This window comes from Acidaminococcus sp., from assembly GCF_050873445.1.
Taxonomy (GTDB): domain Bacteria; phylum Bacillota; class Negativicutes; order Acidaminococcales; family Acidaminococcaceae; genus Acidaminococcus.
Window position 1 is genome coordinate 1 of record NZ_JBNMIU010000006.1, and the last position, 57,671, is coordinate 57,671.

The window sequence follows — 57,671 nt, forward strand, 5'->3', positions numbered from 1 at the left end:
AATAAGCCCCTCGAGTGAGGGGCTGCCAGGAAATGTAGTGCGGTTGGTAGCCTTTAAATCTAGGGCCTTAAGGCCGAGGCAGGTAACGCGGCTTATAGCCGCAGAGCAAACTACCCGTTATACGGGTAGTTTTGATTTGTACGTTTTTTGTATGGTGGGGATTTTTATCCAAATTTCTTATTGGTGATTTCTTTCATATATTTCAGCAGTCCTTCTGTGAAATCTTCCAAATATCGGGGCCGTACCTGGGCTTTCAGCCGCAATATGCTGGAACGCATGGTATGGGTCTCACCTGCCACATAAAAGGCCAGCAGAGGGTCTTTGGAGCTTTTCCCTACTTCCCGGATCAGGGGATAGGCCAGCATATCATTGCAGAAGGTGGCCGTATGGCCCAGCTGACACAGTTGGATCTGGGTACCGATATCACTGATGGAAATGGGCTGGGGACAATCCAGATGATTTTCCCTCAGACAGCTGTGGACCAGTTCCAGCAGGGTACTATGCTCCCGGTTGCCAATCAGGGGAAAAGAACGGAATTCTTTCAGGGACAGGGTATCGCCTGTTTTCCAATGCGCAGGGTCAGTTGTTCCCTGATGATATTGGCTGAAAAAGGAACGGGTGCCTACCACCATGAGCTGTTCCCGGCCAATCAGCAATTCTTCCAGGAAGGGATCCGGGGGCGCATCCAAACCCAGGATCAGGTCCAGTTTCTGGGCCTTTATCAACTGGATATGCTGGACCGTATCCCCCAGGGTAATGGAAATATGGACCTGGGGATATGTTTTATGATAGTGTTCCAGAAAACGGGGAAGCAGGAGCCGGGCACGGGTGGTGCTGATGCCCAGACGGACTTCACCGATTTCACCGGCTTCGATTTCCGATATCCGATGCTGCAGGCTCTCTTCCAGATGCTGGATCTGCTGCAGGGTGCTGACCAGAGCTTTGCCGGAATCGGTAAGCTGCAGATGGGAACCCCGGAGAAACAGCTTCGTTCCCAGCCGCTTTTCCAGTTTCTGGATGTGTTCGCTGAGACACTGCTGGGTTACAAAGGCCCGCCTTGCCGCTTTGGTGAAATTCATTTCTTCTGCTGCCAGCAGGAACATTTTCTGTGCCAGTTCCATACCATCGCCTCCCTGTGTCTGTATTATATCACAAGAAAATCCCTGTGGCTTTACTGAAAACTATTTGTTTCCATTTGTGGTGCTTCTATCGTATACTAAAAGCACAAAGAGGAAAACAAACCTCCGGTGTAAAGTTACAAAAACATAAGGATATAATGGGAAGGGGAGATCAGTATGAAAATGCAGGGCTTGACGATGTGGGAAATGAATCTGGGCTTCCGTCCCAAAGATTTCCGGAGCGTATGGGATGCCATCATCCAAAAGAACAGTCCCGAAAAATCGAAAACGGCTGTAAAGGATAACAGACAGGGATCGAGAGTCATGGATCTCAGATCGAGGGCTTTGTCGGTATAAGGTCATACAACTTCAATGAGCTGGCGCATTGGGCGTCAGCTCATTTAGGTTTATGCGGACATAGGGCCGGATTTCTGTAAAATTTTCGTATAGCCATGCATACGGAGAAAATATTGGTGCTTTGGGCTGTTCCATTTTATAATAATCGTAATCAATAAAATGACGATTGTAGCAGGATTAGAAAGGAAACAGCCATGAAAATGAACAAAAAAAAGGGAGGGCTCCTGGCTCTGCTGTTTGTAGCAGCTGCAGCGGCTATTGCCTGGCGCTTTCTTCCGGGGTATGTAACTCGTCCAGTGGCAGATATATTTGCCTGGGGGAAAAAGCAGGCCATCCATTATGAATTGATCTCCGGAACGGAAATCCGGAACATCCGGCAGGTGATGACGAAGGATCCGTCCACCAGCCGGACCATCATGTGGCAGTCGGACTTTGCGGAAGACAAGCCACGGGTGGAATACCGGGTAAAAGGGAAGGATGACGTCCAGACTGTCCAGGCCAAAGAGGAAGCCTTCCAGGATGGAAAGGCAAAGACCTTTATCCATACAGCGCTGCTGGAAGGTCTGGAACCGGGCACCCAGTATGAATATCGTCTGTGCTACAGCCGGAAGAGTACGGAGTGGATGCCGTTTTCTACGTTTCAGGGCAATGCCTTCAAGGCATTGGTATTCCCCGACTCCCAGAGTGCGGACTACGGGGTGTGGAAAGCCACGGCTATGCCGGCCTGGCAGCGGAATCCGGACGCTCAGTTCTTTGTGAATATGGGAGATCTTGTGGACAACGGCCAGGATGCCAGCCAGTGGAACGCCTGGTTCGATGTGGTGGAACCCATGGCGGAAAAAATCCCTGTAGTTCCGGTCATGGGCAATCATGAGACCTATGACCTGAACTGGAAGGTCCGTCGTCCGGAAGCCTATATGAAACTTTTCAGCCTGCCTGCCAACGGCTATGATCCGTATCCCAACCGGTTCTATTCCTTTACGGTGGGAGACGTGCATTTTGTGGTACTGGATACCATGTTTTCGGAAATGAAGGACTTCGAACCCAGTCTGCAGGAGGACGAAATCCAATGGTTCCGGAAGGATATGGAGCAAAACCGGCAGAAATGGAATGTGGTGCTGATGCACAAGGATCCGCTCCGGTATGCTTTTAACCCGGCTACGGGCCGGTCTGGCCGTGAGGAAGGCATTGAGGCGGAAGGAAAAGTCTGGATGCCGCTCTTCGATGAATACGGCATCGATCTGGTCCTGAGTGCCCATCTCCACACCTATCGGAACCGGGGCCATATTCGGGACTTCCAGCATGATCCGAAGGGTGCCCTGTACATCCTCACCGGGGTGGCCGGCGATGTGCGCTATCCCAGCCTGTGGAAACAGCATCCTCTGGATGAAACCGTGGCCCCCCAGCCGGAAACGGATAATTATCTCGTCATGACCAAGACAGATACGGAGCTGCAGCTGCAGGCCTTCCTGCCTGACGGCACTCTGCTGGATACGGCGGAGGTCCGGAAGGACGCACAGCAGTAAAAACGATGCCGTGCAGCGGGCAAATTTTCATGATATAATAGTATTCCCAATGAGAATAAGGAGGGAAATGCTCCATGAAGATGAAATTTACCAAAATGCACGGTTGCGGCAATGACTATGTATATGTGGACTGCATGGACAAGATGCTGCCCAATCCTGAAAAAATAGCAGAGTTTATCAGCCGCCGTCGGTTCAGTATCGGAGCCGACGGCCTGATTTGCATCTGTCCTTCGGATAAAGCCGATTTCCGGATGCGCATGTTCAATAACGATGGTTCGGAAGGCAAAATGTGCGGGAACGGCTCCCGGTGCATTGCAAAATTTGTGTACGATAAGGGTCTGACCCAGAAGGATACCATCACCCTGGAAACCCTGGGAGGCATCAAGACCATCCATATGACTGTGGAAGGCGGCAAGGTGTCTCTGGCCGAGGTGGATATGGAAAAAGCCATTACGGATACCAACGCCATCCCTATGGCATGGCCAGAAGAGACCTGTATCAACAGAGACGTGACTTTTACCCGTCCGGACGGCAGCACGTTTACGGTTCGGGGGACGGCGGTCTCCATGGGCAATCCCCATTTTGTACTCTTCGTGGACGATGTGGCTGCTGCACCGGTGGAAGAAATGGGGAAGGTCATCGAACATTCCTCCTTGTTCCCGGAACGGGTCAATGTGGAATTCGTCCAGGTAATCGGCCCGGACTATGTGAAATTCCGTGTCTGGGAAAGAGGCAGCGGGGAAACCTGGGCCTGCGGCACCGGAGCCTGTGCTGTGGGCTATACCTGCGTACGGCTGGGCAAGGCAGGCAAACACAATGCATTCCTGAACGTAGAAGCCAAGGGCGGTCTGCTGCAGGTCAAGGCAGAGCCGGACGATACCATCATCCTGAAAGGGCCGGCTGCTACTGCCTACGAAGGGATCATCGATCTGCCGGAAGATTTATTGAAATAAAGCGCGAAGGAATTGACATTCCCATTCCGCTACTTTACAATAAATAAAGGTTTGTATTGGAAAAAGAACGTTTTCGCATTAAAGGAGAAAAAATATGGCACTGGTGAATGGTAATTTTGCAAAGTTGAAGGAAAGCTATCTGTTTTCGGATATTGCTGCCCGGGTGAAGGCTTTCAGTGAGGCTCATCCGGAGAAAAAAATCATCAAGATGGGTATCGGGGATGTGACTCTGCCTCTGGCTCCTACGGTCATTGAAGCCATGACCAAGGCTGTGCAGGAACTGGGCCATAAGGAAACCTTCCGGGGCTATGGACCGGAACAGGGGTATGAATTCATCCACGAAGCCATTGTGAAATACTATGCCCGTCATGGGGTACAGCTGGAAACCAAGGATATCTTCGTCAGCGACGGCGCCAAAAGCGACTGCGGCAACGTAACCGATCTGTTTGATGACAGCAACGTAATCCTGGTTCCGGATCCGGTATACCCTGTGTATGTGGACACCAACGTGATGAGGGACCGGAAGATCCTGTACATGAACGGGACTCCGGAAAACGATTTCCTGCCCATGCCGGATCCGGCTGTGAAGGCAGATATCATCTATCTGTGTTCCCCCAACAACCCCACCGGCGCTGCCTATAATAAGGAACAGCTGAAGGAGTGGGTGGATTACGCTCTGAAGAACGATGCCATCATTCTGTATGATGCTGCTTACGAAGCCTTCATCACCAATCCGGATATGCCCCGGAGCATCTATACCATCCCCGGCGCCAAGGACTGCGCCATCGAATTCTGCTCTTTCTCCAAGACGGCAGGGTTCACCGGTACCCGGTGCGGCTATACGGTTGTGCCTCAGCAGCTGACCCGGAAATCTCCGGAAGGCAAGGAAATGAGCCTGAACAAGATGTGGCTGCGCCGTCAGACCACCAAGTTCAACGGGGTGAACTACTTCGTACAGCGCGGTGCGGAAGCGGCCCTGTCTCCCCTGGGTGAAAAACAATGCGGCGACATGCTGGCATACTACCGGGAAAATGCCCGCATGATCATGGAAACCTTCGACAAGAAGGGCTACAAATACTATGGCGGGGTGTACTCTCCCTATGTTTGGATGAAGTGCCCCAACGGCATGGGCAGCTGGGAATATTTCGACCATCTGCTGAATGACCTGGCCATTGTGGGGACTCCTGGCGCCGGCTTCGGCAAGATGGGCGAAGGGTATCTGCGCCTGAGCGCTTTCGGGACCCACGAAGGCACAAAGGAAGCCATGGAACGGATTGAGAAAGACAGCTTGTAATCTGGTTTTGTTCGAATAACCATCATAGAAAAGAAGGGGCGTTTGTAATATGAAGAAATTGATCCTGATGCTGACGGCTGTGATGTCTCTGGGAATGGCAAGCCTGGGTTTTGCCAGCCCGGCCAGTGATTTGCTGGCTCAGGAAGAAGCAACGACCACGAAAGTGATCAACCTGATCCAGGGCAAAGGCCAGCTGGCCGATGCTGCTGCCGGCTTTTCCCCGGAACTGCAGAAGAATTTCAATGCCGCTGCTCTGGATAATATGAAAAACGGTGTAACCAGCCAACTGGGTGGTATCAGCAACCTGAAACTGGTGCGTTTGGACAAATTCCAGGATGCGGACCGTTTGATCTATATCGGCGAAGCCAAAAAGGCTCCCAATGTGCAGCTGACCTTCGTGTTCAGCACCAAAGGCAAGAAAGCCCAGCTGCAGGGCCTGAATCTGGTACCGGTGGAAGTGAAACAAGTACCGGCTCAGCAGGCTTCTAAATAAGCAAGACAAGCGAACAAAAAAGAGACTGTCGCCAAATGACGGCAGTCTCTTTTTTATGCGATGGAGGAAAATTTGATTTTTAAGTCCATAAAAATCAGTGAATCAATGATTTTTCTTGACTTAAAAATCAAAAACTGATAGTCTTCTGTACAGAAGGGAGGAAAAAGGCATGAAACGGAAAATCGAGGAGGCACTGCTGGCCTGGAAAAAGAAGGAAAATCGGCTGCCCCTCCTGGTGAATGGGGCACGGCAGGTGGGAAAGACGTACAGCCTGCGAGAATTCGGCCGAAAGGCTTATGAATCGGTGGTCTATATCAATCTGGAAACCAATCGCCGGGCAGCTGCCTGCTTCGATGAAGACCTTTCTCCCCGCAAACTCCTGCCTTATCTGGAAGCCGTCATGGGGCAGCGGATCCTGCCCGGAAAGACGCTTCTGCTGCTGGACGAAATCCAATCGGCGGAACGGGCGCTGACTTCTCTGAAATATTTTGCAGAAGAAGCACCGGAGTATCACATTGCTGCGGCGGGCAGCCTGCTGGGAGTGGCGCTGAACCGGAAGAAATATTCTTTCCCTGTGGGAAAGGTGGAGACATTGCCGCTTTTTCCCCTGGACTTCGAGGAATTTCTATGGGCAAGGGGGAAAGAAAGCCTGGCAGAACTGATCCGGCAGGCCTATGGACGTATGGAACCTCTTCCAGCAGGGCTTCATCAGGAAGCCGTCAAGCTGTATCGGGAGTACCTGGTCATCGGCGGGATGCCGGCGGCCATCAATACGTTTCTGGCATCTGGTTCCTTCCTCGAGGTGCCTCAGGTACAGCAGGAAATCCTGGAAAACTACACAGCTGATATGGCCAAATATGCAACGCCCTCTGAAACGGTGAAAATCCGTGCCTGCTACCAGTCCCTGCCGGTGCAGCTGGCCAAGGACAACAAGAAGTTCCAGTACAAAGTGGTCCAGCGCGGGGGCACGGCGGCCCTTTTCGGGGTACCCATCGACTGGCTGTGCCAGGCCGGCATCGTCCTGCGCTGCCAGAGGCTGCAGCATGCAGCAGAACCCCTGGCGGCCTATGTGGATCTGCCTGCATTCAAGCTGTACAGCAGTGACGTGGGGCTTCTGGCCACCCAGGCCGGGCTGTCTCCGGAAACGATCTTGACCGGAGTGGGCAACCTGTTCATGGGTGCCATGACGGAAAATTATGTGGCCCAGCAGCTGACTTCTGCCGGATTTCCGCTGTATTACTGGGAGAGCAAAAGTACGGCAGAACTGGATTTTGTGCTGCCGGTGGATTCCCGGATCTATGGGGTGGAAGTGAAGAAGGGGGAGCATACCCGTTCCCGGAGCCTGGGGGTCTTCCTGGATCAGGAAAAACCAACGGGAGGCATCCGGCTTTCGCTGAAGAACTTCGGCTTTGAAAACAGCATCCGCTCCATACCGCTGTATGCCCTGTTCTGCCTGCCCCAGGGATTGTGAATCAGAGGCCAGGGACGGGCGCACCGGGCGACACGGCTGACACCGGTCCGCCCCTGCGGTTCCTGACAATTTGCCGGGGCAAATTGTATCCTTCGGCAGCTGACTACTGACAAAAAACGAGACTGTCGCCCAATGGCGGCAGCCTCGTTTTTTTATCGGATCGTCTTCAATTCTGTCCAGTATCGGTCGTACATGGTAATGGCGTCCCCGATGTCGTGGAGCCATTCACCCTCTTTCAAATGGGTGACGGCGGCGTTCAGCATGGGGTCTTCCAGGTATTCTTCAGAGTGATAGGGTTTTGCGGAGTCATTGGGATCGTTGTACCCGATGGCTTCGTAGTTCTTGGCGCTGACCTGGGGATCCAACAGGAAGTTGATGAATGCTTCCGCCAGCTTCTTGTGCTTGGCTCCCTTGGGAATGGCCAGGGTATCAGCCCACACCAGGGTCCCTTCTTTGGGGATTACGAACCCCAGGTTCGGATTCTCGTGGTAGCTGTAGGAAGCGTCTCCGGACCACATGGTCCCGATCCAGGCTTCCTCGGCAATGAATTTCTGTTTGATGCCGTTCGTATCGTAGGCCAGGATGCTGGGTACCAGCAGGGTCAGGTCTTCATAGGCCTTCTTCAGCTGGGCCGGATCCGTGGAATTGTTGGACCAGCCGTTCTTTTTCAGGGCCATGCCGAACACTTCACGGCTGTCGTTCAGGAGGATGACCCGGCCCTTGTATTCAGGCTTCCACAGGTCATTCCAGGAAGCAGGCGGCTCTTTGATGTATTTCTTGTTGTAGACGATCCCGGTCATACCCCAGGTGTAGACCACGGAATACTCTCCCTTGGGGTCGAAATCGGGATGCTGGAGGGTGCTCATCACATTTCGGGTATTGGGGATGGCATCCTTGTCCAGCTTCTCCAGCAGGTCCAGCTTGACCATGGTGGATACCATGTAATCGGAGGGCTGGATCAGGTCGTACTGGGCCCCGCCGGCCTGGAGCTTGGCCAGCAGTTCTTCGTTGTTGGCGAACACATCGTAGTTCACCTTGCAGTTGTATTTCTTTTCAAAAGCCTTGATCATTTCCGGGTCGAAGTTATCGGCCCAGCTGAACAGGTTCAGCACCTGTTTGCCTTCGGCTTCTTCCTGTTTCTCTTTGCCGCAGCCGGTGAAGGCCAGCAGCATCAGAACCAGGAGACCGCACAGCAGCCATTGGATTTTCTTCATGCAGCATCAGTCCTTTTGGGAAGAATGGAAATCTTTTTTCTGCAGCAGCTGGGAAATGACCACCAGGGAGACGGTCACCAGCATCATGCAGGTGGAAAGTGCGTTGATCTGGGGCGAGATTCCCCGCTTCACCATGGCGTAGATGTATAGCGGCAGGGTGGTGGAGTTGGGACCGGCCACGAAGAAACTGATCACGAAGTCATCGATGGACAGGGTGAAGGCCATAAGGGCGCCGGCGATGATCCCCGGGGCGATCATGGGCAGGGTCACATATCGGAAGGTGTTCCAGGGTGTGGCATACAGGTCGCTGGCGGCTTCTTCCAGATCCTGACGGCAGCCTTCCAGCCGGGCACCTACAGTGATGATTACAAAGGAGATGCAGAAGGTGATGTGGGCGATGATCAGGGTAGGTCGTCCCAGGTTGATGCCCAGCTGGGAGAACAGTACCAGGAGCGACAGGCCCATGACAATCTCCGGAATCAGGATGGGCAGGTACAGCAGGCTGTTGATCAGCAGCCTGCATTTGTACTGGTAGCGATGGAGGGCCAGGGCGGCCAGAGTGCCCATGACGGTGGTGACCACTGTAGTGATGGAGGCAATCAGCAGGCTGTTGCCCAAGGCTTCCAGCACCCGGTCATTTTCCAGCAGGGCAGCATACCATTTCAGAGTGAAACCGGCCCACACCGCATTGATCCGGGAATCGTTGAAGGAGTACAGGGACAAAATCAGGAGCGGCAGATACAGAAAGGCCAGGATGGCCAGGGAATAAGCTACCAATGTGGCGCTACGCCAGCTTTTCTTCATGGTGATGGCCTCCTTTCTGGGCTTGCAGGGCCTTATAATACAGCACGATCATGATGAGGCTCAGCAGCGCCAGGATGATGGAAAGCGCTGAACCGAAGGGCCAGTCACGGGCTGACAGGAACTGGTTCTGGATCACGTTCCCCATGAGGGAGCTTTTGGCACCCCCCATGATGTCCGGTACTACGAACATCCCCAGAGAAGAGATGAACACCAAGATGGATCCGGCGGCTACTCCGGGCATGGTGAGCGGAAGAGTGATCTTCCGGAATGCCGTCAAAGGGCCTGCTCCCAGGTCACTGGCGGCTTCCAGCAGCCTTTTGTCCATCTGTTCCAGAGAAACGTAAATGGGCAGTACCATGAAAGGCAGCAGCCCGTAGACCATGCCGATGAGCACAGCGGTGTTGTTGTACAGAAGGCTCAGGGGTACCTTGATGGCGCCGATGGACATCAGGATGCTGTTGATCAGGCCATGGGCCCGGAGGATGATTACCCAGGAGTAGGAGCGGATCAGGAAGTTGATCCAGAAGGGGATCATGACCAGGATGATTCCGGCCTGCTGCCATTTTTTGGGCAGGATCATGGCGATGGTATAGGCCACCGGGTAGCCCATGGCAAAGGTTAGCAGGGTAGTCAGGAAGGCGGTGCCCAGGGTGAAGATGAAAATCTTCAGATACAGGGGTTCCAGGAACTGGATGTAGTTTTCCAGGGTCCAGTGGAATACTACCTGGCCGTAGGCCGTACGAGAGGCAAAGGACACCACCACAACGATCAGGAGGGGAAGGGCAAAGAAAAGGCCCAGCCATCCCATGGCTGGCAGCACCAGCAGCTTGCCCCGCTTCATTTCGTCACCTGGACGCTGTCCTGGGGATTCCACCAGATGCCGACCCGGTCGCCCAGATCCCAATCCCGGTGCTCATCATAATATTGGTAGGCAGTAATCAGCTGCCGAGTGTCATCCAGCCGGATGAACAGCTTGTCGAAGGTGCCGCAGAACAGGATCTGCTCGATGGCTCCTGTCAGCCGGGGCTCTTTTTCCGGCGCCGTTTTCTCGCCTTCAGCAGTCACCACCAGGAACTGGGGCCGGATGGACAGCAGGCAGCTGTCGTCTCCGGGTACCGGGAAGAAGTTGTTCTCGCCGATGAAACTGGCGGCAAATTTGCTCCGGGGATACTGGTAGATCTTGTCCGGAGGATCATCCTGCTCGATGCGGCCGCTGTTCACGATGATGACCCGGTCGCTCATGGTGAGAGCCTCTTCCTGGTCGTGGGTAACGTAGATGAAAGTGATGCCCAGCCGCTGCTGCAGGCTCCGCAGTTCCACCTGCATGGTCTTGCGCAGTTTGTAATCCAGGGCACCCAATGGTTCGTCCAGCAGCAATACTTTCGGATTGTTCACCAGAGCCCGGGCGATGGCTACCCGTTGCTGCTGGCCGCCGCTCATCTGCTGGGGCTTCCGGTAGCGCAGGTCTTCCAGCTGGGTCATCTGCAGCACTTCTGCAATCCGTCTCTGCTGCTCCTTGCGGGGAACTTTTTTCATCTGGAGCCCGAAGCGGATGTTTTCTTCCACCGTCATATGGGGGAACAGGGCGTAATGCTGGAACACCATGTTCACATTGCGCTTGTAAGGGGCCAGCTGGGTGACATCCTCGTCATCCAGAAAAATATGACCCGAAGTGGGCGTTTCCAGACCGGCGATCATGCGCAGCATGGTGGTTTTGCCACAGCCGGAGGGGCCCAGCAGGGTCACGAATTCTCCGTCATAAATAGTCAGGTTAAGGGGAGGGATGATCAGGTTGTCTTCGAACTCCTTGGTGATCCCCACCAGACGAATCATTTCTTTCATCTTTGATTCTCACGACCTTTCATTGCTTACAATTTAATAATTATAGCATGTTTAGCCCCTCAGTTACAGGATAAGAATCCGTTTTTTACCCAGGAAAAACTTGCTTTTTTTCCGTCGTCGTAGTATACTTTGAAGGCTGAATGTGAATTTAGCACTACCGCACGGAGAGGTTCCGTAAAACTCCGTAGGGAGTTACCGCATCCGGCGAGTCTTGAATGAGGGAGGTGCAGATATGTACGCTATTATCCGTACAGGTGGCAAACAGTACCGCGTCAGCGAAGGCGATGTACTGAACGTTGAAAAACTGAACGTTGAAGAAGGCCAGGAAATCGTTTTCGATGATGTCCTGACTGTAGTCAACGATGGCGATGTGAAAGTAGGGACTCCTACTGTTGCAGGCGCTAAAGTAACCGCCAAGGTTGCTAAACAGGGCAAAGCCGATAAGATCTTTGTTTTCAAATACAGAGCAAAATCCAACTATCGGAAACGCCAGGGTCATCGTCAACCCTTCACCCAGGTTGAAATCACTTCTATCGAAGCCTAAGTCATGATTCAGGTAGATATCTACTACAACAGTCATGGCAGAATCAGACGATACACCGTGGCAGGTCATGCAGAGTTCAATCCGGAAGGGTTCGACGAAGTATGCTATGCCGTATCGCTGGATACCCAGGTTGCCGCCAATGGCCTGAACGAAGTACTCCACCGCAGGGTGGATTATTCCATCGACCAGGAAGCCGGTACTTTGGGAGTCTGTCTGGTGGATGAGCCTGATGCCAGGACGGAAGCAATCCTGCAGACCATGGTCTGCGGTCTCCGCCATTTGCAGAAGACCTATTCACCTGACTATCTCGTTATCAAAGAGCACAGGAGGTGAACATCGTGTTCGAATTAATCCTTCAATTACACGCCCATCATAAAGGGGGCGGCTCCACTTCCAACGGCCGTGACTCCAATGCACAACGCATGGGCACGAAAGCACACAATGGTCAGCTGGTAACGGCTGGTTCCATCATTGTCCGTCAACGTGGCACCCGGTTCCACATGGGCCAGAACGTTGGCATGGGTAAAGACTACACCATCTATGCAAAGGTAGCCGGCAAGGTTGCTTTTGAAAGATGGGGCAAAGATCGTCGTAAGATCAGCGTTTACCCGGTTGAAGCTGAAGCATAATCACCAAAGAGTGTCGCAGCCGCGGCACTCTTTTTCTATAGGATGAGCAAGGAGAACCATCATGGAAGAAACCCTGCGGGAAATGGTACGCCGGTATCTGGGCGAAGGGCTACGGAGCCTGGAGCAGGAAGATATGGCCGATATGGAGGGCAATCTGCTGCGTACCCGGCAGGCAGAACGGGATGAAGAAACTGCGAAAGGGCACTGCACTCCGGAAGAACTGCAGCAGCTGGAAGATACACTGAAAGCGCTGGAGGAGACTCCCAAACTGGCAGCCAATGCCCGGGATTCCCTGCTGGATCTGGAAGGGGTCCGCTGCTATCCCTGCGGCCGGTTCCTGATTTTCTACCGGTACAATGCCAATTTCAATGTCATCACCCTGATCCGGCTGGCGCTGGATCACCCGGAATGGGACCCGCTGATCCGGGATGGAAAACCTTTCCATGAAAATAGCAAGGATTTTGGCTATAATTCATAAAAAATTCACAAGTTCAATTGTACAATTCTATTGTAATATGGTATAATTATCGTCCATGAAGTTTGTTAAAAGCAGGATATATAGGTTTCGCGAGTGCTCAGTGGTTGGACATCGCGTTCCCGCTCAAGTGAGGAGAGGAGCACGAAATGCTGACTGAGAGACATTGCAAGATACAAGGCTGATCAATCCTAGTTGTGTTGACTGCCTTGTTTTTTTTGTGTGATAGATTCTTAGTACTTTCTTCGAACACCCTGCCTAGAGAAAAGGAGTGAGAGACCACATGTTTAAGCCGGTTCATAATGGCGACCGCATCCGGTACAGTTATGCACGGATCAAAGAAGTCCTGAAAATGCCTCATTTGATCGACCTGCAGAGAAAATCTTATGAGTGGTTCATAAGAGAGGGCCTGCACGATGTATTCAAGGACGTTTCCCCGATCAGGGATTTCACTGATAATCTGGAACTGAGTTTTGAAAACTTCACCATTGGGGATCCCAAATATGATATCGAGACCTGCAAGGAAAAGGACGCTACCTATGCAGCTCCTTTGAATGTGGACGTGCGCCTGCTGTATAAGGATACGGGCGAAATCAAGGAATCCACCGTTTTCATGGGTGACTTCCCTCTGATGACCGATACCGGTACCTTCGTGATCAACGGGGCTGAACGTGTCATCGTCAGCCAGCTGGTCCGTTCTCCTGGCGTGTACTATTCCAAAGACATGGATCCCATGGGCAAGTTCCTGTACGGGACCACGGTCATCCCCAACCGGGGCGCCTGGATCGAATACGAAACTGACCTGAACGACATCATCTACGCCCGTGTGGACCGGACCCGGAAACTGCCGGCTACGGCACTGCTGCGTGTGATGGGCCTGCCCACCAATGATGATATCATCAAGACCTTCGGTGAACATCCTTTCCTGACTGCTACCCTGGCCAAGGATACCACCAAGAACGAAGATGACGCCCTGCTGGAAATCTACCGGAAACTGCGTCCGGGTGAACCGGCCAACCTGGAAAACGCCGCACAGCTGATCAAGAACATCTTCTCCGACAATCGCCGGTATGACCTGGCCAATGTAGGCCGTTACAAGGTCAACAAGAAACTGGGCTGGCGCCATCGTCTGCTGGGCAAGAAGCTGACTTCCCCCATTGCCTTCGAAAATCCCGACGGCAGCCAGGGCGAAGTGGTCCTGCCGGCCGGCACCATCATCGGCGATGAAGAAATCGACAAGCTGGAACAAAGCGGTATCTACAGCGAACCCGGCTATGCCGATGTGTGGGTGGAATACCAGGAACATCCGGAACACATCATCGTCACCAAAGACATCGATGCTTCCGTCCGGGTCATCACTCCTGCTGATGTGATTGCTTCCTTCGCTTACCTGCTGAATGTGATCGACGGCATGGAAGGCAAGGACGATATCGACCATCTGGGCAACCGTCGTGTACGCTGCGTGGGCGAACTGCTGCAGAACCAGTTCCGGATCGGGCTGTCCCGTATGGAACGGGTGATTCGGGAACGGATGACCCTGCAGGATGCCGATGTGATCACCCCGCAGGCACTGATCAACATCCGTCCGGTGGTCGCTGCTGTGAAAGAATTCTTCGGCAGCAGCCAGCTGTCCCAGTTCATGGACCAGAACAACCCGCTGGCTGAACTGACCCATAAGCGGCGTCTGTCCGCCCTGGGGCCCGGCGGTCTGTCCCGTGAACGTGCCGGTTACGAAGTCCGTGACGTGCACGTATCCCACTACGGCCGTATGTGTCCTATTGAAACCCCTGAAGGCCCGAACATCGGTCTGATCGGGTCCCTGGCCGCCTACGGTGTGGTGAACCGCTACGGCTTCATCGAAACCCCGTACCGCCGGGTGGACAAGAAGACCGGCAAGGTCACCAACGATATCGTCTACATGACTGCAGACGAAGAAGATAACTACATCGTGGCACAGGCCAACGAACCGCTGAATGATGATGGTTCGTTCGTGAACAGCCACGTTACCTGCCGGGAACGGAACGACGTACTGTCCATTCCTCCTTCCCGTGTAGATTTCATGGACGTTTCCCCGAAACAGGTTATGTCCATTGCAGCAGCTCTGATTCCTTTCCTGGAAAACGATGACGCCAACCGTGCTCTGATGGGTGCCAACATGCAGCGGCAGGCTGTGCCTCTGCTGAACCCGAAAGCTCCTGTGGTCGGTACCGGCATGGAATACAAAGTGGCTGTGGACTCCGGTGTATGCATCCTGGCCAAGCATGCCGGCACGGTGAAATACGTCAGTGGCGACAAGATCATCATCACCCGGGCCGATGGTGCCGGTGTGGATGAATACAACGTCCTGAAGTTCAAACGTTCCAACCAGAGCACCTGTGTGAACCAGCGCCCCATCGTCTACAAGGGCGACAAAGTGGAAGAAGGTCAGGTCCTGGCTGATGGTCCTGCTACGGATCACGGCGAACTGGCTCTGGGCCGCAACGCCATTGCCGCGTACATGCCCTGGGAAGGCTACAACTACGAAGATGCTGTACTGCTGTCCGAAGATCTGGTGAAGGAAGACGTATTCACCTCCATCCATATCGAAGAATACAACTGCGATGCCCGGGATACCAAACTGGGACCTGAAGAGATCACCCGGGATATCCCCAACGTTTCTGAAGAAGCCCTGAAAGACCTGGACGAAGACGGGATCATCCGCATCGGTGCCGAAGTACGGCCTGGCGATATCCTGGTCGGCAAGGTCACCCCGAAAGGCGAAACGGAACTGAGCGCTGAAGAACGGCTGATTCGTGCCATCTTTGCCGAAAAGGCACGGGAAGTCCGGGATAGCTCCCTGCGGGTGCCCCACGGCGAATCCGGTATCATTGTCAGCGTACAGATCTTCACCCGGGAAAACGGTGACGAACTGCCGCCCGGTGTCTCCAAACAGGTGCGTGTGCATATCGTACAAAAACGGAAGATCAGCGAAGGCGATAAGATGGCAGGCCGTCACGGGAACAAGGGTGTCGTTTCCCGGATCATGCCTCGTGAAGATATGCCTTTCCTGCCCAACGGCGAACCGGTACAGATCGTACTGAACCCCCTGGGCGTGCCTTCCCGTATGAACATCGGGCAGATCCTGGAAGCCCATCTGGGCTGGGCTGCCTGCGGCCTGGGCATGCGGATCGAATCCGGTGATCCCAACCTGGCCGGTGAACTGAAAGAAGCCGGGTATGATGTGGACAAATACGGCATGCCCCAGACGGTGGACCATGCAGTACCTGTTGCTGTTCCCGTATTCGATTCCGCCCGGGAAGACGATATGGAAAAGACCCTGAAACTGGGCGGTGTGGATCCCAGCGGCAAGACCATCCTGTACGATGGCCGTACCGGCGAACCCTTCGACAACCCTGTCACTGTGGGCTGCATCTACTATCTGAAATTGCACCATCTGGTTGCTGATAAGATCCATGCCCGTTCCACCGGTCCGTACTCCCTGGTAACCCAGCAGCCTCTGGGTGGTAAAGCCCAGTTCGGCGGCCAGAGATTCGGGGAAATGGAAGTGTGGGCACTGGAAGCTTACGGTGCCGCTTACACCCTGCAGGAAATCCTGACCGTGAAGTCCGATGACGTGGTGGGCCGTGTGAAGGCTTACGAAGCCATCGTGAAGGGCGAAAACATCCCTGAACCGGGTGTGCCTGAATCCTTCAAGGTACTGGTGAAAGAAATGCAGGCCATCGGCCTGGATATCCAGGTGCTGGATGAAGATGATGAAGAAATCGACCTGGACGATGAAGATGAAGATATCGGAATGGGTGATATCGCCAGAGAGCTGGATATGGATATGGCCAACAAGGCCAACCATGCCGCAGCCAATGTGGGCGATAACGGCGGCGCGAACCAGAACAGCGACGAAGAACTGAGCCCGGATGAAGATCAGCCGGAAGGCAGCGACTTCGATGTGATTGCAGATATCGGGAACATGAATCTGGATGATTCCCATAACGATAACGGCGACGACAACGGGTCTGATGCAGAGTAGGAAGGAGTGAGCGCTCTTGTTGGACGTAAATAAATTTCATTCTATGAGAATCGGTCTGGCGTCCCCCGAGAAGATCAGAGCCTGGTCTCACGGGGAAGTCACCAAACCGGAAACCATCAACTATAGAACCCTGAAACCGGAACGGGATGGTCTGTTCTGCGAACGGATCTTTGGACCGACCAAAGACTGGGAATGCCATTGCGGCAAGTACAAACGCATCCGTTATAAAGGTGTGGTCTGCGACAAATGCGGTGTGGAAGTCACCCGTTCCAAAGTCCGTCGTGACCGGATGGGCTCCATCGAACTGGCCGCTCCTGTTTCCCACATCTGGTATTTCAAAGGGATCCCCTGCCGGATGGGCGCCATCCTGGACATCGGGCAAAGAGCCCTGGAAAAGGTCCTGTACTTTGCCAGCTACATCGTGCTGGATCCGGGCGATACCAACCTGACCAAGAAACAGCTGCTGACCGAAGCCGAATACCAGGAAAAACTGGATGAATACGGGCCCACCTTCCGGGTGGGCATGGGTGCAGAAGCCATCAAGGAACTGCTCCATGAAATCAACGTACCGGAACTGACCAAGGAACTGCGGGCTGCTCTGAAGACTGAAACCAGCCTCCAGAAGAGACGGAACATTGTCCGCCGCCTGGATGTATGCGAAGCCTTCCTGAAGAGCGGCAACAAGCCGGAATGGATGATCATGGATGTCATCCCCGTCATCCCTCCTGACCTGCGCCCCATGGTCCAGCTGGACGGCGGCCGGTTCGCTACTTCCGACCTGAACGATCTGTACCGCCGGGTCATCAACCGGAACAACCGTCTGAAACGGCTGCAGGAACTGCAGGCTCCGGACATTATCGTCCGGAACGAAAAGCGGATGCTGCAGGAAGCCGTCGATGCTCTGATCGATAACGGCCGCCGCGGCCGTGCCGTAACGGGCCCCGGCACCCGTCCCCTGAAGTCCCTGTCCGATATGCTGAAGGGCAAACAGGGCCGTTTCCGTCAGAACCTGCTGGGGAAACGTGTGGACTACTCCGGCCGTAGCGTAATCGTGGTCGGTCCTGAAATGAAGATGCACCAGTGCGGTCTTCCGAAAGAAATGGCACTGGAACTGTTCAAGCCTTTCGTCATGAAGCGGTTGGTGGAAACCGGCGCTGCCACCAACATCAAGAGCGCAAAACGGATGGTGGAACGGGCCACCGACGCTGTGTGGGATGTACTGGAAGACGTCATCAAAGAACATCCTGTCCTGCTGAACCGTGCTCCGACCCTGCACCGTCTGGGTATCCAGGCTTTTGAACCGATCCTGTCCGAAGGCCGTGCCATCAAACTGCATCCTCTGGTCTGCACTCCTTTCAACGCCGACTTCGATGGTGACCAGATGGCTGTCCATCTGCCGCTGTCTGCCGAAGCCCAGGCGGAAGCCCGTGTGCTGATCATGAGTGTCAACAACATCCTGGCACCCAAAGACGGCAAACCCATCACCGTTCCTACCCAGGATATGGTTCTGGGGGCTTACTACCTGACCATCTTCAAGGATGGGGCCAAGGGCGAAGGCCGCCGTTTCATCAGCTTCGATGAAGCCCGTCTGGCTTACTTCAACCATGTCATCGATCTGCAGGCCCGGATCAAAGTCAAGGTTCCCAATGCGGAAATTTTCCCGGAAACCTCCGACAAGGGCGAAAGTCTGGTCACCACGTCCATGGGCAACATCATCTACAACAGCGAACTGCCTGTGGAAATGCGGTACTACTCCAAACAGGAAGACGGTACCTGGCTGCTGGGTAAACTGATCGACAAGAAGGAACTGGGCCGTCTGGTTGCCAAGGCTCACAAGCTGTACGGCAACTTCGGTACCGCCCGTGTCCTGGATATCGTCAAGAAACTGGGTTACGACAACGCCTGCAAATCCGGTCTGTCCATTGCCGCTTCCGATATCAAGATCCCGAAGGAAAAGGCTTCCATCCTGGCCGCTGCTGAAAAGCAGGTCGACAAAGTGGAATCCATCTTCAACCGAGGCCTCATGAGCGATGACGAACGGTACCGCAAGGTCATCGCCATCTGGGATAAAGCAACGGAAGACGTAGCCAACGCCCTGATGAAGAACACCATGGATCCGTTCAACCCGGTATACATGATGGCCAACTCCGGTGCCCGTGGTAACATCCAGCAGATCCGTCAGCTGGCTGGTATGCGTGGTCTGATGGCTGACCCTTCCGGCCGGATCATCGACCGCCCGATCAAATCCAACTTCCGTGAAGGGCTGACCATTTTGGAATACTTCATTTCTTCCCACGGCGCCCGGAAAGGTCTGACCGATACCGCACTGCGGACCGCCGACTCTGGTTACCTGACCCGTCGTCTGGTAGACGTGGCCCAGGACGTTATCGTCCGGGAAGAAGACTGCGATGTGACCGGCATGAACCTGGTACGGGAACGGGCGCGCTTCTGCAAGTCCGTCCTGGGGTCCAGCCAGCATAAGCTGAAGGATTACGCCGTAGGCCGTACCCTGGCCGCCAGCGTGCTGAATCCGGAAGATGGTTCCATCCTGGCCGAAGCAGACACCCTGGTGAGCGAAGAAGTCTTCGACCGCCTGATTGCTGCCAAGATCCTGGAAATCAGCCTGTATCCGGCTGATGAAGAAAGCAACGAAGAACCGGAAGTGCTGAAGATCAACGTCCCTGAAGACAAGGTCAAGGCTGCTTTCCGTGAACATATGACTCACCATTTCCTGAACAAACAGGTGGAAGAAGATATCGTCAACAGTGAAGATAAAGTCCTGGCCAAGGCCGGTGACAAATTCACCGCTGATGTGATCGAAGCCATCCTGGCCGATGGAACGGTGAAGGAACTGAAGATCCGCAACAACGAAGTGGACGGCGTGTATGTAGAAGCCATCACCGCCGGCAAGAACAAGAGCACCGTGCTGGAAACCCTGCGTGACCGTCTGGTTGGCCGTACCCTGGCCGAAGACATCGCTGACAAGGACGGCAAGGTCATCTACCACATCAATGACTACATCACCGAAGATATGGCTGATGTGATCGCTGACCTGCGGGAGAAAGTCAAGATCCGTTCCGTACTGACCTGCAAATCCCACTTCGGCGTATGCCGGGCCTGCTACGGCCGGAACCTGGCCACTGCCAAGAAGGTGGAAGTGGGCGAAGCCGTCGGCACCATCGCTGCTCAGGCTATCGGTGAACCTGGTACCCAGCTGACCATGAGAACGTTCCACACCGGCGGTGTTGCTGGTGCTGACGATATCACCCAGGGTCTTCCCCGTGTCGAGGAACTGTTCGAAGCACGGAAACCGAAACATCCCGGTATCCTGTCCGAAGTGGCCGGTACTGTGGAAATCCAGGAAAAAGAAGAAGGCCGTTTCATCATCATCCACAAGGAAGATGGTACGGACGAAACCTATCACATCCCCTATGGCGCCAAGATCCATGTGGCTGACGGCGACAAGGTGGAAGTGGGCGACCGCCTGACCGAAGGTTCCCTGAACCCTCACGACATCCTGCGGATTTCCGGCCCTGCCGCTACCCGTCATTACCTGGTACAACAGGTGCTGGGCGTTTACAAATCCCAGGGCGTGGAAATCAACGACAAGCACGTGGAAGTCATGGTCCGTCAGATGATGCGGAAATACAAGATCGATGAAGCCGGCGACACCAACATGCTGCCGGGCTCCGTAGTGGATATTGCCCAATTCGAAGACGAGAACGACGAAGTGCTGGCAGAAGGGAAACAACCGGCTACCGGTCATCCCATCCTGCTGGGGATCACCAAGGCATCCCTGGCTACGGATTCCTTCCTGTCCGCCGCTTCCTTCCAGGAAACCACCCGGAACCTGACCGATGCCGCCATCAAAGGCAAGGTGGATCCGCTGCTGGGCCTGAAAGAAAACGTCATCATCGGCAAACTGATCCCTGCCGGGACCGGTATGCCCAAGTACCGCAACATTCAGTTGAAGCTCCATCATCCGGTGGAATCGGCTGCCGAAGAAGCGCCTGCTGACGCAGTCTCCACGGACGAACAGCAGCCGGAGGCATAAGGACCAGTTCCTGGTCTGCAGTCCGCAGCCATAGGAAACCGCTATAACTATCATTTATTGATGGTTATAGCGGTTTTTTTACGCAAATTTTACAGAGCAGAACCAGGAAATAACAGAAGACTTCTATAATACAAAATGGATTTTATGGATGATGGGAGAGGTTGCATGGAAATCTTGTTACAGAATATTACGAAGGCTTATGGGGAAAAGCCGGTGCTTCGGGGCATTTCGCTGCAGGTCCGGGAGCACAGCCTGACTACGCTGCTGGGGCCGTCCGGCTGCGGCAAGACCACACTGCTGCGCATCCTGGCCGGCCTGGAGACCCCGGATAGGGGGGACATCTTCCTGGGGGACCGGTGCGTATGTTCCTGTGCGAAAAATCTTTGGGTGCCGCCGGAAAAACGGGGTATCGGGTTCGTTTTCCAGGATTTTGCCCTGTGGCCCCATATGACAGTCTTTGAAAATGTGGCTTTCGGGCTCCGTGCCCAGGGACGTACAGAAAATCTGAAACAGGAAGTGGAACGGGCCCTGTCCCTGGTGCAGCTGAAAGAGTTGTCCGGCCGGTACCCTTCAGAGCTATCCGGGGGACAGCAGCAGCGAGTGGCTTTTGCCCGGGCCATTGTCCTGCGGCCGGAGTGCATTTTATTCGATGAACCCCTTTCGGCGCTGGACGCCTTGCTGCGGGTGCAGATGCGCCAGGAACTGCGGAACCTGGTGACCCGGCTGGGCATTACGGCAGTCTTCGTGACCCATGACCAGGAAGAGGCCATGAGCGTCAGCGATACCATTGCCGTACTCCAGGATGGGGCAGTGGAACAGGTGGGAACGCCCCAGGAGTTGTATGATCATCCGCACACTCTGTTCACGGCCCGTTTCATCGGTAAGGGGAACTGGCTGGATGAGCATAGTTTATTCCGCCCGGAAAAGGCCAGCCGGGAACCGGTGCCTGGTGCCCGGGCCTTTGCTGCGAAGGTCAGCGGATGCAATTTCCTGGGGCATACCTGGCAGCTGCAACTGGACTGGCAGGGCCGGGAATAACTGGTGGAGTCAGGCACCGGCCCCGCTGGGAACGGAACTTACGCTGTATGTGCCTGAACGGGCATTATTGCATATTGGAAAGGAAGGAAATCTATGATGAACTGGAAGAAAACAGCGACGATCCTTTTATCGGCCTGCCTGTGCCTGAGCCTGGCGGCCTGCGGCACCAAGACGGAAAAGGAAGCGGCTCCGGTGGCTTCTGCGGAAAAGAAGGTGACGGTCTATATGCCTTCTCCGGCCGGCCTTTCCAAGAAACTGGCCCAGGGCTTTGAGAAGAAGACAGGCATTAAGGTGGAAACCTTCCAGGGGACTACAGGGGAGATCCTGGCTCGGCTGGAAGCAGAAAAGAACAATCCGGCGGCGGATGTGGTGATCCTGGCGTCCTGGAGTGACGGGCTGGAACTGAAAAAACAGGGCGGCCTGCAGGTCTACGTCCCCAAGAACAGCGATAAGCTGGTGAAGGGCTGGATGGATCCGGATCATCAGCTCATCGGGTACAGTGCTTCGGCCGTGGGCGTCATCTACAATACCCGGCTGTATCCCAAACTGGATGTGGACTGGAGCGAACTGGCCGATCCCCAGTACAAGGATAAGCTGGCCATCCCGGATCCGGAAAAATCCGGTGCCTGCAAGGACTTTCTGGCCGGTTATGTGAACAAGTACGGCTGGTCGGCGCTGGAAGGCATGGCGAAGAACGGCATGAAGGTGCCGGGCGCCAACAAGGCAGCCCTGGAAGCGGTGACTACCGGTGAAGTGGGCATCCTGGTTGCCGGCGTAGATTACAATGCCTATGTGGCCAAGAAGAAGGGTGAACCTCTGGACATCTACTATCCCAAGAGCGGGACCATCGTGAACCCGCGCCCGGCCATGATCCTGGCCAGGGCGCCCCATGCGGACAATGCCAAACTGTTCATGGACTATCTGCTTTCGGACGAAGCCCAGCAGCTGGTGGCCGATGCCTGTCTGCTGCCCGGCCGCAGCGACGTGAAGGCCAAGGGGACCCAGCTGGCGGATATCCCGCAGATTACGCCGGAATGGGACAAGATGATGGCGATTGCGGCAAAAGCCGCAGCCCGGTTGAACGAACTGTGCAAGCGCTGAGAAGTGGGGTGAAAGCATGAAAAATGGCTGGCAATGGCTGCCCGCTCTCTGTATTGTGGCAGTCCTGATCCTGCTGATCGGCGCCCCCTTAGCAGATGTATTTGTCAAGGCGGTCATCATCGATGATCGTCTTGATTTTTCCTATGCCCTGGCCACACTGGCCGAGCCGGGGAACGGGCAGATGATCGCCAATTCTCTGCTGCTGGGGCTGCTGGTGGTATTGGTTTCCACTGTATGGGCAGTATCGGTGGCTTATGTATTGTCCCGGACGGAACTGGCCAGGAAACGCTGGCTGGATATCCTGTTCCTGGTGCCTTTCATGACGCCGCCTTATATCGCGTCCATGGGCTGGATTTTGTTCATGCAGAAACGGGGACTGTTTGCCCAGTTGTTCCCGGCTTTTCCGGCGGGCATCCCGGCCTTTTTCAGCCTGGGCGGACTGGTGCTGGTCATGAGCCTGCACATCTTTCCCTTCCTCATGATCCTGCTGAAGAATGCCATGCTGCGGATCCCGCCTTCTCTGGAGGAAGCTGGGGCTGTGGTGGGGGCTGGACCGGGATTGCGGCTGCGGGAAATCTTCCTGCCGCTGCTCACCGGCAACTATGCCATCGGCGCTCTGCTGGTATTTGTGAAGACCATTTCCGAATATGGGACTCCGTATACCCTGGGACGGCGCATCGGATTCGATGTGTTTACCACCCATATCCACCGGTATGCGGCCATCGCACCCATTTCCTTTGGCAAGGCAGCCGTGCTGTCCTCCGTGCTGGTGGGCATCTGCCTGGTACTGTGGCTGCTGCAGAACCTCATCACCTGGCGGCACCAGTATGCCCTGGTGAGCGGCAAAGGGGTGCGGCAGGCGTTCAAAAAATTGTCTCCACTGGAAAAAATCGCTGCCTGGGGCCTTTTGACCGGTATTTTTTCCCTGGCGGTAGGTGTTCCGTATTTTTCCGTCCTGACCACATCGCTGATCAAGCTCCGGGGATATGGCCTGGCGGCGGGCAATTTTACGCTGCAGCATTACTGGGAGCTGCTGGGGAGCAGTGAAGAAGCTCTGGAGGCCATCGGCAACAGTTTTGCCGTGGCCGGGCTCGCGGCTACCCTGTGTGCCCTGCTGGGTACGGTGGTGGTGCTGCTGGTCCGCAGCCTGCCCCTGCGGCCGGGCAAGGTGCTGGAAGGGCTGAGCCTGCTGCCGGAAATGCTGCCGGGCATCGTACTGGTCATAGGGCTCATGCTGTTCTGGAATGATGTCTATGATATCCTGCCGCTGTACAATACCCGGGCTATCCTGGTGGTGGCGTATACGGCCCTGTTCCTGCCCTATACAGTGCAGTATGTGACCAGTGCGTTTTCCCAGATCAATTCCAACCTGCTGGCGGCAGGGAGAGTGTTTGGGGGCAGTCCATCGTATATCTTCCGGCGGATCACCTGTCCGCTGCTGCTTCGGGGCATCGGTGCCGGGTGGATGATGACGTTCATCATTTCCGCACGGGAGCTGGTGGCACCCAGCTTGATCGCTCCGCCGGATATGCTGGTGATCTCCACGTTCATCATGCGGGAATTCGAACAGGGCAGTGTTTCCCTGGGCATGTGCATGGCCGTGCTGTGCATCCTGCTGACCACCGGTACATTACTGGTACTGAGGGTGGCAGGGGGAAAAAGAAAGGGGGTGTGAAATTTTCACGCCCTCTTTCTTTCTAATGTCTGTATAATCTCTTTCTACATCTTTTCCGCCACCGGCTTCAGTTGCGCTTTTTGATCCACTTTTTCAGCTCGGCTACGGACAGGACGTGTTCCCTGGCTCCTTCATCCAGCTTGAAGGTGGGTTCGGCGTAATTGTCAGCGCAGACCACAAAGGTGTGGATGGAGGAAAGCGGCGTTTTGGCCGCGTCCAGCTGTTTTTTGGCGGTTTCTCTGTCTTTTTCCAGCGCCATCAGGGGATTCGGGACCTGATGGCTTTCAGAATTGTCACTAATCGTCCATTGTTCACTCCGTTCCGAACCTTGTATTCTGTATCCATGATACACAACTTCCAGGAGGAGCAGGTCCCCGGGCAGGCGGATCCACAGAGGATTCCGTCCGTTTGGGACGGAATCCTCTGTAATTTCCTGATAATCTCCTTTAGAAGCAGATTTAATGGCTTTCAGCACTCGTTTCCTCGCTCCTTCAGGCGTCCTGGCTTTTTTCAGCTTTTGGGTCCAGAGCCAGAAAAGCATGGCACCTCCTGCCAGTACCAGCCCGAAAATCAGGTACTCTTTTAAAGAATGTAGTTTCCAAATGGTCATATGGGGGAAAATCTGTATCAAAACCTCGTCCATAATGGGTGAACCGTCCTTTCTGCATTACAAGTTTATAAGAGAAAAGTTGTACAAATTATAACATAAAGAATGTATACAAGTCCAGAGGGCCTGAAACGCTGGACAAGCCGGATAAATGATGGTATTATATAAACAATCTACTGATAAAAGATAAAAATGTTTGATGTTTTGGCTGCAGCACAGCAATCCTATGCTGTGTGTAGTATAGAAAATCTTTTAAGGGGGTTGTCATTCTATGGTTGCAAAAAACGCAGCAAAGCAAACCTGGGTGGACCGTTTCCTGAATACTATCGAAACGGTATGTAACAAATTGCCGCCACCCGCTATCCTGTTCGTGGTATTATTCATAATTACGGCTGTAATCGGGGCCGGGCTCACATCCACCGGCTTCAGTCTGACCAACCCGGCAACGGGGAAGGCTGTGGTTTCCCAGAACCTGTTTTCCAAAGCTGGGGTCCAGTGGCTGCTGACCAATCTGGTCAAGAACTTCACCGGATTCGCTCCTTTGGGCCTGGTCATCACCATGACTATGGCCATCGGCTTCTGTGAAGAAGCCGGATTCCTGGAAGCCCTTCTCCGTGGTTCCATGAAAAATGTGCCGCCCAACATTGTTCCGTATCTGGTTGCTTTCCTGGGCACCTGCGGGAACATCGCTTCGGATACGGCTATGATCGTCATTCCGCCGCTGGCAGCCATTGTGTACATCGGGGTCAAGAAACACCCGGTCATCGGCATGATGGTGGGGTATGCCGGGGCCCAGGCCGGGTTTACCGCCAATCTTCTGGTGGCCGGTACCGACTCCCTGCTGCAGGGCCTGACAAACCAGGCCATTGCTGCATTCCTGGGTAAGGAAGGCGCCTTCGTGGTGGATGTAACCTGTAACTGGTACTTCATGTTCGTTTCCACCTTCCTGTGCGCTCTGGTCATCGGCTGGGTTTCCGTCCATATTATCGAACCTCGGTTCCCCAAATATGAAGGAGCCGAAATGGAAGACTCCAAAGTTGACATCACCCCTGTGGAAAAGAAGGGAATCCATCGGGCTGCCCTGGCCATGCTGCTGTACATCATCATTGTGATCATCGGTTTCAAGGCCCAGGTCCTGTCCAAAGACGGCGTGACTGTGGTCGGTTCCATGATGCTGAAAGGCCTGATCCCGCTGTTGTTCTTCCTGTTCTCCATCGGTGGTATCACCTATGGGTACAGCGTGGGCAAGTTCACCAAGATCAAGGACGTGAACGCCGCCATGGTAAAACAAATGAGCGGCATGGGTGCCTATGTGGTGTTCTGCTTCTTCTGCGGCCAGTTCCAGGGTTTGTTTAACTGGACCAAGCTGGGTACGCTGCTGGCTATCAGCGGTGCCAACTTCCTGAAGGATGTGGGCTTTACCGGCCTGCCTATGTGCATTGCGTTCATCCTGGTGACCGCCTGCATCAATATCTTCGTATCTTCCGGCTCCGCCAAGTGGGCCATCCTGGCACCGATTTTCGTGCCCATGTTCATGCTGATGGGCTATCACCCCGGATTTGCACAGTTACTGTATCGGCTGGGTGACTCCCCGGGTAACTGCTTCACCCCCATGAGTCCGTACATCTGGATGATCCTGAGCGTAGCCCAGGAAAAATACATGCCGGATTGTGCCATCGGTACGCTGATTGCCAATATGATCCCCATTGCTGTGGCTTTGCAGATCGCCTGGATCATCTTCCTGGTGGCCTGGGTCATGCTGGGCCTGCCCATCGGACCTGGTGTGGGTCTGGCTCTGCCGGCCGGGATCCTGTAACGGAACGATATCTGAAAAGGCTGTTGTACACTTCGTGTGCAGCAGTCTTTTTTTGATGGGATAATCATAGCATGTCCGTCTGAAATAGACTTTTCTTCAGAAAATAATTTAAATTCCAACAAATTTATTGGCCTTTTTGGTATAATGCAGGGGAACCCTTATAACAAATGCAACAAAAGATGGAAAACCCTGCTCCACCAAGCGCTTCACTCTTCCTGCCGGGAAAACAGGGGAGTCCCTGCAGTATGGAATGTACCAAGGAGGTTTCACATTCATGGCATCAAAAATGGCATCCCAGAATCCACCCAAAATCAGTCTGCTGGACCGGTTCCTGAACACGGTTGAACGGGTCTGCAACAAACTGCCGCCCCCGGCGATTTTATTCGGCATCTTGTTCATCATCACGGCCGTGGTGGGGGCAATCTGCACCCAGGCGGGGTTTGCCCTGGAAAATCCCGCCTCCCATAAGATCGTGGCATCCCAGAACTTCTTTACCAAAGCCGGCATCCAGTGGCTGCTCAGTACCCTGGTGAAAAATTTCACCGGATTCGCACCGTTGGGCCTTGTCATCACCATGACCCTGGCCATCGGGTTCTGCGAAGAAAGCGGCATGCTGGCAGCGCTGCTGCGGCGCTGTATGAAAAACGTGCCGCCCTCCCTGGTGCCGTTCATCGTCGCTTTCCTGGGGGTCTGCGGCAACATTGCCTCCGATACGGCGATGGTGGTGATCCCGCCCCTGGCGGCAGTGGCCTACATTGGCGTGCGGAAACATCCGGTAGTAGGCATGATGGTAGGCTTTGCCGGAGCGGAAGCCGGTTTCGGAGCCAATTTGATGATCGCCGGCACCGACTCCCTGTTGCAGGGTCTGACCAACCAGGCCATCGATGGCTTTTTCGGCAGGGCCGGGGTGTTCGCTGTGGATGTGACCTGCAACTGGTATTTCATGCTGGCTTCCACTTTTTTGTGTGCTCTGATCATCGGGCTGGTGTCCATCAAAGTGGTGGAACCCCGGTTCGGGGTTTATGACGGGCCAGGCTGCGATGAAGAACTGGGCGATGTGACGGAACTGGAGCGGAAGGGACTGAATCGGGCTGGTCTGGTGACGCTGCTGTACATCGCCGTGCTGGCGGCGGGCTTCTTCACCGGCATCCTGTCCAGGGACGGCCATACTTTCGTTGGGTCGCCGCTCCTGAAGGGGCTGATCCCGCTGCTGTTCTTCCTGTTCACGCTGGCCGGTCTTGCCTATGGCTTCACCACCGGTTCCTTCAAGACCATCAAAGATATCAACAAGGCCATGGTGAAGCAGATGAGCGGCATGGGTGCTTTTGTGGTGTTCTGCTTCTTCTGCGGCCAGTTCCAGGCTCTGTTCAGCTGGACCCATCTGGGTACGCTGATCGCCATCGGAGGGGCTGACTTTTTGGAGAGTGTGGGCTTTACGGGCCTGCCCATGTGCGTGATCTTTGTCATCATCACCAGTATCGTGAACATCTTCATGTCTTCCGGGTCCGCCAAGTGGGCCATCTTCGCACCCATCTTCATCCCCATGTTCATGCTGCTGGGGTACCATCCCGGTTATACCCAGCTGCTATATCGTCTGGGGGATTCTCCCACCAACTGCTTTACGCCCATGAATCCCTATTTATGGATGATCCTGAGCGTGGCCCAGGAAAAATACATGCCCAAGGCGGCCATCGGCACCCTGGTATCCAACCTGATCCCCATTGCCGTGGTACTGCAGATTGTCTGGATCCTCTTCCTTGTGATCTGGATGACCCTGGGGCTGCCCATCGGGCCGGGCGTGGAAATGGCCATGCCGACGGGGATCCTGTAAAAGAAGCAGCCAGACCGCCGTCGTGAGGGATTATAGGGAATCGTAGGGGTCTACCAAGATTTTTGCCGCAGGCAAAATATCGCCCGGTAGACCCGCCAGGCTCCGTTGTATTCGTAGGGGGCTATGAGGAAATGAATCTATATTTCTTCATAGCTCCTTTTTCTATTTGACTACATAGAGTAAACAAAGATATAATTTATCTTTATGGAGGTTGTTATGGAACCGATTATTGAAACCAAAAACCTGACCCATACCTATGTGGATGGGCAGAATCAGGAAATGACGGCACTGGATGGAATCAACCTGTCCATCATGCCCGGGGAATTCGTGGCCATCATCGGGACCAACGGCAGCGGCAAATCCACCCTGGCCCGTCATTTCAACGGCCTGCTTGCGCCTACCAGCGGTCATTGTCTGGTGGCGGGCCTTGATACAGCAAATGAAGAGAATCTTTGGCCGGTGCGGCAGACGGTGGGTATGGTGTTCCAGAACCCGGACAACCAGATCGTGGCCGCCATCGTGGAAGAAGATGTGGCCTTTGGCCTGGAAAACATCGGAGTCCCCGGTCCGGAAATCCGTCCCCGGGTGGAAAAAGCCCTGGCGGCAGTGGATATGCTGGAATATGCCAAACGGGCTCCCCACCGGCTCTCCGGCGGCCAGAAACAGCGGGTGGCCATTGCCGGGGTACTGGCTCTGGAACCCCGGTGCATCGTTTTTGACGAACCTACGGCCATGCTGGATCCACGGGGCCGGAAGGAAATCGTCAGCACGGTGCTGAAGCTGAACAGGGAAAAGCATATCACCATCGTGTACATTACCCATAAAATGGAAGAAGCCATCCTGGCGGACCGGATCATTGCCATGAAGAAGGGCAAAATTGTGCTCCAGGGTACGCCCGGGGAAGTGTTCACCCAGGTGGACCGGATCCGGGGCCTTGGCCTGGAATGTCCGCTGGCGGCCGAAGTAGCGGACGCCCTGGGGAAACAGGGCCACAAGCTGCCGCCCATCATTACCCATAAGGAGTTGTGTGAAGCATTATGTCCATCCAAGTAGACCATGTGTCCTATAGCTATATGATGCACACCAGCCTGGAAAAGAAGGCCCTGGATGATGTGAGCTTTACCCTGGAAAAAGGGGAATTCGTGGCCCTGATCGGTCACACGGGCAGCGGAAAATCCACCCTGGCCGAACACCTGAACGGCCTGCTCCATCCGGCCAGTGGCCGGGTGCTGGTGGACGGAGTGGACCTGGCGGCCAGTACGCCGGAAGCCCGGGCGGCCCGGAACCGGGTGGGTATGGTGTTCCAGTATCCGGAACACCAGCTGTTCGCCGAAACCATCTATGAAGATATTGCTTTTGGCCCCCGGAACCAGGGCAAGGATGAACAGGAAGTGGACCGGGCTATCCGCAGTGCCATGGAATTCGTAGATCTGGATTTCGATACCTTTGCCCAGAGATCCCCCTTCCAGCTGTCCGGCGGTCAGATGCGCCGGGTGGCCATCGCCGGTGTGGTGGCCATGGAGCCCGATTACCTGATCATGGACGAGCCCAGTGCCGGTCTTGATCCCATCAGCAGGGACAGCATCTTCCAGCAGCTGCAGAAAATCTTCAGCAAACGGAAGATGGGGGTGCTGCTGATCACCCACAGCATGGAAGAAGCGGCCCAGTACGCCAGCCGTCTGCTGGTCATGAGCGACAGCAGGCTGCAGCTGGACGGTCCGGCCCGGGAGCTGTTCACCCACGACCGGGAAAAGCTCCAGTCCCTTTCCGTGGATGTGCCGGAAAGCGTGAAGCTGGCAGACGAGCTGCGCCAGCAGGGCCTGCCCATCGAAGGGACGCCTCTGACGAAAGACGAACTGATCCGGACCATTGACAAAGCAAAGGGGTGGAAAGTATGCTGACCGATATTACGCTGGGACAGTACTACCCCGGTGAATCCTGCATCCATCACCTGGATCCCCGGACGAAGATCCTGGCGGTACTGTTCTATATGGTCATGGTGTTCCTGGCAGAGACGCCGCTGTCCTACGGCGTCCTGATCGGGTTCCTGGTGGTGGGGGCCATTCTGGCCAAACTGCCGCCGGGGCTGCTGCTGCGGTCCATCAAACCGCTCTGGATCATCATCCTGCTGACCATGGTGATCCATTTCGTCACGGATCCCGGGGAGGTCCTGTGGCAGTGGAAATTCATCCATGTTACGAAAGAAGGCATCGTGCTGGGGGTGAAGATGTCCCTGCGGCTGGTCCTGCTGCTTCTGGTGTCGTCCCTGATGACGTTCACCACCTCGCCCATCGTGCTGACGGACGGCATCGAATCCCTGCTGCGGCCCTTTAAGAAAATCGGGGTGCCGGCCCATGAACTGGCCATGATGATGACCATCGCTCTCCGGTTCATCCCTACCCTGCTGGAGGAAACGGACCGGATCATGAAGGCCCAAATGTCCCGGGGTGCGGATTTCACTTCCGGCAACATCATGAAGCGGGCAAAGAACATGCTGCCCATTCTGATCCCCCTGTTCATCTCTTCCTTCCGGCGGGCGGATGAACTGGCCCTTGCCATGGAAGCCCGGTGCTACCGGGGCGGAGAAGGCCGTACCCGGATGCACGAGCTGGTCTACGGCAGGAACGATGCCATGGCAGCCCTGGTGCTGCTGGCCCTGTTCGCCGTTATGTCATTTCTGAAATGGGGGCTGCCGGCATGACCCGTACCATCAAGGCCATCGTGGCCTATGACGGCACCAATTACCAGGGATTCCAGCGGCAGAAGAACGGGGTAGGGGTCCAGCAGGTGCTGGAAAAGGCCCTGACGGAAGTACTGCGGGAGCCCATCCTGATCAAGGCGGCCGGGCGAACGGATGCCGGGGTCCATGCTCTGGGCCAGGTGATTTCCTTCACCACCAGTTCACGGATTCCTCCGGAGAACTACCGGCGGGCCCTGGAGCCCCACCTGCCCCCGGATATCGCCGTACGGGAGGCATTCTGCGCTCCTGACGACTTCCACGCCCGGTTCGATGCCGTGGATAAGACCTACCAGTACAGGCTGCTGTATTCCCCCCTGCCCGACCCTACCCAGCGGAATACCACCTGGGAGTTCCGGGAAAAAGTGGATGTGGAACGGATGAACGAGGCGGCGGCCCTGCTGCTGGGAAAGCACGACTTTACGTCTTTCAAGAACCAGGGCAGCCAGGATACCTCCCCGGTGCGGACTCTGACGGAAGCCCGCTGGGTACAGGACGGGGATCTGTACACCTTTACCATCACCGGGGACGGGTTCCTGTACCGGATGGTGCGGAACATCGTAGGATGCCTGGTGCGGGTGGGCACCGGAAATTGGGACAAAGAAGATTTTGCCCGGGTGATGGCGGCTAAAAATCGGAAACAGGCCGGCATGGCTGCCCCACCGCAGGGATTGTATCTGATGCATGTAAGTTATTGAGAAGGGATTGCTTCGGCAGTTCCTTCTTTTTTGCTATTCATTAAAGCTATAAGAACCCATAACTTCAGCCTATTTGCGCTATAGCAAAAGATAGGGTAAACTAACAAATGAGTATTTTATAAAGAAGGGAAGTTTTAGAATGAAAGATGTGTGGAACAAGCGCCTGACTGCCGCTGTATTGACGGCTGTGCTGGGCGGCGGCACTTCCGTGGTATGGGCTGCGCAGCAGGCCAAGGCAGAAGAACCTGCCCAGGAAATCGTGATCACGGCCAACCGGCTGAAGAACCAGAAAGTGGATACGCCGGCGGATGTCACGGTGATCACCAGCCAGCAGATTTCCGACCGGGGATACCGCACCGTAACGGATGCCCTGGAAGACGTGCCGGGGGCACGGGTGATGCAGAACGGGGTCGGTGCCTATGAATCCCATATTATCCTCAATGGGGATGAACGGGTGCTGGTCCTGGTGGACGGCCGCCGGTTCAACAACAGCATGGGCAGTATGACCAAAGCTACTTTTGATGCCCATACCCTGCCTCCTGTGGACATGATTGAAAAAATCGAAGTGGTGAAGGGCGGGGCCTCCACCCTGTACGGAGCGGATGCCGTCGGCGGCGTCATTAACATCATTACCAAGACGCCGGAGGAAACCACCGGCAAGATCCGGGTGGGCTATGGCTCCTGGGGCAACCAGGACCTGGGCGTGTCCGTAGGCGGCAAAGTGGATAAGACAGGCATCCAGGTGGCCGCCAGCCGGAACAAGGCCTCTTATTTTAAATACAAGGACAAGAATGGGGATACGAAGAAATGGCCGGGCCAGTCCAACTATACCCAGGACAACCTGTCTCTGAAACTGACCCAGGAGCTCACTCCTTCCGATGGACTGACTTTGAACTATGACTACTCCAATATGGAAGGATGGAATCCGTCTGATGTAAATCACAATATTAAATACCTTTCTCATTTGAATAAGAAAACCAATAATGTGGGCCTGCGCTACGACTGGAACCGGGCTGCCAGAAATCATGGCTATTTACAAACCTATCGAAACTATACCAGTTACTATAATCAGGGTGGCATGGACGAAACTGACTGGGGAATCGAAGGTCAGCAGAACTTCGTCCTGTCCGACACCAACACCCTGGTAGGCGGTCTGGAATACCGGGATGCCAAAGCTCATAACGAAAAGGCCTATACAGGGAAGAAGGGGTATAACAACAAGGCCATCTTCCTGCAGGACCAGTGGCAGTTTGCACCGACATGGCAATTGAACACGGGTGTGCGGTATGATGACCATAGTAAAGCTGGTAACCGGACTACGGGCAGCGCTGCCATCAACAAGAAGTTCAGCAAGGACAGCAATGCCTACTTCTCCTGGAACCAGGTGTTCCGGACTCCGACCACAGATGATTTATACTACGATTATGTAGATCCTGATTATGGTACGAAATCTGTGGGGAATGAAAACCTGAAGGCTGAAACCGGGAATGTGTACAGCCTGGGCTATAACTTCAAGCTGGATCCCAAGACGGATGTAAGCGTCAATGGCTTCTACAGCAACCTGCACAATGCTATTAACTGGAAGTATACTAACTACGTTGGCTACGTTGAAAACATTGACCGGCAGAAGAAACGGGGCCTGTCCCTGTCCTTCGTTCATCACCTGAACAAACTGTGGGATGTGGACGCCGCCTATACCTACGTAAAGGTGGAGAACGACCGGAACGATGCCGGCTATGTACGGGACGACAACTATGCGCCCAACTACTACCAGGCCGGTGTACGGTATCACGACACCAAATGGAATCTGGATCTGCGGGGCCGGGCAGCCAATGGGCTGAGCAAGGCCAGCTATGGGGAACAGCGGTATTTGACCCTGGATTTCATCGCCCGGTATAAATTCGACCAGAACTGGACCGGCTTTGCCAACTTCTACAACCTGAACAACGCAGCCTATGCAGAACAGGGCGGCGTGGTGAACGGCCAGGACAGCTATCCCATGCCCGGCCGCCGCATCATCGTCGGGGCAGAATATACGTTCTAAAATATAGAACTGTCGGGCCGGGGACGGGCGCACCGGGCGACACGGCTGACGCCGGTTTTGGTACGCCCCTACGGCGTGAAAGCGAGTGTTCGATGCCGGTCCGTAGGGGCTTACCAAGGGTCCCGAAGGGATCCCGCCGGTAAGCCCATCCCTGGCCTCCCGCAGGGCATATTCATTCAAAGTCGGCGTCAGCTGGCTTCCATAGGCTAGTGACTGCGGACTAGTGACTCAAATCATTCATTGATAAGTGACTGGCTGTGGGCCAGTCACTTATTGCATTCCCTACAGTTTATGTTATAATAAAAAACGTAAAAACCTGATATCACACATTGTCTTTGGGGAGGGGCGAAAATCCCTACCGGCGGTAAAGTCCGCGAGCTTTGGCACGAATCGGTGGAATTCCGATACCGACAGTATAGTCTGGATGAGAAAAGACAGCGCTGGAATTTGCTGGTTTGCCGTGCTATCCTTCCCCGGGTGGCACGGCTTTTTGTTGAATCTGGAAAGAAAGCGGGTGAGTCTGTGACAGACGAAGAATACATGCAAATGGCCCTGGATCTGGCTGAAAAAGCCCGGGGCTGCACCAGTCCCAATCCTCTGGTGGGCTGCGTCATCGTAAGCCCTGAGGGCAGGATCGTAGGCAAAGGCTATCATCACAAGGCAGGCCAGCCCCATGCGGAGATCATGGCCATGCGGGATGCGGACAATCAGGTGGCAGGCTGCACGGCCTATGTGACGCTGGAGCCCTGCTCCCATACGGGCCGCACCGGTCCCTGCTGCGAAGCCCTGATCAAGGCGGGCATCAAAAAAGTGGTGGCGGCGGCCGATGACCCCAATCCGAAAGTTTCCGGCCGCGGGTTTGCCCGGTTGCAGGAAGCGGGCGTGGAAGTGGTCCGGGGCGTATTGGCCGACAAGGCTTATCGCCAGAATGAGGTGTTCATGCACTGGATGACCACCGGACGTCCTTTCGTGGCGTTGAAATACGCCATGACCCTGGACGGGAAGATCGCTACGGCTTCCGGGGATTCCAAATGGATCACCAATGAACAGTCCCGGACTTATGCCCATCATCTGCGCAGTATCTATGACTGCATCCTGGTGGGCAAGAACACGGTGCTCAACGATGACCCATCCCTGACCTGCCGACTGGCGGAAGGGAAGAACCCGCTGCGCATCGTACTGGACAGCCACTGCCAGCTGCCCATGGACCGGAAGGTGTTCACCGACGGGGCGGCCGAGACCCTGCTGGTGACTTCCTGCCGGGCGGATGCCGACAAGGTGGCGGCCTTCCAGAAACTGGATCAGGTCACCGTATGGCAGCTCCCGGAAAAACAGGGGACCCTGGATCTGGGCATCCTGCTGGACAAGCTGGGCAAGGCCGAAAAGACCAGCGTGCTGGTGGAAGGCGGCAGCCAGGTCCATGGCACGTTCATTGACCAGAAACTGGCCCAGCGGGTATATGCCTTCATCGCTCCCTGCCTCATCGGGGGGCGGCGGAACCTGACGGCCATCGGCGGCCGGGGCGCACGCACCATGGAGCAGCGGATGACTCTGCTGGAACCTCACTATGAGGCCTTCGGCACCGATCTGATGGTCACGGGTCTTCTGGAAAGGAGCTGGAGACCATGTTCACAGGACTGATCGCGGAAATGGGCAGGGTGGAAGACCTGCGGCGGGAACAGGATTCCTACCGGCTGACCATCGCTGCCGAAAAGATCCCGCCCCTGCTGAAAATCGGGGAAAGCGTGTGTTGCAACGGCGCCTGCCTGACGGTGACGAAGTTCGATCCTCATCAGTTCACGGTGGATGTGATGCCGGAAACAGCCCGCCGTACCACCATCGGTTCCCTGAAAAAGGGCGACCGGATCAACCTGGAACGGACCCTCCACATAGGGGACGGACTGGACGGCCACATCGTCAGCGGCCATGTGGACGGAGTGGGCACCATTACCCGGATCCGTCCGGAGGGCATCGCCAAAGTGACCACCATCAGCTGCGCACCGGAACTGCTCCGCCATATGGTGGAAAAGGGCTCCATCGCCATTGACGGCATCAGCCTTACCATTACGGAAGTGACGGATACCACGTTCTCCGTTTCCCTGATCCCCCTTACCGTACAGTGGACTACCCTGGGCTTCAAGAAGACCGGGGACAAGGTCAACCTGGAAACGGATATCCTGGGGAAATACGTGGAACGGATGCTGGAAAAGAAACCAACCGGGGGCCTCACCAAGGAAACCCTGTTTGAAAATGGATTTTTCTAAGGAGTGAAGGATATGGAAGAAAAATTTCAATTTGGAACCATCGAGCAAGCCATTGCCGATATCAAAGCCGGGAAGATGGTGCTGGTCACCGATGATCCCGACCGGGAAAACGAAGGCGACCTGATCATGAGCGCCGAATATGTGACCCCCGATGACATCAACTTCATGGCCACCCACGCCAAGGGGCTGATCTGCATGCCCTGCGACGGCGAGATTCTGGACCGCCTGCAGATGGAACCTATGGTGGCCAACAACACGGACAACCATGAAACGGCCTTCACGGTTTCCATCGACCATAAGGACACCACCACCGGCATCTCCGCCGTGGAACGGGCTTACACCATCAAGAAATGTGCCGATGAAAGCGCTCAGCCGGAAGATTTCCGCCGTCCGGGCCATGTATTCCCCCTGCGCAGCCGGGTGGGCGGCGTCCTGCGCCGTACCGGCCATACGGAAACCACTACGGACCTGTGCCGGCTGGCCGGCCTGAAACCGGTAGGCATCTGCTGCGAGATCATGAGCGATGACGGCACCATGGCCCGCACCCCGGAACTGATGGAATTCGCCAAGAAGTACAACCTGACTTTCATCACCGTGGCTGACCTGATCGCTTATCGGAAGAAGAACGAAAAGATGGTGCACCGGATTGCCGATGTGGCTCTGCCCAGCAAATACGGCACCTTCCGGGCCATCGGCTATGAAAACGACCTGGATGACAAATGCCATGTGGCCGTGATCAAAGGGGATGTGGCCGGCAAGAAGGACGTGCTGGTGCGTGTCCATTCCGAATGTCTCACCGGTGACGCCCTGGGTTCCCTGCGCTGCGACTGCGGTGACCAGCTGGCCACCAGTCTGCGGATGATCGAAAAGGAAGGCTGCGGCGTGGTACTGTATATGCAGCAGGAAGGCCGCGGGATCGGCCTGGCCAACAAACTGCGGGCCTATGAACTGCAGGATCAGGGACTGGATACGGTGGATGCCAACATCAAACTGGGCTTCAAACCGGATATGCGGGATTACGGAATCGGTGCCCAGATCCTGGCTGACCTGGGGCTGACCAGCATCCGCCTGATGACCAACAACCCGGCCAAACGGGCAGGTCTGTCGGGCTACGGCATCACCATTACGGAAACCGTGCCCATCATCATGAAGGACAACTGCTACAACCATCGTTACATGGTCACCAAACAAGTTCGGATGGGCCATGATCTGCATGAAAAAGTGGAGGGAAAATAATGAAGACTCTGGAAGGCAAACTGTTAGCGGAAGGTCTGAAAATCGGTATCGTGGTGGCTCGTTTCAACGAATTCATCACCAGCAAGCTGCTGAGCGGGGCAGAAGATACCCTGCTGCGGCACGGTGCCAGCGGGGATGACATTACCGTGGCCTGGGTGCCCGGTGCATTCGAGATCCCTCTGATCGCCAAGAAAATGGCCAAGAGCGGCAAATATGACGGCATCATCTGCCTGGGCGCTGTGATCCGGGGTGCCACCAGCCATTATGACTATGTGTGCAACGAAGTATCCAAAGGGGTCGCCCTGGTGAACATGGAAACGGAAGTGCCCACGGCCTTCGGCGTGCTGACCACGGAAAACATCCAGCAGGCTGTGGAACGGGCCGGCACCAAGGCTGGCAACAAGGGTTCCGATGCCGCCATGGCTGTCATCGAAATGGTCAACCTGACCCGGGAACTGTAAGAGGTGCCCATGGAAGATGTATTAGTCAAGGCGACGGCCGGGGATGCCCGGATCTATGCCGTGACCACCACCCATCTGACCCAGCATATGAATGAAATCCATCACTGCAGTCCGCTGGCGGCTGCGGCGCTGGGCCGGACGGCGGCCGGTGCCCTGCTTCTGGATGCGACCATGAAGAGCGGTGAAGCCGTTACGGTGCGGTTTAAGGGGGACGGCCCCCTGGGACAGGTCATGGCGGACGCCAGGGATTATACGGTGCGGGGCTTTGTGATGCATCCGGAAGTCATGCTGCCCCCTAAGAACGGCAAACTGGATGTAGGCGGCGGTGTGGGCCATTACGGCACGGTCACCGTCACCCGCTGCCCGCTGGTGGGCAAACCTTTCACCGGGGTTTCCACCATCAAGAGCGGTGAAATCGCGGCGGACCTGACCCGGTACCTGGCGGTATCGGAACAGACTCCTTCCAGCGTGGCCCTGGGCGTGCTGATCGAAAAGGACGGCTCTGTGAAAGCAGCCGGAGGCTTCTTTGTGCAGCTGCTGCCCGATGCGGCAGAGACCACCATCAAGACCCTGGAGGACAACATCCTGACCCTGCCCTATGTGACGGAACTGCTCCAGACAGGCCTGGACGCCGAAGGCATGATCCGGAAGGTGGCCAAGGGCCTGGATGTGGAGATCCTGGAATCCCATCCCGTTTCCTTCCACTGCAGCTGCAGCCGGGAAAAAGTAGCCGGCATGCTGACCGGGCTGCCGGAAAAAGATTTCGACGAACTGCTGCAGGATCCCAAGACCGAGGTCCACTGCCAGTACTGCAACCAATCCTACGAATTTACCCAACAGGAATTGAAAGAATTGAAACAGAAAGCTTGACTTTACGAACAGACGTTTATATACTAAGTGGTAGCAGGAGAAGGACAAGGAGATGACAGTATGAGCTTGGATGCTGATAAAAATAAAGCGCTGGACGCTGCGTTGAAACAGATTGAAAAGGACTTCGGCAAGGGATCCATCATGCGGCTGGGCGACGCCAGCGACAAAATGAACATCGAAGTGATCCCCACCGGAGCTCTGTCCCTGGATATCGCACTGGGCGTGGGAGGCATTCCCCGGGGCCGGATCATCGAGATCTACGGGCCGGAATCTTCCGGTAAGACTACCGTGGCGCTGCACATGATCGCCGAAGCCCAGAAACGGGGCGGTTATGCAGCCTTCATCGATGCCGAACACGCACTGGATCCGGAATATGCCCGGCATCTGGGCGTGGACATCGACAATCTGCTGATTTCCCAGCCGGATACAGGTGAACAGGCTCTGGAAATCTGTGATGCCCTGGTGCGCAGCGGTGCCATCGACATCATCGTCATCGACTCCGTGGCGGCCCTGGTGCCCAAAGCGGAAATCGAAGGGGACATGGGGGATTCCCATGTGGGTCTGCAGGCACGGCTCATGAGCCAGGCCCTGCGGAAACTCACCGGTGTGATTGCCAAGTCCCGGACAGCAACGGTGTTCATCAACCAGATCCGTGAAAAAGTGGGCGTCATGTTCGGCAATCCGGAAGTGACCACCGGCGGCCGTGCCCTGAAATTCTACTCCACCATCCGTCTGGATGTGCGCCGGGTGGAAAGCCTGAAGAGCGGCAACGAGATCATCGGCAACCATACCCGGGTGAAGGTGGTCAAGAACAAGGTGGCCCCTCCCTTCAAGCAGGCTGAATTCGACATTATGTACGGGGAAGGGATTTCCCACGAAGGCTGTCTTGTGGATCTGGGCGTGCAGTATAATATCCTGAACAAGAGCGGCGCCTGGTATTCCTACGGGGATCAGCGCATTGGCCAGGGCCGGGAGAACACCAAGAAGTTCCTGAAGGGACATCCGGATATTGCAGCTGATGTGGAAGCCAAAATCCGTGAGGCGGCCAGCCTGGATAACGGGGAAAAGGCCTCCAAGGCGGGTCCGGATGATCGGGACGATGACGGTCTGTCCCTGACTCCGGAAACGGCCGAGGATCATGTGGAGTAAGAGCAAAAAGCTGCTGACCACCCATGCAGAGGCCTATAACTTCTGCCTGGACAAGCTGGCCCTGCGGGATCACAGCAGCCGGGAACTGCGGCAGAAACTGACGGAGCGGGGCTGCCCGGAAGAACTCCAGGATCAGGTGCTGCAGAAGCTCAAGGATCATCACTTTGTAGACGATTTCCGCTGTGCCGGGTACGTACTGGATGCCTGGCGCCGGAAAAAATCCTATGGCAGACAGTATCTGCGGCTGATGCTGCAGCGGCGGTGCCTTTCGGGTGAACCGGCTCAGGAGGTGCTCCGGCAGGTAACGGATGAAGAAGAAACGGAGCAGGCGGAAGCCCTGGCACGGCAGCAGCTGGCCAAACTGAAGCGGAAGTACGCGGAAGATAGCCGCAGAGGCAGGGCGGCCCTTGCCAGGATGCTGGCTTCCCGGGGCTTCGGCACCGGTCCCATCGCCAGTGCCTTGGAACTGTGGAATCAGGAAGATATCTGAAATAAAAGAATAAAAAGCATCGGTGGGTATCCATCGGCTGTTGACCAGTGACGGGGGTGTGGAAAAGCATTTTTTCACACCTCCTATTTGTTTTATTGACACCTTTGTGAAAATACTATAAAATATTTCTGTCCAATCGCGTTCATTGGGTGTAAAGGCGACCTCTGGTTGCCTTATTTATTGTATGGATAGGATTGTATGAAAAATTCGCAAAAGAGGAGGTGCTCATCATAGATCCCATTAGTGTACTCGTTGCTGTAGTCCTTTGCGCAGCAGGCGTTGGCGGCGGTTATCTCGCTAGAAAAAACGTAGCTGAAAGTAAAATCGGGTCGGCAGAAGAGAAAGCCGAACAGATCCTGGACAATGCCAAGAAAGCTGGCGAAGCCAGGAAGAAGGAAGCTTTACTGGAAGCCAAGGAAGAAATCCATCGTCTGCGTTCTGAAATGGAACGAGAAAATAAAGAACGGAGAGCAGAACTCAGCAAGAATGAACGGCGTCTGGTCCAAAAGGAAGAGAACGTCGACAAGAAAATGGATGCTTATGAAAAGAAGGAAGAAAAACTTCTTGAACAAAGCAACCGCCTGCGGGAATCCCAGGCCAAAGTCGATGCACTGTATGACCAGCAGATGGTGGAACTGGAACGGATTTCCGGTTTGACCAGTGACGAAGCCAAAAAAGAACTCCTGGATAACGTCCGGGAGGAAGTGAAGCACGACAAGGCACGCCTGATCAAGGAAATGGAACAGGAAGCCAAAGACACGGCTGACCAGAAGGCACGGGAAATCATTTCCCTGGCTATCCAGCGCTGTGCCGCCGATCAGGTGGCAGAAACCACGGTGACCGTGGTGCCCCTGCCCAATGATGAAATGAAAGGCCGGATCATCGGCCGGGAAGGCCGGAATATCCGGACCCTGGAAACCCTGACCGGCATCGACCTGATCATCGATGATACGCCGGAAGCGGTCATCATCTCCGGATTTGACCCGGTCCGCCGGGAAGTGGCCCGGATTGCTCTGGAGAAGCTGATCAACGATGGACGGATCCATCCGGCCCGCATCGAAGAAATGGTGGAAAAAGCCCAGAAGGAACTGGATCAGAAGATCAAGGAAGCCGGGGAACAGGCCACCTTCGAAGTGGGTGTCCATGGCATCTATCCGGAACTGCTGAAACTGCTGGGCCGATTGAAGTACCGTACCAGTTATGGCCAGAACGTACTGCGCCATTCCATCGAAGTAGCCCATCTGGCAGGCCTTATGGCTGCCGAATTGGGTGTGGATGTGAATTCCGCCAAACGGGCCGGGCTGCTGCATGATATCGGCAAGGCTGTGGACCACGAAGTGGAAGGGTCCCATGTGGACCTGGGTGCCGAAGTGGCCAAACGGTATCATGAATCCGATATTGTGATCAACACCATCATGAGCCATCACGGCGACTGCGAACCCACTTCGGTGCAGGCAGTGCTGGTATCGGCTGCCGATGCGATTTCGGCTGCACGGCCGGGCGCACGGCGTGAAACCCTGGAAACGTATCTGAAACGGCTGACACGGTTGGAAGAAATCGCCGAGTCCTTCGACGGTGTGGAGAAATGCTACGCTGTCCAGGCCGGACGGGAAATCCGCATCATGGTGAAACCGGATAAGGTGGACGATGACGATGCCACCATCCTGGCCCATGATGTGGCCAAGAAAATCGAAGAGGATATGGAATATCCCGGTCAGATCAAAGTGGTCATCGTACGGGAAACCCGTGCTGTTGACTACGCAAAATAAGTGTAAAAAAGGACCCTCGCATCAGCGGGGGTCCTTTTGTGTGTGATTGTCACAGATGGGCGCACCGGGCGATACGGCTGACGCCGATCTTGGTGCGCCCCTACGATGGTAAGGTAATTGTCCGATTCAAGGCCGTAGGGGTCCATCAGGATTCTTACCGGCCGGCTCAAACCGAAATCCGACACCACTCCGTAGGGGAGCATCAAGATTTTTGCCGATCGACTCGAGTCGAAATCCGACTCTACTCCGTAGGGGCGCACCAAGATTTTTGCCGCAGGCAAAATATCGCCCGGTGCGCCCTTCCCTGGCCTGAAAGTCATTACATCCGGATGCTTCTTTCTACTACCTTGTACAGGATCACCGTGAGCACCACGGACACTACGTTGCTGATGGCCATGCTGACAGCGCAGTTCAGGGCACTGATGTAGGCCACCTGCTGGGGCAGGCCCAGGATGAAGGACTTGAAGCTGAACCGGATCAGAGGTTCGGTGATCACGTTCACCACGGAACCGAAAGCGGCAGCTGCGGCCACGGCTTTCAGCCGGGCACTGTTTTCGGTGATGTGATCCAGATGACACAGGTGCTGGGCTGCCCAGGCGGTGGACCAGCCCAGCAGGAACTTGGCCAGGAAGGTGGGGGGCGCCGATGTGGTGTAGCCGGCCAGCAGGTCAGCAAGGGCCAGTCCGATGGCTCCGGAGAGGGCGCCGTATTTGGCTCCCAGCAGCAGAGCAGACAACAGGATGAAAGCGTGTCCTACGTAGATCTTTCCGGTGAGCCCCAGCCCCATGGGGATCTCGATCCGGAGGTAGGAAAAGCAGGCAAAGGCCAGTGCGGCAAACATGCCTGCCAGGGTCAGTTTGCGGATTTTGTTTTCCGGCAATGGTATCAACTCCTTATAGCTTTTCATTATAGCGGGAAAAGGCCCAGGGGAAAATACACAGTTTGTACGATTTTTTTCAAGAATCGTGTCTTTCCTTTCCATTCTGTTTCTCTATTTTCAGAGTGTTGTGTTATACTATGGAGTATGATGCGGAAGGAGAGACAGAACATGGCCAATACGAGAGAAGAAGCTTGGGAGTTATTGAAAGAATATAACAAGGAACCGTTCCATCTGCAGCATGGACTGACGGTGGAAGGGTGCCTGCGGTATTTTGCCCGGGAACTGGGCTATGGGGAACAGGAAGATTTCTGGGGTATGGTGGGTCTGCTCCATGACCTGGATTATGAAAAGTATCCGGAGGAACACTGCCGAAAGGAAGCCCAGATCCTGAAAGACAAGGGCTGGGACGAAAAGCTGATCCATGCGGTAGCAAGCCATGGCTGGCCCCGCTGCAGCGATGTGGAACCTGCTTCGGAAATGGAAAAGGTCCTGTATACGGTGGATGAACTGTCCGGGCTGATCGGGGCGGCTGCCCTGATGCGTCCCAGCAGGAGCGTGAAAGACATGGAAGTGAAATCCCTGAAGAAGAAATTCAAGGACAAACACTTCGCCGCCGGCTGCAGCCGGGACGTGATCAAACAGGGTGCTGATATGCTGGGCTGGGATCTGAACAAGGTATTCGAACAAAGCATCCTTGCCATGCGGTCCTGTGAGGACAGTGTCCGGGAAACCATGGAAAAGGAAGAAGCAAACGCATAAATGAACGGGAAAGCGGGACCTTGAATCAAGGTCCCGTTCTTTCGTATAATAGAGAAAGAATCAAATCGAAGCCAAGGAAGTGATGGTATGGCACATTATGCAAAACCTGACGAAATCCTGTATCATACCCAGCTGTCCCGCACCCGGCTCATGGGTGCAGATACAGCCCTGCTCCCCGGCGATCCGGGGCGGGTACGCAGTCTGGCTGAGGCCATGGGCCCCACGGTGGATCTGACCAGCCACCGGGAATATACCAGCTGTCTGACCCAGGTGCAGGACAAACCCATCCTGGTGTGTTCCACCGGCATGGGCGGTCCCTCCACGGCCATCTGTCTGGAAGAATTGGCCCGCATGGGCATCAAACGGGTGATCCGGGTGGGCACGACCGGTTCCATCCAGGACAGCCTGGAACTGGGGGACGTGGTGATCATCAAGGCGGCGGTCCGGCTGGAAGGGACCAGCAGCCATTATGCCCCGCTGGAATTCCCGGCAGTGGCCGACTTCGAACTGACCCAGCTGCTGGAGTATGCGGCCCGGGTGGAGAACGTGCCCCATCAGGTGGGCATCTGCTGCAGTTCTGATACTTTCTGGCCTGGGCAGGAACGGTACGATAGCTTTACCGGCTATGTGCTCCGCCGGTTCCAGGGCAGCATGAAGGAATGGCAGCAGCTGGGGGTCACCAATTATGAAATGGAGACCGCAACCGTGTTCGTCACTGCCCAGGCTCTGGGTATGAAGGCCGCCAGCCTGTGCGGCGTGGTGGCCAAGCGGACAGAAGGAGAGAGCATCGCCCCGCCGGAAATCTACCGGCTGGCGGAACATCGGTTCCAGACCATCGTGAGACGTGCTTTGAACGAACTTTTGGCAAGGGAGTGAAAATCATGAAACGCGCAATCATCCTGATGTTGGATTCTTTTGGTATCGGAGGGGCGGAGGATGCCGCCCGTTTCGGTGATCAGGGGGCGGATACCCTGGGCCACATTGCCGGCTGGTTCGCCAGGGAAAAGGCCAAAGACCCGTCCCGGCACCTGCTGCACCTGCCCAACCTGGCCAAAATGGGGCTGGGGCTGGCGTCCAGGATGAGTACCGGCCATGTGCTGACGCCGTCCATCGGGGCTGCCGGGCCTCTGAAGGGGGCCTACAGCTACGCCCGGGAAATGAGTAGCGGCAAGGATACCCTGAGCGGGCACTGGGAGCTTACCGGCGTTCCGGTGATGTTCGACTGGGGGTATTTTCCCAATCAGCCCCACTGTTTCCCGGAAGACATCATCCAGGGGCTGATCAGGGAAGGGAATCTGCCCGGAGTACTGGGAGAAAAACATGCCTCCGGTACGGTAATCATCCAGGAACTGGGAGAGGAGCATATGAAGACGGGGAAACCCATCGTCTATACTTCCGCTGATTCGGTGCTGCAGATTGCGGCCCACGAGCGGACCTTCGGCCTGGAGCGCCTGTATGGGCTGTGTGAAATCGCCTACAGGCTGGTACAGCCCTACCATATCGCCCGGGTCATCGCCCGTCCCTTCGTCGGGGAAAAGGCCGGGGAATTCACCCGTACGGGCAACCGGCATGACTATGCGGTACCGGCGCCGGAACCCACCCTGGTGGACGAGGTATATGAAAAGGCAGGCGGAGTGTATGCCGTCGGTAAGATTGCGGATATCTTCGCCCACCGGGGGATTACGAAAGCCTGGCATGCCACCGGGTTGGATGCCCTGTTCGACGCCACTCTGGAAGCCATGGACGAGGCCGGTGACCGGAGCCTGATCTTTACCAACTTCGTAGATTTTGATTCCACTTACGGCCATCGCCGGGATGTGGAAGGATATGGGGAAGGACTCATGCGCATCGATCGGCGGCTGCCGGAGCTGATGGCGAAACTCCAGCCCGGCGATCTGGTGCTGGTGACGGCGGATCACGGGTGCGATCCCACCTGGAAGGGTACGGACCATACACGGGAGCACGTACCTGTGCTGTTCTTCGGTCCGGATGTGAAACCGGGAGCACTGCAGCCCATGGGAACCTATTCTGACGCCGGGCAGATCCTGGCCCGTCATCTGGGACTCAGCCTGAAGCGGGGAACCTGCCAGAAGGTGATCAAATGAAAATATGGAAAAAATGGCTGATGCTGGTCTGCTGTCTGGTGGGCAGCCTGCTGATGGCGCTTCCGGTCCAGGCAGCGGAACAGGCGGCTGCCACCCGGACGCCGGGTGCAGCCGCTGCGGAAGATGATCTGCTGCACCGGAAGCAGATTGCCTTTGTGGTATATGACCGTACCGGGAAAGCGACGGATTCCATGAAAGCGGTATGGAAACGCCAGGTGCGGCAGGCCTATCCCCGGGCCCGGTATGGATTCCTGCCCGATCCCCAGGCGGCAGAAGCGGCCAATGCTGTCCTGGGCCAGAGCGGCGATGTGGATGCCACGGTGATGGGCCGGATCGCCGACAGGGCAGGCGCCAGTGTGGTGGTCATCCTGGTGGTACGGAATATGGAGGAATACGATGTGGAACCCTTCTTCCTGACCCCCTGGGACGATGATGGCCCGGACACCTGTCTGCGGGTGATCACCGGGGCCGATATGTATATGTACAGGAAAGACACGGGCAAGTTCCTGCAGAAAAAGCTGCGGAAAATCGAAACCAGGGACATCGCTCTGTCCGTCCATCCTCAGACCGAAATCCAGTATGCGCTCAGCAACCTGGCCATGAAGATGGAGGGGAAAGAGCAGATTTAGTCCAATCAGCAGCATTACGTTGTTTTAACAACCGATTGACTTTCCTTTCTTGGCTATAATAAAGCCATCAAGTGAGAAACAAAACCTTTGCATAAAGTTTCTTGAAGAAAAGGGGAGTATACAATGGAAAACAAGATGTTCTGCTATCAATGTCAGGAAACGGCTGGCTGCCGGGGCTGCACCGTGGCCGGGGTCTGTGGCAAGAAGCCGGAAGTGGCCGCCATGCAGGATCTGCTGGTCTATGTGACCAGGGGCCTGTCCGCTGTGACCACTGCGCTGCGGGCTGCGGGCAGGAAAATCGACCGGAACGTGAACCATCTGGTGACCGTCAACCTGTTCACCACCATCACCAACGCCAACTTCGATCGGGAAGCCATCGTCAGCCGGATCAGGGAAACCCTGAAAGTGAAGGCCGACCTGCTGACGCAGAGGGGAGATACCCATGGCCTGCCGGAAGCGGCTCTGTGGAACGGCACGGAAGCAGGATTCGATGAGAAAGCCAGGACTGTGGGCGTGCTGGCTGCCCAAGACGAAGACATCCGTTCCCTGCGGGAACTGATTACCTATGGTCTGAAAGGGCTGGCTGCCTACAGCAGACATGCCAATGTCCTGGCCCAGGATGACGAAGAAGTGGATGCCTTCATCCAGCGTGCTCTGGCTGCTACCCTGGATGATACCAGGTCCGTGGATGATCTGGTTGCCCTGACCCTGGAAACCGGCAAATACGGCGTACAGGGCATGGCTCTGCTGGATAAGGCCAATACCACGGCGTATGGCAACCCTGAAATCACCACTGTGGATATCGGCGTGCGCAAAAATCCGGGCATCCTGATTTCCGGCCACGACCTGAAAGACCTGGAAATGCTGCTGGATCAGACCCAGGGTACCGGCGTGGATGTCTACACCCATTCCGAAATGCTGCCGGCCCATTACTATCCTTTCTTCAAGAAATACAGGAACTTCGCCGGCAACTATGGGAATGCCTGGTGGAAACAGAAGGAAGAATTCGAAAGCTTTCACGGGCCGATCCTGATGACCACCAACTGTATCGTCCCTCCGAAAGACAGCTATAGGGGCCGTCTGTGGACCACCGGTGCTGCCGGTTATCCTGGCTGCAGCCATGTGGAAGCGGACGAAAACGGCCACAAGGATTTCAGCGCCCTGATCGAACAGGCCAGGAACTGTCCGGCTCCTGCCGAAATCGAAACCGGGACCATCGTGGGTGGTTTTGCCCATGCACAGGTCTTTGCCCTGGCTGACAAGGTGGTTGATGCTGTGAAATCCGGTGCCATCCGGAAGTTTGTGGTCATGGCCGGCTGTGACGGCCGTATGAAGAGCCGCGGATACTATACCGAATTCGCCAAGGCTCTGCCCAGGGATACCGTCATCCTGACTGCCGGCTGCGCCAAATACAAATACAACAAGCTGAATCTGGGGGACATCGGCGGAATTCCCCGTGTCCTGGATGCCGGTCAGTGCAATGACTCCTATTCCCTGGTCCTGATTGCCCTGAAGCTGAAGGAAATCTTCGGTTTGAAGGATATCAACGATCTGCCCCTGGTCTTCAACATTGCCTGGTACGAGCAGAAGGCTGTCATCGTCCTGCTGGCCCTGCTGTATCTGGGCGTGAAGGACATTCATCTGGGACCCACCCTGCCGGCTTTCCTGAGCCCCAACGTGGCCGGCGTACTGGTAAAGGAATTCGGCATCGCCGGGATCGGCACTGTGGAAGACGACATCAAACAGTTCTTCGGTTCCTGTGATAACCGAACCGCATGATAAAAACTGGATAAAAAAATGGAGTGTGAAAAAATGCTTTTTCACACTCCATTTTTGTCGTCTGGAATCAGTCTTCCACCACTTCCTGGATCCATTCCCCCATGGTCCGGATCAGCGCCAGACGGGCGTTGTCCAGGCCGTGGTTGGTATCCAGCAGAACTTTTTTGTGATGGCTCCGGGTGGGCAGGGCTTCCAGCTCCTTCCACAGGGGTTCGATCATCCAGTGGGGAGGAGCCACCGTATCCCGGCGTCCGCCGATCAGCAGCAAGTTCCGGTCCTGGAACCGGTGGGCATTGGCGGTAAAGCTCCACTGGCTGGCATGCTGTATACTGTCCTGCCACAGATCCTCGAAACGTCCCACGTGGAGCACGGAAGCAGCTTCCTGAAAACAGGATTTCAGGTCCTGGTGGGGGATGTGTTCCAGTCCGGCCTGGTGGTCATAGGGACAGAAAGCGATGACGCCCCGCAGGAAGGGCAGGCGGCGGGCAGCATTCAGCACTGTATTGCCTCCGTTGGAATGGCCGGCCAGGAAGATGTTTTTCGTGTCGATGTCATAGGCTTTGGCCACCTCTTCCCGGGCCCAGTGGGCCAGGGCAACGGCGTCTCCGATGCAGTGGGAGAAGGAGTAGATCCCTTCGCTGCCCCAGGCACCCCGGTGGTAGGGCCGGATCACCACGCAGCCCATGCGGCGCAGGCACTGGGCCACATCATCATTGTTGTTGGTGCCGGGGATGCCATGGCACAAGATCACTGTGGGATGGGGCCCTTCATAGACTCCGGCAGGCAGGTAGATTTCACCCAGGATCCTGTCGCCGTCGATGGGCAGGTCCAGTTCCAGGGAATCGGGCAGCGCAGCATGATTCAGTTCTGGTTCTTCCAGCAGATAGCGGGCATCAATTTTCATGGACGAAGGTTTCCTTTCCGTTCATATTTCCGTTGAGATTCTTCTTATACCAGTCTTTGCCGTAGAAAATACGGCTGATCATCATGGATACCACGGTGTCACCGCAGGAGTTCAGCAGGGTGCACCCGGGGTCGAACAGTTCGATGACCATCAGTAGGATGGGAAAGGCGCTTTCCGGCAGGTGGAACACAGAAACAATCATTGTTTCACCGGCAGCACCGCCGCCGGGTACGGAGGAGGTGGCAACGGATGCGCATACGCCCAGGAACAGGGCCAGGATGAAATCGAAGCCTGCCAGAGGATGTCCGAACAGAGCAGTGGCCAGCACTTCAGAGTACACCACGGCGATGCAGGCACCATCCATATGGCAGGTGGCCCCCATGGAAACTACTACCGAAGAGATTTCCCGGGGTACGCCCAGCTTGTCGCAGGCTTCCATCTGCAGGGGGATGGTGGCGGCGGAGGAGCGGGTGCCCAGGGCGGTCAGGGCCGGAGCCAGGATCAGCCTGAAATAATTCCGGATGCCCCAGGAACCGGCTGCCAGCCAGGCATAGAAACCCAGGAATACGAAAAAGTACACGAATACCACCGCATAGAATACGGCCATGGCACTGCCGTAAGTCTTCAGCAGATCCACCCCGTAGGTACCAGTCAGATCGGCGAAGTAGGCACCCAGGCCGATAGGGGCGGCTTTCATGAGTACGGCCACCATCTTGTAGCAGACCAGGCTCATAGCGTTCATCCAATCCACGACCGGTTTGGCCGGTTCACCGATCATGGAAACGCAGATGCCGAAGAAGATGGTCAGGATGATCAGGGGCAGCACATGGAACCGGGAAATGAGCTGCGGCAGATCACCCACCGTCAGGGTGTTGACAATCTGGTCCGCAATGGTCACCGGCTTGCCGGCAGCGGTACTTGCTGTGGCTGTGGGTACACTGAAGGAGGTGGGCACTCCGGTGAAGTGGGTTACCAGCAGGATCAGGCAGCCGGAAATGACAGCCGTGATGATGAAGATGATCAAGGTGTAGCCGATCATTTTCCCCACCTTGCCCGTATCTTTCGTGTTGGCGATGGAACCGGCGATGGAGAAGAAAATCAGCGGAACGATGAGGCAGAATAATAAGTTCAGGAAAATCTGGCCGATGGGCTTCAGAAATGCGGCTTTGGGCCCCAGCTGCAGTCCCAGGATGGCGCCCAGGACGCAGAACGTGATCAGGATGATGGGATCCCGGTAGTTGGCCAGTGTGGACCGGGATTTGCCGTTTGCGGCTGTCATACAAACTCCCCCTTGTGAAAAAAATATGAAGATATGAGCAAATTATAGAACTTTACTAGGATAAATTCAAGAATCTGTGAGAGATTGTACCATCTGGGTTCTTTGCCATCTGTATTCCTGGAAACAGAGAAAAAAATAAGAAACTATTTACGTTAACCTTGTAACAAAAAGAGTTGAACGAAAATAAAAAATCTGATACTCTATAATCATTATGAAAGAAAACATGGATGGTTACATCAGGGGCCTGGGGGCGTTCCAGGGTCCCGCCTATGACAACAGCTATATTGGTCGGCTCCATTACCGGCGGAGCCGTCCGGCAGGACCGGACACCCGGTTCACGGCCCGGTGCCTGCGGCAGCGGAAGAACTATCAGCAGCTGCTGGTGGAAGGCTGGGAGCAGGGGAACCGGGTGGGATGGCTCCAGGCGGAGCTGCTCTTTTTTGACCAGAAGGTAAACCATGGTAAAGAAATAGGTTTACAAAAACAGGCGGAGAGCAGTCTGGAAGGCTTCCGGCCCTGGCGCTGCTTTTCGGCAGAAGAGCTGCAGGCCTTTGCCCGGGCCACCGGTGACACCAATCCCATCCACCTGGGAGAAGAGCCGGTGGTCCAGGGGCTGTTATTGTGGCGGAGCCTGTTCGAGAAGCTGGGAGAGCCGGAACGGTTCCATATGGCTTTCCATGTTCCCGTCCATGCGGGAGAAACCATCTGTATCAGGGAGGAAGAAATCAATGAGCGAAATGAGAGAGAATTTGCATCCATCTGCGGCCGCAGTGACCGGCCAGCGGGAACAGGTACGGGTGATGACGGCCAGCGCCGTCTGTGTCGCGCTGCTGGCCGTTTCGGCGTATATTTCTTTTCCGCTGCCTTTTACACCGGCCATGGTGACCGCACTGACCATCATGGTGAATCTGGTGGCCTTTCTCATGAAACCAAAGCAGGCCGGGATCATCCTGGGCATCTACCTGCTGCTGGGGGCTGTAGGGGTGCCGGTGTTCGTGGGCGGTACCTCGGGGATGATCAAACTGATCGGGCCCACCGGGGGCTTTAACCTGGGCTTTCTGGCGGCGGCCGTTGCCATGAGTGCTGTGAGGGGTAATACCCGATCCTTCCGGAAACTGGTAGCCATCGGCATTTGCGTGGGCATGCCCATCATCTATATCGGCGGCTGCATCAGCATGTATGCTGTCGCCAAAGTGGGCGTGTGGAAGACTCTGGTCATGGCCGTATTCCCCTTCCTGATCGGGGATACCCTGAAGGTGGTACTGGCTGCTTTCCTGGCCAACCGGATGCAGCGCTATGGCTTCTGAGCAAAATGACCGGGAGGTCTACCTGGTGGGCGGACTGCGCACCCATCTGGGCCTGGTGAATGGCATATTCAAAGAAATTCCGCCGGAGCGACTGGGCGCTGCCCTGCTCCGGCAGTTTTGCATCCGGGTGCCCCAGGCCCGGCAGGCCCAGCTGATCATTGGCGGCAATGCGGTGGGCAGCGGGGGCAACCTGACCCGGCTGCTGGCCCTGGAAGCGGGGATCCCGGCAGCTGTGCCTGCGCTTACCGTGGATATGCAGTGTGCTTCGGCCCTGGCGGCTCTTTCCCTGGGGTATGGACAGATCCGCAGCGGTCTGCTGGAAGTGGTGCTGGCAGGCGGCGTGGAATCGTCTTCCATGCAGCCCCGCCGGGTGTACCAGCCCTGGGATGAACGGTATACGCCGGAAGGTTTTATGACGGCCCAGTTCTCACCGGATACCAATAGTTCCCGGGCTATGCTGGAAGGGGCGGAGCGGACGGCCCAGGTATATCAGGTGTCCCGGGCAGAGATGGACCGGTGGGCGGTACGCAGCCATCGGAAGGCAGCAGAGGCATGGAAAAGCGGTGCGCTGGATCCCTATGTGGTGAGCCTATTCGGCAGCACCCGGGACGAAAGCATCCGGAACCGGATGAACGAAAAACTGGCCCGGCGGATGCCTGCCCTGTTCCGGCCGGAAGAGGTGGAAGGGCTGCTGACTCCGGAAGAACGACGAAAAGCCGGAGACGGTACGCCTACCCTGACGGCGGCCAATGCCTGCCTGACCCAGGATGGGGCGGCGTTCCTGCTGCTGTGTTCCGGATGGCAGCTGGAACAGTGGAAACGGGAAGGCCGGACCGTTCAACCCCTTGCCAGGATCGGCCATGTGACCACATCCGGGGCAGATCCCCGGTTCAGCCCGCTGGGCGCTCTGGAAGTGGGGGAGAAGGCCCTGCGGGAAGCAGGGCTTGCCTATGGAGATGTAGATGACTTCGAATACAATGAAGCCTTTGCCGTGATTTCAGCCCTGTTTGCCCGGCAGCATCCGGACTGTGTGGAGCGTTACCTGCCTCTGGGAGGGGCACTGGCCTATGGGCATCCTTACGGCTGCAGCGGTGCCGTACTGGTGCTCCACGCCCTGGCAGCTTTGAAGCAGAAGGGCGGCAAACGGGCCTTGTGCGCCATCGCCGGGGCTGGGGGGACAGGAGCCGCAGTGATCTTGGAAACGATAGGAGAATGAAAATGGATTACGCACAATGGGTGGAGCATTGGGCTGGGATGCAGCCGTTGAAACCTTTTTTCATTGAGAAAGATTGCCGCTATACCTATGCGGCCGTCTGCCGGCAGATGAAAGCCTATGCCCGCAGGCTCCAGGGCCGCTCCCGCAGTACCCTCCTGATTGTGCGGCAGGATCCGGTGGAACAGCTCATCGCCTTTCTGGGGGCGGAAACGGCAGGCTGGGTACCGATCCTGGGACATCCGGATCTGTCTCCTGCAGCCGCGGATGAACTCTGCCGGGTGCGGCAGATCGGCTGGATCGATGACGGCAAACTGCGTCCCGGCTGCCTGTCAGCTCCAGTTCCTTCCCGCAGCGTATGCATGGGGGTGTTCAGTTCCGGTTCTACCGGCCTGCCCAAGCTGTATTATCGCACGTATGAAAGCTGGGCCGGGTTCATTCCGGAACAGAACAGAGCTTTTCAGATCAACGGGGACACCCTGGCTTTTGTGGAAGGCAGTATGAGTTTTACGGGCAATCTCAGTGTGTGGTCTTCGGTGGTCTATGCCGGCGGTACGCTGTTCATTGCCACCAGCCTCCACAGCCGTCTGTGGGCAGAGGCACTGGAACGCTACCCGGCCACGCTGATCTATCTGGTGCCGGTGAAACTGAAACTGCTGCTGGGACGTCTGCAGCATCCAAGCCGGACGGTACGGACCGTAATGGCCGGGTCCCAGCTGCTGGAAGGGCCGGCGGCCCGCCGGCTGAAGCATTTTTTTCCGGAAAGCCAGCTGTGGCTGTATTACGGGGCCAGTGAACTGGATTACATCACCTGGCTGACCTACGAAGAATTGCTGGCCCATCCGGGCAGCGTAGGGCGGCCCTGTCCGGGGGTCACTGTGAAATGCCGGGATGGGCTGATCTACGTGGATACTCCCTACCATGTGGAGGGACTGGCGCAGCCCTGCACCCTGGGGGATCGTGGATATTTCGATGAGGATGGGTATCTGATTTTCCAGGGAAGATCCGGACAGGTCATCAATAAAGGGGGTTTTACCCTGAGCTGCTGCCGGGTGGAACAGGCACTGCTCCAGACGGAGGGCATTGCCGATGCCTGTGTGGTGCCGGTCAGGGACGAAAAGCGGGGCGAGGACCTGGGAGCCGCTGTGGTTCTGGCCACAGGAGCCGCCCTGCAGCAGGTGCGCCGGGACCTGCGGGAACGTCTGCTCCCTGCAGAATTCCCGGGATACTGGAAAATTGTAGAAGAACTGCCGTTGTCGGCCGTGGGCAAGGTGGATCAGAGGAGAGTGGCCGCCCTGTTCAAAAGGCCATACGTATAAATAGATTTCAACTCATCATGTACGATATTCACTCCGTAGAGGCTTACCAAGACCGGCACAGCCGTGTTGCCCGGTGTAGAGGCTTACCAAGACCGGCATAGCCGTGTCGCCCGGTAAGCCTATTTGTGGTTTCCCGGACGGTCCCATTTGCGGGGTACCCCCTGTTTGCGATATACTATAGTAGCAAGTTTATACATGAAAGTAGGGATTTCCATGAAAAATTCTAAAATCTTAACCCTGGCCGTCATGGCCTCTCTGCTGTCCGCTCCCTGTGCGTGGGCAGCCCAGAAGACGGAAGCAGTGACTACTAAGGCCGCTGCCCAAACGGAAACGGTATCCGATAAAAAAGCAAAACCGGCGAAAGCCGCCAAAGTCGAAAAGAAAGCCAAAGCTGTAAAAGCTGCGACTGCGGAAAAACAGGAAAAAGCTGCTGGGGAAACCACTACAGCCAGCGAACCCCTGCCGGCAGAAAATTATACGGCTGCCAAACTGGTGAGCGGCGAAGGAAAAACCTCCCTGGCCGACAGCTATGCATCCCTGAAACCGGACGAAAACGCCCTGCTGGTGAAGAATGGTGCTGATGTGACGCTGGCTCACGGGGGCATTACCAAGAGCGGTGCCACCACCGACGTGCTGGGCAGCAAGTTCCACGGCCAGAATGCCGCTGTGCTGGCGGCGGACGGTGCCCTCTCCATGGACGGCTGTACCATCCGTACGGAAGCTGACGGGGCCAATGCCGTGTTTGCCACCGGCAGCAAGGGAACCATCAAACTCCACGATTCCAACATCCGTACCACCGGGACCAATTCCCGGGGCCTGGATGCCACGGAAGGGGGCAGCATCACCGCTGACAACATCAACGTAGGGACCACCGGCGTGCGGTCCGCAGCTCTGGCTACGGAACCGGAAGGGGCCAGTGTCACTGTCAGCAAGAGTACCATCAATACTTCCGGGGAAGGCAGCCCGCTGATCTATTCCAAGGGAGACATCAAACTGAGCGAAGCCAAGGGTGCTGCGGCTGCCAGTGAAATCGCCGTAGTGGAAGGCAACAACGCCATCCATCTGGAATATGTGGACCTGAGCGGCAACGGGACCCATGGGGTGATGCTGTACCAGAACAAGACCCGGGAAGACGGTCAGCAGAAGGGCCGGTTCTCTGCCAAACAATCCGCCCTGCGCAGCCTGAAGGAAGGGCCTCTGTTCTATGTGACCAACACGGCAGCCCGGATCTATTCCGAACTGACCACCATGCAGTACCTGGGCGGCGAACTGATCCGGGTGGAAGGCGGCCAGATCGGGGATATGGCCAACAACGGCGGTGACCTGACCTTTATGGCCAACAACCAGGGCCTGTACGGCAACGTATCCGTGGACGGGGCCAGCACCATCCTGATGGATCTGCAGAACGGCAGCCACTGGTCCGGCGCCATCAATACGGACAACAAAGCGAAGAAGGCTGATGTGAATCTGGATGCCTCTTCCAGCTGGTCCGTGACGGCTGACTGCTACCTGAACGTCTTCACCGACGGCAATCCGTCCCTGACCAACCTGAAGGGCAACGGCCATACCATTTATTACAATGCAGCCGATACTGCCAACAGCTGGCTGGGCGGCAAGACCTATGAACTGCAGAACGGCGGGTATTTGAAGCCGAATCAATAATAAGAAGTCAGAGCGCCACGCTGTGGCCTTTGAGATGTCAGATGTCAGCTTGCCGGCAGAAGGTCGAAAAGACGATTTTCCTGCAACAGGCTGGATTCTGGCATCTTTGAGTCCGTCAGGGCGGTCTGACATCTTCTTTTGCAATGAGGTGATCCCTGATGAGAAATATGCGAAAAGTACTGGCAGTGCTTCTGGCGGCGCTTTCTTTGGCACCTGCCGCCCTGGCGGCGGATCCGGTGGCTGTGCTGCCGGCTCCTGCGGGCAAACCGGTGGCTGCGTCCACGGTGACCAAGGAGGATAAGGAACGGGCGGAACTGCGGACCAAAACGTACCGGGCCCTGCTGGATCTGTACAAACGGAATCCCAAATCCCGCAAGGCCATCCAGGATGCTTTCGGCTATGCGGTGTTCGTGGATACCAGCTACAGCGCCGGTTTCCTGGGCGGGGGCCACGGCCGGGGCCGGGCCATCAACCAGCACAGCGGCCGGGAAGTATTCATGAAAATGGGAGAGATGAAAGTAGGGCTGGGCCTGGGCGTGCGCCAGTCCAACATCATCTTCGTATTCGGCAATGAAGATGCGTTCAATTCCTTCATCACCAAGGGCTGGAGCTTCGGCGGCCAGGCGGTGGCATCTGCGGAAGACGGGGTCCATGGCGACTCTCTGGAAGGCTCCTTCCAGGTCGCTCCGGGCATGTGGATGTATCAGGTGACCACTAAGGGCCTGGCGGCTGAACTGTCCGTGAAGGGTACCCGGTTCTACGTGGATAAGGACCTGAACGTGAACACGGTGGTCAACCCATAATGGAAAATTGCAATCAGGCAGAAAACGGCCGACTGACCCTGGAACCTGTGGCCTGGTACCGGGGCGACCTGCCGGATAAATTTGGCCTGCCCCGGCAGAGCGGGCTGGTGCCCCAGCTGCAGGGCCATGTGGAAATGGGAGAAGGATTCCGGCAGCCGGAGATGCTGCGGGGCCTGGAAGGCTTTTCCCACGTGTGGCTGGTCTGGGGCTTTTCCCGGAACCACACCTGGTCGTCTACGGTGCGGCCGCCCCGGCTGGGAGGCAATACCCGGCTGGGGGTATTCGCCACCCGGTCTCCCTTCCGGCCCAATCCCCTGGGGCTTTCCCTGGTGGAACTGGATCATATCGAATGGGAAGGGCCCCAGGGACCTGTCTTGTGGGTGAAAGGAGCCGACCTGATGGATGGCACGCCCATCTATGACATCAAGCCCTATGTGCCCTATGCGGA

At 55.9% G+C, this 57,671-nt stretch carries 49 protein-coding genes and 1 riboswitch (1 of these 50 running past the window's edge); of the genes, 40 read left to right on the top strand and 9 right to left on the bottom strand.

Features of this window, described 5'->3' with window-relative positions; translation table 11 throughout:
- Nucleotides 1–164: 164 nt before the first annotated feature.
- On the bottom strand, nucleotides 165–1,121 hold the full coding sequence (locus ACR0QW_RS01880; protein ID WP_432642033.1) for a LysR substrate-binding domain-containing protein: 957 nt from the start codon (nucleotides 1,119–1,121) through the stop codon (nucleotides 165–167).
- A 548-nt stretch (nucleotides 1,122–1,669) separates the two neighbouring features.
- Here ACR0QW_RS01880 and ACR0QW_RS01885 point away from each other — a divergent pair.
- From ACR0QW_RS01885 to ACR0QW_RS01905, 5 genes are all read left to right on the top strand, one after another.
- Nucleotides 1,670–3,001, top strand: coding sequence for a metallophosphoesterase (locus ACR0QW_RS01885; RefSeq protein WP_432642034.1), 1,332 nt, complete (start codon nucleotides 1,670–1,672; stop codon nucleotides 2,999–3,001).
- 74 nt (nucleotides 3,002–3,075) lie between these two features.
- Nucleotides 3,076–3,954, top strand: coding sequence for a diaminopimelate epimerase (gene dapF / locus ACR0QW_RS01890; protein ID WP_432642035.1), 879 nt, complete (start codon nucleotides 3,076–3,078; stop codon nucleotides 3,952–3,954).
- Between the two features lie 94 nt (nucleotides 3,955–4,048).
- Nucleotides 4,049–5,248, top strand: coding sequence for an LL-diaminopimelate aminotransferase (locus ACR0QW_RS01895; protein WP_432642036.1), 1,200 nt, complete (start codon nucleotides 4,049–4,051; stop codon nucleotides 5,246–5,248).
- Nucleotides 5,249–5,297: 49 nt separating this feature from the next.
- Entirely contained in the window at nucleotides 5,298–5,741 is a 444-nt protein-coding gene (locus ACR0QW_RS01900) for a hypothetical protein (RefSeq protein WP_432642037.1), read from the top strand.
- 169 nt (nucleotides 5,742–5,910) lie between these two features.
- Nucleotides 5,911–7,212, top strand: coding sequence for an ATP-binding protein (locus tag ACR0QW_RS01905; protein ID WP_432642038.1), 1,302 nt, complete (start codon nucleotides 5,911–5,913; stop codon nucleotides 7,210–7,212).
- A gap of 152 nt (nucleotides 7,213–7,364) precedes the next feature.
- Here ACR0QW_RS01905 and ACR0QW_RS01910 read toward each other — a convergent pair whose 3' ends face one another.
- Genes ACR0QW_RS01910 through ACR0QW_RS01925 form a run of 4 tightly spaced genes read right to left on the bottom strand, consistent with a single transcriptional unit; the run spans nucleotide 7,365 to nucleotide 11,072 of the window.
- Entirely contained in the window at nucleotides 7,365–8,426 is a 1,062-nt protein-coding gene (locus ACR0QW_RS01910; RefSeq protein ID WP_432642039.1) for a polyamine ABC transporter substrate-binding protein, read from the bottom strand.
- Nucleotides 8,427–8,432: 6 nt separating this feature from the next.
- Complete coding sequence (locus ACR0QW_RS01915; protein WP_432642040.1) at nucleotides 8,433–9,230, bottom strand: ABC transporter permease; 798 nt, start codon at nucleotides 9,228–9,230, stop codon at nucleotides 8,433–8,435.
- Nucleotides 9,211–10,071: an ABC transporter permease gene (locus ACR0QW_RS01920; RefSeq protein ID WP_432642041.1), complete on the bottom strand. Its 861-nt coding sequence runs from the start codon at nucleotides 10,069–10,071 to the stop codon at nucleotides 9,211–9,213. The genes ACR0QW_RS01915 and ACR0QW_RS01920 overlap by 20 nt, the downstream gene beginning before the upstream one ends.
- A complete protein-coding gene (locus tag ACR0QW_RS01925; RefSeq protein WP_432642042.1) occupies nucleotides 10,068–11,072 on the bottom strand; it encodes an ABC transporter ATP-binding protein in 1,005 nt (334 codons plus the stop codon). Before ACR0QW_RS01925 ends, ACR0QW_RS01920 begins: the two co-directional genes overlap by 4 nt.
- A 232-nt stretch (nucleotides 11,073–11,304) precedes the next feature.
- Here ACR0QW_RS01925 and rplU point away from each other — a divergent pair, with 232 nt between their 5' ends.
- From rplU to ACR0QW_RS01970, 9 genes are all read left to right on the top strand, one after another.
- Entirely contained in the window at nucleotides 11,305–11,616 is a 312-nt protein-coding gene (gene rplU, locus ACR0QW_RS01930; protein ID WP_432642043.1) for a 50S ribosomal protein L21, read from the top strand.
- Between the two features lie 3 nt (nucleotides 11,617–11,619).
- A complete protein-coding gene (locus tag ACR0QW_RS01935) occupies nucleotides 11,620–11,949 on the top strand; it encodes a ribosomal-processing cysteine protease Prp (protein ID WP_432642044.1) in 330 nt (109 codons plus the stop codon).
- Between the two features lie 5 nt (nucleotides 11,950–11,954).
- Complete coding sequence (rpmA, locus tag ACR0QW_RS01940) at nucleotides 11,955–12,245, top strand: 50S ribosomal protein L27 (RefSeq protein ID WP_071142155.1); 291 nt, start codon at nucleotides 11,955–11,957, stop codon at nucleotides 12,243–12,245.
- A gap of 61 nt (nucleotides 12,246–12,306) precedes the next feature.
- A complete protein-coding gene (locus tag ACR0QW_RS01945) occupies nucleotides 12,307–12,723 on the top strand; it encodes a hypothetical protein (protein WP_432642045.1) in 417 nt (138 codons plus the stop codon).
- 280 nt (nucleotides 12,724–13,003) lie between these two features.
- A complete protein-coding gene (rpoB, locus tag ACR0QW_RS01950; protein ID WP_432642046.1) occupies nucleotides 13,004–16,744 on the top strand; it encodes a DNA-directed RNA polymerase subunit beta in 3,741 nt (1,246 codons plus the stop codon).
- 16 nt (nucleotides 16,745–16,760) lie between these two features.
- Nucleotides 16,761–20,798 (top strand): DNA-directed RNA polymerase subunit beta', encoded by a 4,038-nt coding sequence (gene rpoC, locus ACR0QW_RS01955; RefSeq protein ID WP_432642047.1) that lies wholly within the window; start codon nucleotides 16,761–16,763, stop codon nucleotides 20,796–20,798.
- 165 nt (nucleotides 20,799–20,963) lie between these two features.
- Nucleotides 20,964–21,836 carry an ABC transporter ATP-binding protein gene (locus ACR0QW_RS01960; RefSeq protein ID WP_432642048.1) on the top strand — a complete coding sequence of 291 codons (873 nt, stop codon included), beginning with the start codon at nucleotides 20,964–20,966 and terminating at the stop codon, nucleotides 21,834–21,836.
- Between the two features lie 93 nt (nucleotides 21,837–21,929).
- The gene (locus ACR0QW_RS01965; RefSeq protein ID WP_432642049.1) at nucleotides 21,930–22,937 is read left to right on the top strand and encodes an ABC transporter substrate-binding protein; all 1,008 of its coding nucleotides are present in this window, start codon (nucleotides 21,930–21,932) and stop codon (nucleotides 22,935–22,937) included.
- 16 nt (nucleotides 22,938–22,953) lie between these two features.
- On the top strand, nucleotides 22,954–24,612 hold the full coding sequence (locus ACR0QW_RS01970) for an ABC transporter permease (protein WP_432642050.1): 1,659 nt from the start codon (nucleotides 22,954–22,956) through the stop codon (nucleotides 24,610–24,612).
- A gap of 67 nt (nucleotides 24,613–24,679) precedes the next feature.
- On the opposite strand, the gene ACR0QW_RS01975 is transcribed toward ACR0QW_RS01970, so the two are convergent.
- Entirely contained in the window at nucleotides 24,680–25,255 is a 576-nt protein-coding gene (locus ACR0QW_RS01975) for an NERD domain-containing protein (RefSeq protein ID WP_432642051.1), read from the bottom strand.
- Nucleotides 25,256–25,490: 235 nt separating this feature from the next.
- Here ACR0QW_RS01975 and ACR0QW_RS01980 point away from each other — a divergent pair, with 235 nt between their 5' ends.
- From ACR0QW_RS01980 to rny, 15 genes are all read left to right on the top strand, one after another.
- Nucleotides 25,491–27,035, top strand: a complete 1,545-nt coding sequence (locus ACR0QW_RS01980; RefSeq protein WP_432642052.1) for an AbgT family transporter — start codon at nucleotides 25,491–25,493, stop codon at nucleotides 27,033–27,035.
- Between the two features lie 274 nt (nucleotides 27,036–27,309).
- Nucleotides 27,310–28,866, top strand: coding sequence for an AbgT family transporter (locus ACR0QW_RS01985; RefSeq protein WP_432642053.1), 1,557 nt, complete (start codon nucleotides 27,310–27,312; stop codon nucleotides 28,864–28,866).
- 216 nt (nucleotides 28,867–29,082) lie between these two features.
- Nucleotides 29,083–29,919, top strand: a complete 837-nt coding sequence (locus tag ACR0QW_RS01990; RefSeq protein ID WP_432642054.1) for an energy-coupling factor transporter ATPase — start codon at nucleotides 29,083–29,085, stop codon at nucleotides 29,917–29,919.
- On the top strand, nucleotides 29,904–30,767 hold the full coding sequence (locus ACR0QW_RS01995; protein ID WP_432642055.1) for an energy-coupling factor transporter ATPase: 864 nt from the start codon (nucleotides 29,904–29,906) through the stop codon (nucleotides 30,765–30,767). Before ACR0QW_RS01990 ends, ACR0QW_RS01995 begins: the two co-directional genes overlap by 16 nt.
- The gene (locus tag ACR0QW_RS02000) at nucleotides 30,761–31,567 is read left to right on the top strand and encodes an energy-coupling factor transporter transmembrane component T family protein (protein WP_432642056.1); all 807 of its coding nucleotides are present in this window, start codon (nucleotides 30,761–30,763) and stop codon (nucleotides 31,565–31,567) included. The genes ACR0QW_RS01995 and ACR0QW_RS02000 overlap by 7 nt, the downstream gene beginning before the upstream one ends.
- Nucleotides 31,564–32,301: a tRNA pseudouridine(38-40) synthase TruA gene (gene truA / locus ACR0QW_RS02005; protein WP_432642057.1), complete on the top strand. Its 738-nt coding sequence runs from the start codon at nucleotides 31,564–31,566 to the stop codon at nucleotides 32,299–32,301. The genes ACR0QW_RS02000 and truA overlap by 4 nt, the downstream gene beginning before the upstream one ends.
- Before the next feature lie 139 nt (nucleotides 32,302–32,440).
- On the top strand, nucleotides 32,441–34,345 hold the full coding sequence (locus ACR0QW_RS02010) for a TonB-dependent receptor plug domain-containing protein (RefSeq protein WP_432642058.1): 1,905 nt from the start codon (nucleotides 32,441–32,443) through the stop codon (nucleotides 34,343–34,345).
- 327 nt (nucleotides 34,346–34,672) lie between these two features.
- Nucleotides 34,673–34,785: riboswitch (FMN riboswitch) on the top strand.
- Nucleotides 34,786–34,867: 82 nt separating this feature from the next.
- Nucleotides 34,868–35,986: a bifunctional diaminohydroxyphosphoribosylaminopyrimidine deaminase/5-amino-6-(5-phosphoribosylamino)uracil reductase RibD gene (ribD, locus tag ACR0QW_RS02015; RefSeq protein WP_432642059.1), complete on the top strand. Its 1,119-nt coding sequence runs from the start codon at nucleotides 34,868–34,870 to the stop codon at nucleotides 35,984–35,986.
- A complete protein-coding gene (locus ACR0QW_RS02020) occupies nucleotides 35,971–36,609 on the top strand; it encodes a riboflavin synthase (RefSeq protein WP_432642060.1) in 639 nt (212 codons plus the stop codon). The genes ribD and ACR0QW_RS02020 overlap by 16 nt, the downstream gene beginning before the upstream one ends.
- 12 nt (nucleotides 36,610–36,621) lie before the next feature.
- Nucleotides 36,622–37,845: a bifunctional 3,4-dihydroxy-2-butanone-4-phosphate synthase/GTP cyclohydrolase II gene (locus ACR0QW_RS02025; protein WP_432642061.1), complete on the top strand. Its 1,224-nt coding sequence runs from the start codon at nucleotides 36,622–36,624 to the stop codon at nucleotides 37,843–37,845.
- Nucleotides 37,845–38,306, top strand: coding sequence for a 6,7-dimethyl-8-ribityllumazine synthase (gene ribH, locus ACR0QW_RS02030; protein WP_432642062.1), 462 nt, complete (start codon nucleotides 37,845–37,847; stop codon nucleotides 38,304–38,306). Before ACR0QW_RS02025 ends, ribH begins: the two co-directional genes overlap by 1 nt.
- A gap of 9 nt (nucleotides 38,307–38,315) precedes the next feature.
- A complete protein-coding gene (gene hslO / locus ACR0QW_RS02035) occupies nucleotides 38,316–39,176 on the top strand; it encodes an Hsp33 family molecular chaperone HslO (RefSeq protein ID WP_432642063.1) in 861 nt (286 codons plus the stop codon).
- 60 nt (nucleotides 39,177–39,236) lie between these two features.
- Nucleotides 39,237–40,325 carry a recombinase RecA gene (gene recA, locus ACR0QW_RS02040; RefSeq protein ID WP_432642064.1) on the top strand — a complete coding sequence of 363 codons (1,089 nt, stop codon included), beginning with the start codon at nucleotides 39,237–39,239 and terminating at the stop codon, nucleotides 40,323–40,325.
- Nucleotides 40,315–40,815: a regulatory protein RecX gene (locus ACR0QW_RS02045; protein WP_432642065.1), complete on the top strand. Its 501-nt coding sequence runs from the start codon at nucleotides 40,315–40,317 to the stop codon at nucleotides 40,813–40,815. Before recA ends, ACR0QW_RS02045 begins: the two co-directional genes overlap by 11 nt.
- Before the next feature lie 221 nt (nucleotides 40,816–41,036).
- Nucleotides 41,037–42,584 carry a ribonuclease Y gene (rny, locus tag ACR0QW_RS02050; protein WP_432642066.1) on the top strand — a complete coding sequence of 516 codons (1,548 nt, stop codon included), beginning with the start codon at nucleotides 41,037–41,039 and terminating at the stop codon, nucleotides 42,582–42,584.
- Between the two features lie 319 nt (nucleotides 42,585–42,903).
- Here the strand turns inward: rny and ACR0QW_RS02055 are convergent, their stop codons facing one another.
- The gene (locus ACR0QW_RS02055) at nucleotides 42,904–43,464 is read right to left on the bottom strand and encodes an ECF transporter S component (RefSeq protein ID WP_432642067.1); all 561 of its coding nucleotides are present in this window, start codon (nucleotides 43,462–43,464) and stop codon (nucleotides 42,904–42,906) included.
- Nucleotides 43,465–43,632: 168 nt separating this feature from the next.
- Between ACR0QW_RS02055 and ACR0QW_RS02060 the strand changes: the two genes are divergently transcribed.
- The 5 genes from ACR0QW_RS02060 to hcp all read left to right on the top strand — a co-directional run bounded on the left by ACR0QW_RS02060 (nucleotide 43,633) and on the right by hcp (nucleotide 48,736).
- Nucleotides 43,633–44,223, top strand: coding sequence for a hydrolase (locus ACR0QW_RS02060; protein WP_432642068.1), 591 nt, complete (start codon nucleotides 43,633–43,635; stop codon nucleotides 44,221–44,223).
- An 87-nt stretch (nucleotides 44,224–44,310) separates the two neighbouring features.
- A complete protein-coding gene (udp, locus tag ACR0QW_RS02065) occupies nucleotides 44,311–45,099 on the top strand; it encodes a uridine phosphorylase (protein ID WP_432642069.1) in 789 nt (262 codons plus the stop codon).
- A gap of 5 nt (nucleotides 45,100–45,104) precedes the next feature.
- Nucleotides 45,105–46,328, top strand: coding sequence for a phosphopentomutase (locus ACR0QW_RS02070; protein WP_432642070.1), 1,224 nt, complete (start codon nucleotides 45,105–45,107; stop codon nucleotides 46,326–46,328).
- Nucleotides 46,325–46,957 carry a hypothetical protein gene (locus ACR0QW_RS02075; RefSeq protein ID WP_432642071.1) on the top strand — a complete coding sequence of 211 codons (633 nt, stop codon included), beginning with the start codon at nucleotides 46,325–46,327 and terminating at the stop codon, nucleotides 46,955–46,957. Before ACR0QW_RS02070 ends, ACR0QW_RS02075 begins: the two co-directional genes overlap by 4 nt.
- A 123-nt stretch (nucleotides 46,958–47,080) precedes the next feature.
- Nucleotides 47,081–48,736: a hydroxylamine reductase gene (hcp, locus tag ACR0QW_RS02080; RefSeq protein ID WP_432642072.1), complete on the top strand. Its 1,656-nt coding sequence runs from the start codon at nucleotides 47,081–47,083 to the stop codon at nucleotides 48,734–48,736.
- A gap of 67 nt (nucleotides 48,737–48,803) precedes the next feature.
- Here hcp and ACR0QW_RS02085 read toward each other — a convergent pair whose 3' ends face one another.
- The gene (locus ACR0QW_RS02085) at nucleotides 48,804–49,640 is read right to left on the bottom strand and encodes an alpha/beta hydrolase family protein (RefSeq protein ID WP_432642073.1); all 837 of its coding nucleotides are present in this window, start codon (nucleotides 49,638–49,640) and stop codon (nucleotides 48,804–48,806) included.
- Nucleotides 49,630–50,919: a dicarboxylate/amino acid:cation symporter gene (locus ACR0QW_RS02090; RefSeq protein WP_432642074.1), complete on the bottom strand. Its 1,290-nt coding sequence runs from the start codon at nucleotides 50,917–50,919 to the stop codon at nucleotides 49,630–49,632. The genes ACR0QW_RS02085 and ACR0QW_RS02090 overlap by 11 nt, the downstream gene beginning before the upstream one ends.
- Nucleotides 50,920–51,842: 923 nt before the next feature.
- On the opposite strand from ACR0QW_RS02090, the gene ACR0QW_RS02095 reads away from it, so the two are divergent.
- The 6 genes from ACR0QW_RS02095 to tsaA form a co-directional block, all read left to right on the top strand.
- Nucleotides 51,843–52,226 (top strand): biotin transporter BioY, encoded by a 384-nt coding sequence (locus ACR0QW_RS02095; protein ID WP_432642075.1) that lies wholly within the window; start codon nucleotides 51,843–51,845, stop codon nucleotides 52,224–52,226.
- Entirely contained in the window at nucleotides 52,216–53,442 is a 1,227-nt protein-coding gene (locus ACR0QW_RS02100; protein ID WP_432642076.1) for a thiolase family protein, read from the top strand. The genes ACR0QW_RS02095 and ACR0QW_RS02100 overlap by 11 nt, the downstream gene beginning before the upstream one ends.
- 2 nt (nucleotides 53,443–53,444) lie before the next feature.
- Nucleotides 53,445–54,758 (top strand): AMP-binding protein, encoded by a 1,314-nt coding sequence (locus ACR0QW_RS02105; protein WP_432642077.1) that lies wholly within the window; start codon nucleotides 53,445–53,447, stop codon nucleotides 54,756–54,758.
- 213 nt (nucleotides 54,759–54,971) lie between these two features.
- Nucleotides 54,972–56,420 carry a hypothetical protein gene (locus ACR0QW_RS02110; RefSeq protein ID WP_432642078.1) on the top strand — a complete coding sequence of 483 codons (1,449 nt, stop codon included), beginning with the start codon at nucleotides 54,972–54,974 and terminating at the stop codon, nucleotides 56,418–56,420.
- A 158-nt stretch (nucleotides 56,421–56,578) separates the two neighbouring features.
- Nucleotides 56,579–57,223, top strand: a complete 645-nt coding sequence (locus ACR0QW_RS02115) for a YSC84-related protein (protein ID WP_432642079.1) — start codon at nucleotides 56,579–56,581, stop codon at nucleotides 57,221–57,223.
- Nucleotides 57,223–57,671, top strand: the 5' portion of a protein-coding gene (tsaA, locus tag ACR0QW_RS02120) for a tRNA (N6-threonylcarbamoyladenosine(37)-N6)-methyltransferase TrmO (RefSeq protein ID WP_432642080.1). 253 nt of this gene lie beyond the right edge of the window; 449 of the gene's 702 nt are visible here — the first part of the coding sequence; the start codon lies at nucleotides 57,223–57,225; its stop codon lies off the right edge, out of view. The genes ACR0QW_RS02115 and tsaA overlap by 1 nt, the downstream gene beginning before the upstream one ends.

What these genes read in the sequence shown, in the direction of transcription:
- ACR0QW_RS01970 (WP_432642050.1), top strand. Translation starts at nt 22,954, where the DNA reads ATGAAAAATGGCTGGCAATGGCTGCCCGCTCTCTGTATTGTGGCAGTC.
- ACR0QW_RS02085 (WP_432642073.1), bottom strand. Translation starts at nt 49,640, where the DNA reads ATGAAAATTGATGCCCGCTATCTGCTGGAAGAACCAGAACTGAATCAT.
- ACR0QW_RS02075 (WP_432642071.1), top strand. Translation starts at nt 46,325, where the DNA reads ATGAAAATATGGAAAAAATGGCTGATGCTGGTCTGCTGTCTGGTGGGC.
- ribH (WP_432642062.1), top strand. Translation starts at nt 37,845, where the DNA reads ATGAAGACTCTGGAAGGCAAACTGTTAGCGGAAGGTCTGAAAATCGGT.
- ACR0QW_RS01990 (WP_432642054.1), top strand. Translation starts at nt 29,083, where the DNA reads ATGGAACCGATTATTGAAACCAAAAACCTGACCCATACCTATGTGGAT.
- ACR0QW_RS01985 (WP_432642053.1), top strand. Translation starts at nt 27,310, where the DNA reads ATGGCATCAAAAATGGCATCCCAGAATCCACCCAAAATCAGTCTGCTG.
- ACR0QW_RS01895 (WP_432642036.1), top strand. Translation starts at nt 4,049, where the DNA reads ATGGCACTGGTGAATGGTAATTTTGCAAAGTTGAAGGAAAGCTATCTG.
- ACR0QW_RS02045 (WP_432642065.1), top strand. Translation starts at nt 40,315, where the DNA reads ATGTGGAGTAAGAGCAAAAAGCTGCTGACCACCCATGCAGAGGCCTAT.
- ACR0QW_RS01920 (WP_432642041.1), bottom strand. Translation starts at nt 10,071, where the DNA reads ATGAAGCGGGGCAAGCTGCTGGTGCTGCCAGCCATGGGATGGCTGGGC.
- ACR0QW_RS01915 (WP_432642040.1), bottom strand. Translation starts at nt 9,230, where the DNA reads ATGAAGAAAAGCTGGCGTAGCGCCACATTGGTAGCTTATTCCCTGGCC.
- ACR0QW_RS02000 (WP_432642056.1), top strand. Translation starts at nt 30,761, where the DNA reads ATGCTGACCGATATTACGCTGGGACAGTACTACCCCGGTGAATCCTGC.
- ACR0QW_RS01905 (WP_432642038.1), top strand. Translation starts at nt 5,911, where the DNA reads ATGAAACGGAAAATCGAGGAGGCACTGCTGGCCTGGAAAAAGAAGGAA.
- dapF (WP_432642035.1), top strand. Translation starts at nt 3,076, where the DNA reads ATGAAGATGAAATTTACCAAAATGCACGGTTGCGGCAATGACTATGTA.
- ACR0QW_RS02110 (WP_432642078.1), top strand. Translation starts at nt 54,972, where the DNA reads ATGAAAAATTCTAAAATCTTAACCCTGGCCGTCATGGCCTCTCTGCTG.
- ACR0QW_RS02105 (WP_432642077.1), top strand. Translation starts at nt 53,445, where the DNA reads ATGGATTACGCACAATGGGTGGAGCATTGGGCTGGGATGCAGCCGTTG.
- ACR0QW_RS01925 (WP_432642042.1), bottom strand. Translation starts at nt 11,072, where the DNA reads ATGAAAGAAATGATTCGTCTGGTGGGGATCACCAAGGAGTTCGAAGAC.
- ACR0QW_RS01965 (WP_432642049.1), top strand. Translation starts at nt 21,930, where the DNA reads ATGATGAACTGGAAGAAAACAGCGACGATCCTTTTATCGGCCTGCCTG.
- ACR0QW_RS02025 (WP_432642061.1), top strand. Translation starts at nt 36,622, where the DNA reads ATGGAAGAAAAATTTCAATTTGGAACCATCGAGCAAGCCATTGCCGAT.
- ACR0QW_RS02020 (WP_432642060.1), top strand. Translation starts at nt 35,971, where the DNA reads ATGTTCACAGGACTGATCGCGGAAATGGGCAGGGTGGAAGACCTGCGG.
- rpoB (WP_432642046.1), top strand. Translation starts at nt 13,004, where the DNA reads ATGTTTAAGCCGGTTCATAATGGCGACCGCATCCGGTACAGTTATGCA.
- ACR0QW_RS02100 (WP_432642076.1), top strand. Translation starts at nt 52,216, where the DNA reads ATGGCTTCTGAGCAAAATGACCGGGAGGTCTACCTGGTGGGCGGACTG.
- ACR0QW_RS02095 (WP_432642075.1), top strand. Translation starts at nt 51,843, where the DNA reads ATGAAACCAAAGCAGGCCGGGATCATCCTGGGCATCTACCTGCTGCTG.
- ACR0QW_RS01910 (WP_432642039.1), bottom strand. Translation starts at nt 8,426, where the DNA reads ATGAAGAAAATCCAATGGCTGCTGTGCGGTCTCCTGGTTCTGATGCTG.
- ACR0QW_RS01980 (WP_432642052.1), top strand. Translation starts at nt 25,491, where the DNA reads ATGGTTGCAAAAAACGCAGCAAAGCAAACCTGGGTGGACCGTTTCCTG.
- ACR0QW_RS02090 (WP_432642074.1), bottom strand. Translation starts at nt 50,919, where the DNA reads ATGACAGCCGCAAACGGCAAATCCCGGTCCACACTGGCCAACTACCGG.
- recA (WP_432642064.1), top strand. Translation starts at nt 39,237, where the DNA reads ATGAGCTTGGATGCTGATAAAAATAAAGCGCTGGACGCTGCGTTGAAA.
- ACR0QW_RS01960 (WP_432642048.1), top strand. Translation starts at nt 20,964, where the DNA reads ATGGAAATCTTGTTACAGAATATTACGAAGGCTTATGGGGAAAAGCCG.
- ACR0QW_RS01945 (WP_432642045.1), top strand. Translation starts at nt 12,307, where the DNA reads ATGGAAGAAACCCTGCGGGAAATGGTACGCCGGTATCTGGGCGAAGGG.
- ACR0QW_RS01885 (WP_432642034.1), top strand. Translation starts at nt 1,670, where the DNA reads ATGAAAATGAACAAAAAAAAGGGAGGGCTCCTGGCTCTGCTGTTTGTA.
- ACR0QW_RS02070 (WP_432642070.1), top strand. Translation starts at nt 45,105, where the DNA reads ATGAAACGCGCAATCATCCTGATGTTGGATTCTTTTGGTATCGGAGGG.
- ACR0QW_RS01995 (WP_432642055.1), top strand. Translation starts at nt 29,904, where the DNA reads ATGTCCATCCAAGTAGACCATGTGTCCTATAGCTATATGATGCACACC.
- ACR0QW_RS01900 (WP_432642037.1), top strand. Translation starts at nt 5,298, where the DNA reads ATGAAGAAATTGATCCTGATGCTGACGGCTGTGATGTCTCTGGGAATG.
- rplU (WP_432642043.1), top strand. Translation starts at nt 11,305, where the DNA reads ATGTACGCTATTATCCGTACAGGTGGCAAACAGTACCGCGTCAGCGAA.
- udp (WP_432642069.1), top strand. Translation starts at nt 44,311, where the DNA reads ATGGCACATTATGCAAAACCTGACGAAATCCTGTATCATACCCAGCTG.
- ACR0QW_RS02115 (WP_432642079.1), top strand. Translation starts at nt 56,579, where the DNA reads ATGAGAAATATGCGAAAAGTACTGGCAGTGCTTCTGGCGGCGCTTTCT.
- hcp (WP_432642072.1), top strand. Translation starts at nt 47,081, where the DNA reads ATGGAAAACAAGATGTTCTGCTATCAATGTCAGGAAACGGCTGGCTGC.
- ACR0QW_RS02010 (WP_432642058.1), top strand. Translation starts at nt 32,441, where the DNA reads ATGAAAGATGTGTGGAACAAGCGCCTGACTGCCGCTGTATTGACGGCT.
- ACR0QW_RS01935 (WP_432642044.1), top strand. Translation starts at nt 11,620, where the DNA reads ATGATTCAGGTAGATATCTACTACAACAGTCATGGCAGAATCAGACGA.
- hslO (WP_432642063.1), top strand. Translation starts at nt 38,316, where the DNA reads ATGGAAGATGTATTAGTCAAGGCGACGGCCGGGGATGCCCGGATCTAT.
- ACR0QW_RS01880 (WP_432642033.1), bottom strand. Translation starts at nt 1,121, where the DNA reads ATGGAACTGGCACAGAAAATGTTCCTGCTGGCAGCAGAAGAAATGAAT.
- ACR0QW_RS01975 (WP_432642051.1), bottom strand. Translation starts at nt 25,255, where the DNA reads ATGGACGAGGTTTTGATACAGATTTTCCCCCATATGACCATTTGGAAA.
- ACR0QW_RS02060 (WP_432642068.1), top strand. Translation starts at nt 43,633, where the DNA reads ATGGCCAATACGAGAGAAGAAGCTTGGGAGTTATTGAAAGAATATAAC.
- truA (WP_432642057.1), top strand. Translation starts at nt 31,564, where the DNA reads ATGACCCGTACCATCAAGGCCATCGTGGCCTATGACGGCACCAATTAC.